Raw genomic sequence first — 57,671 nt, forward strand, 5'->3', positions numbered from 1 at the left:
CTTTGGTAATTTCTTGGTGAATATTATCTCAGGCCTTATTGCATATAGCTTCTTGCCCAAGAAACCTAGCATCAAATATCAAACCGTTAAAACAAATCAACTAGTTATGTTTTAATCGAACTCAGGTTTTTAATAAAGCAGATTCATTAATTAGAATTCCTTATGGTCAAGCTCTTTTTGAAGGTATCATTTCAGATTCGACTTCAGTACAAGGTTTAGAGGAAATAAAAGCCAATTTAGAGAAAAATGGACGCGCGTTTTTTGATTCCATAATGGACGAACATAAATTAGATGCGGTATTATCTGTCAATAATTTTCATGCGGGTTATGCAGCTGTAGCTAAGTATCCGGCTCTTACAGTGCCTATGGGATATAAGGAATCAGGAGAACCTGTTAGTCTTACGTTTATTGGTAAGCAATTTTCAGAAGCCAATTTGCTGCGTATTGGAAAAGCTTTTGAAAAGGAATCGAAAGTTCGGGTAATGCCAAAAGGCTACGAAGATTAAAACCTTAAGAATTACATGGAAAGGCGAAAGTTTATAAAAAAATCTTTTCAGTGATTTGCTGGGTTAGGTATTTTGACCGGGTTATATAGTTGGCAGGTTGAACCCTTTTGGTTGGAGTTTGTTCATGTGAAAATGCCAGTTAAGAATTTACCAAAATAACTTATCGGTAAAACCTTGATGCAAATTAGTGATATGCATATTGGGGATGGTTTTGACTATCAATACATAATTGATGCCTTTAAGGAGGCTCAAAAATTAAGGCCTGATTTTGTTGTATATACAGGAGATTATGTAAGTTATGAAACCGATGAGCAAGTTGTTCAGTTCCAAGATGTGCTTAAATATGCTGTGACTGGAAGTTTAGGCACGGTAGGCATTTTAGGTAATCATGATTATGGTATTCATTATGAAGAAGAACGAGTAGCAAAAAAAATCACCCAAAGCTTAAAAAATGTTGGTATTGATATTTTGAGGAATGATTCCATCGAATTAAACGGTATTAATTTCTTAGGTATAGATGACCTTTGGGGTGTTAATTTTAATCCTGAAGAGGCTACCAAAAGGTATGACCCAGTAAAGGCAAATATTGCACTTTGCCATAATCCAGATGTGTGTGATTTACCTGTTTGGAATAATTATAAGGGTTGGATTTTGGCTGGCCATACGCATGGTGGTCAAGTGAAACCACCGTTCTTGCCACCACTATTACTGGCTGTTAAAAACAGAAAGTACGATGCTGGTGAAATTGATTTGGAAGATGGTAGAACGCTTTACATTAACCGTGCATTAGGTTGTATTGTTCAAGTTCGCTTCAATGTCAGGCCAGAGATAACGCTATTTGAATTGATGCAAGAAGTATAGGATGAAAGTATTCTTTACTCTTGTTTGAATATGAAATTAGCCAGCGACAATAAAGCCTTAATCAATAGAGTTGATAACCTGATTTACTGCTAATCTCGATTTACCTTTATGACTTGGCTGATTGCTGTCTTCCGCATCACGATATCCTATTGCTACAGCAAAAAGAACTTTGTAATCTTCAATATTAAGAATGTCCTTATATTTTTCAGGTTCTATGCCTTCCATAGGTGTAGAGTCTATTTCCATAGCGGCACAAGCGGCTAAGAAAAACCCTAAGGATAAATATACTTGTTGAGAAAGCCAATTAATGGTCTTTTCGGCTGGTTGGTCCTTAACGAATTGTTTGTAATAATTTACGGGGCCTTCAGCCAAATTTTCTTCTACATGACGTTCGAACAGTTCAAGATTATTCATAACACTGAAAACGACAAGATGACTTGCATTTTTTATTTTCGGTGCATTAAAAAAAGATGCGTCGGCCAAAGCGTCTTTCGTTTCTTTCTGGGAAACAAACGTAAATAACCAAGGTTGGCTATTAATAGATGACGGACTTAGTTTTAAAATATGCTTCAAGTCCTCTATAAGCACTTCTGAAATTTTTCTTGAAGCGTCGTATATTTTGGTAGTATATCTCTTTTCAGCAACTGTCTTAAAATCCATCATTTTATTTTTTGCAAAAATAGGAATAGTTACTGTTTAAAATCTAGGTGTTTTATAAGATAATTGATATAATATCAGGGGGTCTTACCTTAATAAGGCTATTGAATAATTTCATTAATCAGTCCCCAGATTTCATTATCAAAACCTGATGGACTTAAAAGTTTATTACCGCTGGCGCTGCCCATACGAACAATTACCAAATTCATACTAGGAACCATATATAACTTCTGGTCGTTTTTTCCTAGCGCTGCAATCATGTCATCTGGTGCATTTGGTATTAAACTTCCGGTAAATATTTCATCCGTTCCGGGTAATTTGTAACTATTTTTTCCATTTAACCAATAGAGATAACCGTATGAAGGATTTAAATTTTGAGAGGAATTAGTCATGGAATTAAAATATGTTGTGTCAGATAGAATAGGAGAGCCGTCCCAATTACCTTGATTTAAATTTAAAATTCCAAAACGTGCCATACTTCTAGCGGTACTAAAGTATACATTATTATATCCGATTTCAATAAACGTTCCTTGCATGCCTATTGGATCCTTTATTTTTTCGGAGAAATAAGAATTAAAATCTGTGTTGACTGCATTTGCAATAACATCGTCCAGTAAGGTATAAGGTGCATTATGATAATACCACGATGTACTTGGGTCATTTAAATATGTTAAGCATTCTAGATCTGTACAAAACGTATCGTCTATCATATAATCTAAACCAGTGGTCATGGTCAGTTGATTTTCTATGGTGATGGCAAGTTCTTGATTAATAGGCATGCTCGACCAACCTTCACCTAAATAGTTCGAAGTAGTATCAGTTATGCTAAGGTATTCTTCCTGTTGAGCAATACCGGTAAGCATGGCTGTCAGGTTTTTTCCAGCAGAGTTCCAAGCATGATTATCGGCTAATTTAAAATCACCAAAATATTTTTCAATTACAATTCTACCATTCTTCAGAATAATAAATGCATCCGTATTATGGTCTTCCAAATAATCGTATAGATTAGCTAGTTGGTCTTCATTCCAACTTAACGTTTTCATAGAAACGGTTTCCCATTCATTTGTTCTCGATATAGGTGGAAAATAAGTTTCAAGTGGTATTGGTTCGACCACCTCAGGTATTTCACTTTTTTCGGAAGTAGTATCACTAGAACAAGCAAAAAGTAATGATGATATAATTAAAAGGCCAATATGATGGGAAAATTTCAGGGTCATTTTTAGGTTATAGCTCTTATTTTCAATAATCGACTAAAGATTACTGGTAAATTTGTCTATATCTAACGTTTTTAAAGACCCAAATCGTATTTTTGCACCCCAATTAAAATTATGAGGACAAAAACCCTTAAGAAGAACAAAATCAACGTAGTAACACTAGGTTGTTCGAAGAATGTATATGATTCTGAAGTACTCATGGGTCAGTTAAAGGCCAATAACAAAGAAGTTGTACATGAGGAGGAAGGAAACATCGTAGTTATTAACACATGTGGCTTTATTGCCAATGCCAAAGAGGAGAGTGTTAATACGATTTTGGAGTATGTTCAAAAGAAAGAAGATGGCGTAGTGGATAAGGTTTATGTAACGGGATGTTTAAGTGAACGCTATAAACCTGATTTACAAAAAGAGATACCTAATGTCGATGAATACTTCGGTACCAGTGAATTGCCTGGTTTGTTGAAAGCTTTGGGTGCTGATTACAAGCATGAATTAATAGGGGAGCGGTTAACGACTACCCCGAAAAACTATGCCTATCTAAAGATTGCAGAAGGCTGCGATAGACCATGTTCGTTCTGTGCAATTCCAATAATGCGTGGTAAGCATAAGAGTAAACGAATTGAAGATTTGGTAACGGAGTCTGAGAAGTTAGCTGCCAAGGGAGTAAAGGAGTTGATTTTAATTGCACAAGATCTTACCTATTATGGACTTGATATATATAAAAAACGAAATCTTGCTGAGCTTTTAGAAGCTTTGGTGAAGATTGAAGGAATTGAATGGATACGTTTACATTATGCATTTCCTACAGGTTTTCCTATGGATGTATTGGATGTCATGAATAGAGAGGCGAAGGTGTGTAATTACTTAGATATACCTTTACAGCATATCTCTGACCGAATTCTAAAAAGTATGCGTCGTGGAACCACGGAGGCCAAAACGACTAAGTTATTACAAGAGTTTAGGGCTACCGTTCCAAAAATGACCATTAGAACTACGTTGATTGTTGGGTATCCAGGAGAAACCGAAGAAGATTTTGAGACGCTTAAAAATTGGGTTGTTGCCATGCGTTTTGAGCGATTAGGTTGTTTTACATATAGTCATGAAGAAAATACCCATGCATTTTCATTGGAAGATGATGTGCCAGAGGAAATAAAACAAGAACGCGCTAACATTATCATGGAAATTCAGTCTCAAATTTCATGGGAACTAAACCAGAATAAAGTAGGAGAAACTTTTCGTTGTATTATAGACCGTAAAGAAGGAAATTATTTTATAGGTAGAACTGAGTTCGATTCTCCAGATGTGGATAACGAGGTACTTATTGATGCTGCAAAGCATTATGTGAAGCAAGGTGAATTCGTAAATATAAAGATTACAGAAGCGGCAGATTTTGACCTTTATGGTGAGCCAGTTTAGACATATATAAATTCTGTCATAGATATTATTTAGAAAAGCCATTATTGATTACGTAATCAATAATGGCTTTTGAGTTTTTAATGGAAAAGATATCCTACTTTAAATCCGCCCCATTTTGCCGATTGTCCTGATCTGAACTCTCGGGTAATGGAGGTACGAGTGTATTCTAAATAGATTTTATTATATTTTAAAATAAGTCCAAAATCTACTTGGGCAGTTAAACTTTCTACGTTTTTAGAGGAAATAAAATAAGGATTGTCAGTAGTGAAAATACCACCCTGTAAGGTTGCATCATAACCAACAACCGACACCACAGGCTGAGCATAAGCGTAAATTTTAAAAGCTGAAGAATTACTTAACAGCGAAAAGGGTGCGTCTAAAACACCGAAAGAGGTATTGAAACCAATAGCTGCGTTCGTGAATAGTGTTCCTAGCTGTATAGAGGCTACGGATTGTAGTGAGACTAAGTCGTTATAACGATACAATTGTTTTTCAAAATCAATGTTGTAATTAAGTACTACATCATTCTGTATCTGATTGTCCCATCCGCCAGGCATCTTGTTACCTGTGAGCTTATGAATTTCGGTCTGCATTTCTTTTCCAAACGCTGCAGGGCCAATTAACCCTAAACTAAGAGATTGAGATAAGCGCCTCTTTTTAACCATATCAATCGAGGTAAAAAAGCTTCTTAGATATATCGCAGCTGCAAAAGGTCGGTCTCCAGTTTGTATCTCAGGACTTACAAAATCACTAGGTGTATAACCGATATGTTCAATGGCAACTCCGAAAGTAGTTGAATGATCCGTTGGTTTAATAAAAATATAATTTATAGGATTTTTCTTGAAAATTGGATTTGCAAATTCAAAACTATAGCCTTGGGTATAATTCTGGTCTGAAGCAGAAAAAAAATCGTTGTCATAATGAAAACGAAAATAGCTCTCACTGCCCATATCTCTATAAGATACGAGGTTGTTTATTTTTTGACTTAAAAGGACTATTGGTAAAACAAGTAGTAAAAGAGTAGTTAACTTCATCATACAACTTACGAGAAAAGTGTAGATAGGTTTTATCTTTCTATTTTTATTACGGTAAAAAAACAAAACTCCATATTCAGAATTGAGCTTTGTTTTTTCAGAACATAATTAAAAGAATAGTGATTTGTAGTTTTTAAGCTAGAAACAAAAAGATAGAATTTTATTTGGTATTAATCAAAAGCCCTTCAAGTACTTCTATAAATTGTACGCTTATATCTTTTTCTGCATCATTCGTATTGTAAAGTATCCCAAGAATAGAATAATAATTCCTAGTATTGCCCACAACCACCACTGATTTTCAAAAAGGGGATTTGTTGTTTCAGGTTCTTTTTTAGAAATGTCTGACTCCTTGCCAAATGCAAGTGTAGTAATATCATCGGGTAATGAAGCAGGAGTCTTTGCAATATCATAATTAGGAAAGTTCGCATCAGGTTTTCCATAAACTAGAAAATAGGCTGCGGGTTCTATAAATCGAGTTGTTAGGGAATATAGATATCCTTTAGGTTGTACGTTAGAAATTTTTAACGGTTGATTATCATGGTTAGAAATTATCATTCGAAATTTTTGTGCTAGCGTACTGGGTAGTTGAAAGGAATTCGATTCTAATGAAGAAAGTGTTCGTGTCGCTAAGGTTCTATAATTATAATAATAGCCTTTATCAGTTTTAACACTATCTACAAGGTATTGTATGCTAATTGGTCTGTAGTAATCAAATTTATCATCAACAGTAAGCTCTAATAAGCTTACTGGAACACGGTTTTTTATATTGACATCAATAATGGTATTCTTTTTTTCTTGAGTCGTTTCAAAAGAGTTGACTGAATAAGACCGGTATTCTGGTGCTTTTTTAGCCTGTTTAAAGATATGTGCAGATTTCAAAATTGGCTCTTCAGCGCTGCTGATTTTTAATCTGTAAAACTTGAAATTAGCATCAGGAAATTTCAAATTTGTGAACGTGTAATCGGTTTGATCATTTACTATGGATAGAATTCGATAATCCATTAAAACAGTAAACCACTCTTGTTGATCTTGGCTTCCTTCCAAAGTTGTAAGCCAATTGAAATTTGAATTTTTAAAATTCAGTTTTATCTCATTAATGGTCTCCTTCACAGGTAACTCATAAGTATAATAATACCCCTGTGAATTTGTGACCGTGTTTAAGAGCTCAAAAGGAATGGAAGTATTGGAGTCAACAGTTTTTGACAGGTTAAGGATGTAAGGAGCTTCAATCGTATCCGTTGCTGTAACTCCGTATATTCGAACATCCGTTACATCAGGTTTTACATATTTAAAAACTTCATTGGGTAGTACAACTTTATTCCATTGGCTCGTAGCTCTTTTCAGTTCTATTTTTTTGGAATAGGTATTCATCTGACCAAAAGACAGCGAAGAAGTAAGGACGAAAACAAGTATGTAAATGCTATTGTTTAGGTTCATCTGCTATGATATGTTTGTATTTATTGTAAAGAAAGGAAATGATTAACAATAAGATTCCAAGGGATACAAATACGATTGTTTTAGAAATGGTATTCAACGACGAAATATCGTAGAAGAACAATTTAATCAAAGTGAAGGAGAACAGAACAATTGCGCCAATACGCAGGTGTTTTTTATTTTTCCAAATACCAAGGGCAATGAGAAGTAATGCATAAAGTCCCCATAGAATACTCAATCCTAATTTGTAGGATTGTTCTAAACTAGCTAAATCCATCCAATTCAACAACTCACTACTTGCAATCCAAATAATTGAGACGTGTAATAGAATTTCGAACGGTACTTTATAATTAATCTTCATAAAGTCTTGTCGAGCTATGGTGCGTATTGCAAATAATAAAAAGACAAGAAACACAAAACCTATATATCTGACATAGATATTGTAATTACCGATGTGATAAAATTCGGACAAATATTGAGTTAGAAAATTTTCTCTAAGTTCACTCAGCGTGTAAAGACCGCTAGTTAAAAAGGTAAGTACTACGAATAAACCTGAAACTAGGGCTACAATGCCTAATGCTTTATTTTTAATCTTAAGAGCATTGACAATATTGAGAAGACTTAGAAATAACATGGTATAAAAGAGCGTCCATAGTGCACCGAAATCTTTAAGGTTGTAATTATATTCAGGATAATAATGATTGTCACCTCCAGTAACTTCGATTTTTGAAGCTTCAAAAGCATTGCTCCAGTAATTGGCTACTTCAAAATATATTGATAAATATAGGGTTAAGATTAATAATGCAGGTAGGCCAAGTGACATTAACTTATTGGCTACCGTCTTTTTTTCAATATCGAATTTCGATTGAATCCAATTCATGAAACCATACGAAACCACGCATAATAATGAAGTGAGTACTGTGGTGTTAAAGAAAGGTGTTGGGTTAGGTTCATCATAAGTCGTGCTATATCCTAGATATGTTTCAGACCAATCCATAGACAAACTAAAAATAGAGAGTAGTGCCAATACATAGGATAAATGTTCGTAAAATGGCACTTTTTTAGTTCGCCCTATCCAAAATAGTAGCGCAGCTTCAAGGGCCCAAATAAGGGTTACCCAGTTACCATCTAATTGTACCGGTATGGCGATGGTAATAAAAGTGAGTACAAAACCAGAAGTTAGAAAGAAAAGCTTTCGGTCAGCTAATTTTCTTTTATATATGAAAAAGGTTATTACAAAATGTATTAATCCATTTACTAACGTAAAGAGTCCTAAAAATGACTCTCCGCCCTCATAGCTGTACAACAATGAAATTCCTAAACCATAAAATAGGAATGAGTTGAATAGAATTAAGATGATATCACCAACTTTAAATTGTTCAGTTTTCACCAATTTAAAAGCTAAAAAAGTACTATAAAATATGAAGAAGAAAACGGTTAGAAAGGTAAAGCCCATATAGAAATCGCCATTTTCACGAGAAAATAGTGACCAGGCTCCATAAATAAGCCAAGTAAATGCGAACGAAACGTAATACAGAGCTTTCCAGTACTTCTTTAAGGAAATAACTAATATCCCAATATTGATAAGGGCCATGTAACTAAAAAGAACGGTGGTGTTTCCTGAATTATTACTTAACAAAAAAGGAACTCCATAGGCACCAACTAGTCCGATATGTGCAATCACTTGCTTATTATAATTAAGTGATGCCACCACGCCAAAAACAGTGCATAACAACATAATGGAGAACGCTACAAGTTGAGGGAAAAGTCCGTAGAGGTCATAGGCCGTAAACGTGATAAAGTACAGAATTGCCAAAGCGCCACTTACCAAAACAGCACTATAATTTTCATACTTAGCTTTTAGTTTAAATGCAAAACCTAATAATCCTAATCCTACCAAATATCCTAGTATAATTCGTGTTAGCGGACTTACTAAGTTGTTTTCAATAGAGTATTTTGCGCCAATGACAACACCAATTACAGTAATCAAGATTCCAATTTTGTTGATGAGGTTTTCACCAATAAATTTTTCAAGGTTTGATTTACCTTTTGGTTTACTTATTTTTTTAACTGGAGGATTAACAGGTTCTGGTTTTGATTCTAACGGAATTTCTTTCGACTGTATTTTTTGAGAAGCTGGCGCAACTTTTTCAATGACTTCATTAACAGGTTGGTTTGTAGGTTCTTTTTGAATTTCTGTTAATTTAATTGCTTGGGTGTTTCTGAGTATTTGAATATCCCTTCGAATTTCATTTACCTCAATATTAAAGTCCTGCTGCTTTTTTAGAAGTAGTTCCAACTTTTGCAATAGTGCAGCAATTTGGTCTTGATTAGCTTCCATATAGGTTGGTTTAGTGTTCCTTTTTAATTGGTTTAGCTTACTATTAACGTAAAAGAATGAACTATGTTGGGAAGGTAGTTAGGTTTACTCCAAAAAAAACATCCTTGAAACTAGTTAAGAATTTCAAGGATATTAAAGTAAACTAGCTTTCTACGCTAACTTTTTATTTTATAAACTATAGATATAGATAAATACACATGAGTGTGCCAAAGTTGGATGCATCTGTAGAAACCAATCGCCAACCATCTTTCGCATAATTATCTAGTTTTTACTGAATTTCTGCCTTTGATGAGTTGACAATATGATTCTCATCCAGGGTTAACTTAGAGTAGTATATAAGAGCTTCCATATTGTGTTCTTTCATAGGTGTTGTTTATTCGACCATAAAAAGGGCATTGGCAAAAAATAGTTTTCCATTTTCCCAAAATCCTCTAAAAAGCGGATTGTCGACCATGTAAATTACTTGGCCACGACCCATTGATTCAGTTCCGTAAATCAAGGTTTCAGCAATCTTCTTTTTTGCTTCACTACCTGCAAATCCAGAAACAGGCTGGTTGGCTCCTTCACTTAAATAAACGGCGCTACCATTTTCTAGGTAATTATAGGAGCGATCTCCTAATTTTAGTGTGAAATAGGTGTCTTCATAGCCATAAGCCAAAGGGTTGGTGTTGTCTACACTTGCTTTGAAAATAGCCCCTGTTATAGCATATTTTATTTGTTCCCGTTCAGAAGCTTCAAAAGACTCTAAGCTTATGGTTGAATCTTTTTTGATTTCTTTTCTCTTAATTGAGTAATCTTTATCAGCTGATAGTCCGTCAATAGCACCACCCATCGCAATTAGTTTTCCTCCATGTTTTACCCAGTCCTTAATTTTCTCCTTAATCTGATTGGTTAGGAAACTGTTGTAGCCTCTTCCATCGGGTAAAATTAAAATGTCGTATTTGGTTAGGTCGACCTTGCTAAAATAATCTTCATCCAATACAGATACCGGATAGTTCAGTTGTTGTTCAAAAAAGTTCCATATTTCACCAAAACGTAGGGTAGAGGTAGGCTCTCCCGAAAGAACTGCAATATTTAAATTTTGAATTACGTCAACAGAGCTAGAGCCAAAATCCTTACCGCTTTCTACAAAGCCAGTAGTTGTAGCGGTAAGTTCCTTCATGTTATTGCGCGAAGCATTCTCTAATAGTTTAGTGAAACCTTTTACATTTTTGTTATCACTTTTGGTAATAATAAGGGTTCCACGCTCATACGATATGCCGTCTAACGTAAAAGGTTTATGTGCGTATCGAACACGAATATTGTTACGTAATAGTTCGGCCAAGAACCTAGCATCTTTCATACTGTTCCAATCGGCTAGATAGGCATAACTATCGGGTTGTACTACTCCGTATGTAGTGTTATTCTTTGGAGCATATGTTTTGTCTACACCATTTTCACTTGCAATAGCCTTAAGACCATAGGCATATGGCAGCGACCATGCTGTAATGTCATACGTAACGGAATCAGTAAGTTTTGCCTTCGGTTCAAATAAAACCTTGACCAACGTACTTTTAGGCTGGCCCGAAGAGATGACCAAACTTTTATCGCTACTCTTTAACGTTCCCGACTTTCCTGTTGCGTAATCGTAACCTTTAACGGTGGTATTTTCACCAACCTGATATTCTATTTCATGCTGGCTTAACAAATTAGCCAATGCCTCCAGTTTATCCGGGTTTCCATTAAGTACATAGCTTTGGTACTTGTAATCCTTTTTTTGATAGAATTTTTTAAACTCATCATTAAGCTTGGTTACATTTTTTGAAGCAACTTCGACCGTTGATAACCCTGTGGTGTGATGATGCGCAATACGGTCCTTTAAGGTAAGGGTGTCTCCAATACTGGTAACAACCCCTAACCCGGCTCGGCCACTACCGCCTTGCTCATACGTCATACCAATACCACCATTATATGTGGGGTAGGTATCTCCATAACTTGGGTACAAAAGGTCAAAGGATTCTTTTGTGAAATAAAACCATCCGTTCTCGTCGAAATACTTTGCATGGTTCTTGCCGATGGTTACTTGAAATGCTCTCTGAAAATCAGTAACTACTTCATGAAAAGGCTCTGCCGCCGGGGCAAAATAATAAGGGTTGTCCACACCTTGTTCGTGAAAATCTACATGTACATGCGGCAACCATTTGTTGAACTCTTTTGAACGCTGCTGACTTTCAACTTGTGTTAACCAGGCCCAATCACGGTTTAAATCGAACATATAATGATTACTACGCCCGCTCCACCAGCCTTCGTTGTGCTCTTTGCTGAATGGATCTACTTGGTTTGGTGAGTTTTTGAATTGGTTGTACCAGTTCACGTACCGATCTCGACCATCTGGGTTAATACATGGGTCGATTAAAACAACAACATCTTCGAGGTAACTACTTTTAGTGGTCAAAAGATCATAGATAGTCTGCATCGAAGCTTCCGTACTCACACTTTCGTTGCCATGAACATTATAACTAAGCCAAACAATCGCTTTTTCTGGTGCGCCTTCACCGGTCATGCCTTTCATATGTTCCAACCGTATATTCTCTAGGTTATCCATATTAGTTTTAGAGGAAATAGTAGCTAAAAGAAGAGACCTACGTTCGTTGGTTTTTCCATACTCCAAAAGGTTCATACGTTGCGGTTCAGCTTCAGATAGATACTGGTAATAATCCACAACTTGATGTTGTCTGGTAAATTGAGTTCCCAATTCATAGCCCAAAAACTCCGAAGGAGATTTTAATTGAGCGAAAGTAAAAAACGGAAGTAACAGAAATGCGTAGTGTAATTTTAATTTCATATCGTCGGTTGTATTCTGAATAAGCCAAATCTATACATTAATCTGATAACCTACCATGTTATGAACTGTAATTTGGTGAGTATATAGGTAATTAATACTTGTCGTAATTAACGTATTTTTAGGAACTGTAAGTATAAAGCGTTTTATATTTACCTAGTTTTTAATAATTATATGGATATTGACTGTTTGCCCTTAGAAAAGACTGGTTATTTTTCGAAATTGATATGCGATTATGTAGCCGCAGAATCTAAAGTGAAACCATTGTACAATAGGTTTCCTGATTTAGCTGGTTTTAAAGGTCAAATTCAGGAAAAGGGAAAAAGTTTTACTAAAGGCCAGAGAACTATTTTAAATCAATCCATACTAAATCAGTACGAAAAAGTATGTGCTTCTAAAGACACACTTAATAATATAGCACTGCTTAAGGAAAGTAATACGTTTACTATTGTTACGGGGCATCAATTGAATCTTTTCACCGGACCATTATATTTTTTATATAAAATTATATCTACCATTAATTTAGCTAAACAGCTAAAGGATGAATTTCCAGATAGTAATTTTGTACCTATCTATTGGATGGCTACAGAAGATCATGACTTTGACGAAATCAATTATTTCAATTTTAAGGGATTAAAGTTTCAATGGAATAAAAAAGCTTCTGGGGCTGTAGGGCATTTAGCAACAGAAGGTTTAGAGGAGGTATTTAGTTTATTTGCTAGTTCGATTGGGGATAGTAGTAATGCCGAAGATTTAAAACTCCTGTTTCAGGAAGCGTATTTGAAACATGATACGCTTACGGATGCTACCCGTTTTTTAGCAAATGAAATTTTTAAGGACTATGGACTCGTAATTCTTGACGGTGATGATAAGGACTTGAAAAGGATGCTTATTCCTTATATGAAAAAGGATATTTTCGAACAAACAGCGTTCGAGAAAGTAACTGAGACAATTAAAGAAATACAGCAAATATCCACTGATTATCCGGTGCAAGTGAATCCTCGTGAAATCAATTATTTTTATTTGAAGGATGGTATTCGTGAACGAATTATTGAAAGCAAGGAAAATTTTGTAGTAAATGATACATCCATTTCATTTTCAAAAGAAGAATTGATTCATGAGATGGAAAGTTCACCAGAACGTTTTTCGCCTAATGTAATTGCTCGTCCATTATACCAAGAAGTCATATTACCTAATGTATGTTACATAGGTGGTGGTGGTGAAATTGCATATTGGTTAGAAATGAAGGCTGCATTTGAAGCAATGAATGTACCGTTTCCGATTTTATTGGTTAGAAATTCAGCATTGCTCATAACTGAAAAACAAGCTGAGAAATTAGAGCGAATGAAACTTTCTACATCAGATGTGTTCTTAAAGCAAAGTAGTTTAATCAATAAGAAAATCAGGGAAATATCAAATATAGACGTTGATTTTACACCACAAAAAAAAATATTAGAAGACCAGTTCAAAGCGATGTATGAGCTTGCCAAAAAGACAGATAAATCATTTATAGGCGCAGTGAAAGCACAAGAGGTAAAACAGAAAAAAGGACTTGATGCCTTAGAAAAACGTTTGTTAAAGGCTCAAAAAAGAAAGCTGAAGGATCATGTGGTTCGTTTGACCGAACTACAAAATGAACTATTCCCATTGCAATCTCTACAAGAACGTCAGCTTAATTTTTCTGAGTTTTATTTGGAATATGGTAAAGAATTACTCCCTATGTTATTTGAAGCTTTACAACCTCTTGAACTAAATTTTACAGTGATTACTCAAAATTAAATGATAGGCAAGAATGTTTATCTGAAAGGAATAACCCTACTTGGTTTTGTTTCTTGTCTTTCGATAACCCTAATTACTTTATTTAAGAATGCGTTAGAGCTGGAAGATGCAGAACAGGCCTATTATTCCCAATGGTTACGTTGGGGTTATGATGATCAACCGCCATTGTATACTTGGTTGCAGTATGGTTTTAATAAAGTATTCGGTGTCAATAAAATTTCATTCTCGGTATTTAGAGGATTACTGTTTGGGGGTACTTTATTATTCCTCTATAGGTTTGCTAAGCTCAGAATAAAAGATGGAGATAAGTCGAAGCTCACAGTTTTAGTTCTGGTATTAGTACCAGTATTTATTGATTTTACTTTTAGAAGACTTTCACATACCAGTTTATTGTGTTTTTGCATTGTTGGAACATATTATTGTATTCAACTGCTAATACATACTAAATCTATTTTGAACTATTTGTTGCTTGGCGTATTTGTAAGTATTGGCATACTATCAAAATACAATTATATGTTCTTTTTATTAACCTTTTTTTTGGTTTCAATTTGGGATAAAGAGCTGCAAAGCACTATTTGGAACTTTAAAATTCTTATAACAATATCTATTTCACTTTTGTGTGTTTTACCCCATGGCTATTGGCTTTTAGGCCCTTCGGGTTATCTGTTATTTTTAGAGGAAAGTATAAGAACAAAAATAGGAACCGACGAAGTATATAAAGGTTTTTCAATAATGCCTAATGTGTTATGTCTCAAGGGATTCTTGGCTTTAGTTTATTTGATACTCGTTGGATTGTTGGGAAACTATTTTCTTAAACATATAAAACTCAGTAAACCGGCAAATACCTGGTTTATTAAAATGTTCATAGTGCAATTGATTGTGTTGGGGTTATTTTTCACCTTTATTCAGATTCAGAAAGTAGAAACCAGATGGTTATTACCTTTGTTTATTCCCTTTACAGTGGTACTGTTAGAATCAGTTAAATTTAAAAATAGCAAGAAATTTGTAACCATAGGCTTTTGGGCGTTCTATGTGATGATTTTTACACAAACCATTAGAACTCCCGTTGAGAAATTTTTAGAGATTCCATCGTCAGTACACTATGGTTTTGAGCCAATTGGCAATAAATTACAGGAAAAATATAATGATTATCAATGGATACTCCCTAATGTCACCTTTGCAGGTAACATTCGACTATTACATTCTGAGAAAACAATCATTGCTGCCGATGATTATTCGTTATCAACAGGAAATTTAAAAACAAGAAAAGTAATAAGGGTTTCGCTGAATAAATTAAATGAGTCTACTAATAGAGTAGTAGATAGTATTATCGGTTTCGGAAAAGAAAAGCAAAACCTTTATTTTTATATTGAGTTAAGGGACTAAGAAAGTGCCATTCCAATCGGAGTTTTCTTTTTTAAATGCTACCCGAATATGATTGGGTCTCTTTAGTTTTAAATATTCTATTTTGCTCGGTACAATGTCAATCATAGCGAAATAGTTTTCGTCTTCAATGTATTCTACTTGTTCTGGATTGTTGATACTACTCCCAGGGCTTTGATTTGTGATGTAGTCTTTTCTGCTGCTCGGTTGGACTCCTGTCCAATATTGTTTTAATCTTTCTGTATCGGTAACAAGTTGAGCAATTCCCTCAATTTTTAATTGTAATAATTTTTTGGGGTGATATAAGAGAAGGCTTATTTGATTGTTCTCTTTAATATGATTGATTTTTTCAGTACGACTATCCGTATAGATGGTTAATCTTAAATCTTTGGAAACTTGCCGTAGCACAACTGTACGTAATCGAGCTACGGTTCCATTCCCTACAGTAGCCATGGTAATATATCTAAAAGGATGTCCTTTTTTGTTGACACCTTTGTGTATTTCTTCACTTAATTCTTCAAAAAAGAAATCTGTCATTCCAATAGTTTTTTTAAAGATAAAAATATTAACGATGAAAAGTAGGGTAATTGGTTAGTTGGTTGTTATATATGAAATAGCTATAAAAAAGAGAGTGATTTAGTTGAACATTTAGTTTTTTGGTTTGAAGTTGGTTTTTGATTTAGTAGAAAGCTCAGGGTGGTTCCTGAGCTTTTATTTTTTTAATCGTTATTGTAAGGTTGATGAAGAATTACCGACTAAGTACTTGAATACAATTTGTTATGAAAAAGATTTTCTTTTAATGTATTCAGTTGGTTGGTTAAATTGAAAGCTCGGGTGATTCCCGGGCTTTTGTTTTTATAAATTTTAATAATGTAATTTTTTTGATTTGTAAAAAGTGTTATAAATATTCATTTCCCAAATCAATACATACCATTGTGTAAAGTAGAATTGCTATTTCACCTTATATTCTAGGCGCATTGTTATCGATGCTGTTTTGTTTTTAGAAGAAGTATTATAGGCACCTCCCCAGCTATAATCTTCTCCAGAATTTTGCCCAGTGATTTGGAATACGCCCATGTTGGCAGAAACTAAATCACCTAAATCGCTACCAGCGTTTTCGGCTATTTTTTCAGCACGTATTCTAGCATCTTCTGTAGCTTTCGAAATCATTTCTATCTTCAGGTCAGCTAATTTTGTATAATAGTATCTCGGTGGAGAGGAATTAAATTGCACTCCTTTATTTAGTAGTTCTGTTATTTCTCGAGATACACCCTCGACCAAAGCAACATTTTCAGATTCAATTTTCACGGTCTGCATCAATTGAAATCCTCGAAAAATACTTCCTACGTAATTTCCATTTTCATATTGGTTATCGCGCATTTCTGTAGTTTGAACACTGTTGAAAATAATGCTACCTGTATCTATACCTTTAGATGTTAGGTACTTATTTACAATTTCTTTATCATTGTTTAATTGATCGAATGCAGTTTTCAGAATAGTACTGTTTGCTGAATATTGACCTTCCCAAACAATGAGGTCAGAGGTGAAATTTTCATTTCCTGAACCAGTAACGGAGATGATTTGTGGTGGGTTGGCTCGTTGTACATACGCATGCCCTAAAAAATAGGCTGCTATGATTATAGATGCTCCGAAAATAATTGCACTTACGTGTTTCATTGAAAAATCTTAAAATCCATTCTAAATATAACTAAAAGATACTTTTCAAGAACAGTCAATTTGTTATTTTTGCCTATGCAAAATAAAGTCCTAATACTAGATTTTGGTTCACAATACACTCAATTGATTGGTAGACGTGTACGTGAGCTGAATATTTTCTCTGAAATCAAACCTTATAATAAATTACCGAAAGACCTTTCTGAGTACAAAGCTGTGATTCTTTCAGGATCACCTTTGTCTGTTAGAGGAGGTGATGCGGCTCACCCGGATCTTTCTGAAATACGGGGTAAAAAGCCCTTATTAGGTGTTTGTTATGGAGCACAATATTTGGCACATTTTAATGGAGGTAGTGTAGAGAAATCTAATACAAGGGAATACGGTCGCGCAAATCTCAGTTTTATTGTAGAAAATGAACCTTTTTTAGAGAAGATTGGTGTTGGTAGTCAAGTATGGATGAGCCATGCGGATACAATTAAGAAACTTCCAGAAAATTCAACATTGCTTGCTAGTACCCATGATGTGGAGAATGCAGCATTTAAATTTGATGGAGAGCAGACCTATGCTATTCAATTTCATCCTGAGGTATATCACTCAACAGATGGAAAACAAATTCTGGAAAACTTTTTGGTGAATATTGCTAAAATGGAACAATCTTGGACACCAGATGCTTTTGTTGAAACCACTGTGGCAGATTTAAAAGAGAAGCTTAAAGATGATAAGGTAATCTTAGGATTATCGGGTGGTGTAGATTCCTCAGTTGCAGCCGTATTACTGCATAAAGCAATCGGTAAAAATCTTCACTGTATTTTTGTGAATAATGGACTCTTAAGAAAGAATGAGTTTACAGATGTTTTGAAGCAATATGAAGGTATGGGGCTCAATGTTAAGGGAGTCGATGCTTCGGCACGTTTCTTGGAAGGCTTAGCAGGGGAGAGTGACCCAGAAACCAAAAGAAAGACGATTGGTCGTGTATTTATTGAAGTTTTTGATGATGAATCTCATTTGGTCGAGGGAGCTAAATGGTTGGCGCAGGGTACTATTTATCCAGATGTTATCGAATCCGTTTCAGCCACAGGAGGACCATCGCAAACTATAAAAAGTCATCACAATGTTGGTGGTTTACCAGATTTCATGAAATTAAAAGTAGTGGAGCCTCTAAAAATGTTATTCAAAGACGAGGTAAGGAGGGTAGGCGCAAGTCTAGGAATAGATAAAGCTTTATTAGGAAGACATCCATTCCCAGGGCCAGGTTTGGCTATTCGTATTTTAGGAGATGTTACGCCAGAAAAAGTAGCGATTTTACAAGAGGTGGATGCTATTTTTATTAATGGATTAAAAAAATGGGGTCTGTACGATAAGGTTTGGCAGGCAGGTGCTATGCTTTTGCCTGTAAATAGTGTAGGTGTTATGGGTGATGAACGTACGTATGAAAAATGTGTAGCCTTAAGAGCAGTTGAAAGTACAGACGGTATGACTGCAGATTGGGTGAATTTACCCTATGAGTTTTTGCAAAAAACGTCTAATGATATCATTAATAAAGTCCCTGGCGTTAATCGTGTCGTATATGATATAAGTTCAAAACCTCCAGCAACTATAGAATGGGAATAAATATGAAATATATAATTAATCAAGTTTATATCATTAGTGCATTTTGCTTATTGGTCTCTTGTACCGCTTTAGGACAAAAGTTCCATACCCATGAAGTGAAAGCAGGGGAAACCTTAGAAGGTATTTCTAAATTTTATGGGGTTACACCTGCAAACATCCTTCAGTATAATAAGGAAATAAAACTAGGTCAGCAATTAAGAGCTAACACCATTCTGGTCGTGCCGGGTGTCAAGATTGTGACACAGCCTTTCACACCTGTTTCTAATCTTAGCAAAGATATTATGCAAGATTCTATTGTTGCCAGAGAGCCGGTTGGTTTTACATCGCATAGGGTCAGGAAAAGGGAAACTATTTTTGGGATTACCCAACAATATAAAATTACTGAGGAGGAACTTAAGAAATACAACAAGGAGCTATATGCTTCACCACTCAAGAAGAAGATGAATTTGCGTATACCTAAATATAAGGCGCCGCAAAAGCAAGAAAGTACATTGAATTCAGGTGATTATGAAAAGTATATTGTAGCTCCAAAAGAAACAAGATGGAGTATCGCACATAAATATGGAATTGCCATTGATAGTATGTTGGTTCTTAACCCAGAACTATCAAAAACCAATAATTATATATCTGAGGGATTTGAATTGTTAATGCCTAAAATTGCAGGTTCCACGGTTAGTAATCAGGTAACGCAATTATTTATTTCCTATACAGTTCCTGCTAAAATGAATTTTTACCGTTTAGAGCAGGAGTTTAATGTGAAATCTGATGAAATAGTTCGTCTCAATCCTGAAATTTTAGAACGTGGTGGTTTAAAAGAAGGAATGGTAATTCGTATTCCAGAAAAGAAAGTAGACCCAGGTGTAATCAACACAGATAATTATATCTTTTATGAAGTTAAGCCTAAACAAAATGAATTTAGGTTGACTAGAAAATTTGGTATGACTTGGGCGGAGCTGGTTCAGTTGAATCCAGATTTAAAAGACGGATTAAAAGCAGGAATGGTACTAAAATTACCTAAAAACAACGTAGGTGACTTTGAAGTGCGAAACTCGCTGGTATTGGACAAGGTCAACTTGTTGGATAGTATTAACGTTGGTGTTACTCCTAAAATTTTATTCTTATTGCCTTTCCGTTTGGATAAGTTGAATTTATCGGATAAGGAGCTTTCAATGAGTACTATTGCAAAACGGAATGACTCGAAATATAGTCTAGGTCTTTATTCTGGAGCCCTTGTAGCGTTGGATTCACTTAAAGCATTAGGCGTTTCAATTGATGTGAAAACATTTGATAATCAGTTAGATTTAATTCGTACCAAACAGATATTGCAAAGTGAAAATCTTGGAGGGTATAATGCGATATTTGGTCCTTTGGATATTCCATCGCTGAAGGAAACAGCGGTACAGGCATCTAAATATAATGTTCCCGTGGTGGCCCCGGTACCGGCGAAGAGTGCTATAAGTCTAAATAATGTATTTTTCTCTTATACAGAAGAGCCTGTTTTGCGTAAGCATATGTTAGACTATGTAGAAAAGCTACATACCGAAGAAATAATTCTGGTAATTGCTGACGAAAAAAGTAAGTTGGAACGTGAAGGAATTATAAAGCGTTTCCCAAATGCCCAAGTAGTAGTGGTTAAGGAAGAGGAGAAGAATATTGGGATAAATAGAGATAAATTGCAAACGCTGCTATCTGATCAAGTTCCCAATTGGGTATTTGTCGAGTCCAAAAATTTTAAATTGATTTCAAGTGTTGTATCTATTTTGAATTCGTTCAATAATATAGCCTTTGATCCTTTAGAGGGAGAAGACAAGGTGAAGGTGAGAATGTTTACAACAGATAAGAACCCTTCCTTTGATAATGATGTGATATCAAATACGCACTTATCTAATCTGAATTTTACATACCCTTCAGTGTATAAAGAAGTGGTAAATAATTCATTTGTTGAACAGTATAGAAAACGTTTTGGTGATGATCCGGATAGATACGCTGTTAGAGGTTTTGACCTAGTATATGATTTGTTATTGAAGTTAGCCTATAAAAACGATTTAATCGATGTTTCTAGATTTATTGGTGAAACCGAATATAGTGGAAATAAATTCGATTACGAAAGAAAGGGTGTTTCGGGGTATTATAATCAAGCATCTTATATAATGATGATTGATGATTTAAGAATTAAAGAATTACAATAAACATGACATCAAAGGTAACTTATAACGGAGAATTAAGAACAGAATGTGTTCATCTCAAATCCAATAGTATATTTGTAACAGATGCGCCTGTGGATAATAATGGTAGGGGTCAAGCATTTTCGCCTACGGATACTGTCGCAACAGGTTTGGCTAGTTGTATGATGACCATGATGGGAATAAAAGCTAATGGATTGGAAGTGGATTTAAAAGGTTCGACAGCATCAGTTACTAAACATATGTCTGCTTCACCTAGAAGAATTTCTAAAATTGAGGTAGAATTGCATTTACCAAAACATGTGTCTGACAAGGAAAGAAAGATTTTACAACATACCGCAGATACGTGCCCTGTGCATTATAGTTTACATCCAGATATAGAGAAAGTCATAACCTACCAGTGGGATATATAAAAGGTATATATTTCGTACTATTTTTTTTGGCAATGTTCAAAGTTTATTCCATTCAAAGTCAAAAAGGAGTACAGTGGAGACCTGATGTTCGTTTAAGTTGGGAAGATTTTATAGGAACTGACCCAGTAGGGTCAAGTGCGGCCGCAACTACGGCAAGCGGAATTAGTTATAATTTTGAGACTTTTTATGAAGGCGATGAACGTAAGGTTCATTTTAATGTTCACACATACTTTTATCCTGAACAATCTTGGTACAAGCCTAAGTTCTGTAATGAAATGACATTGTTACATGAGCAACTTCATTTTGATATTACGGAGCTATATGCCCGTAAATTACGTGAGCAATTGGCGAACACAAAATTTAGTGAGAACATTAAAGAAGAAGTGCGTAAGATATATAAAGTAATCATTCGTCAACTAAATGATTTTCAAAATAAATACGATTCGGAAACCGATTATTCTAGAAATTTAACCGTGCAAGAAAGGTGGTTAGATGAAATTGAATCTGCATTAATCGAATAGAAATTATTCGATTACTTAAGTTTTAATAAATAAAGCACTTCAAACTGAAGTGCTTTATTTATTAAAAATAAGACATTTACTGTCTAGTGTTAAATTTATACATCACAAATGGTGACGCCTTGTTTTAAAGCTGCCAGTTTGTCTTCCCAACTTGGTACAAATTCTTGTGCAACATGCCCTGTATATCCTGTTTCAATAATCGCCTTCATCACCGCAGGATAGAAAATTTCTTGAGTTTCATCGATTTCATGTCTTCCAGGATTTCCGCCTGTATGATAGTGACCATAATACTGGTGGTAGTCCTGAATGTTTCTAATAATATCACCTTCCATAATTTGCATGTGGTAGATGTCAAACAGTAGTTTGAAACTTTCAGAACCAATAGTTTCGCAAAGTGAAACTCCCCATTCTGAAGTATCACACATATAGTCTTTATGGTTTACCTTACTATTTAAGAGTTCCATTTGTATAACTACACCATGTTCTTCGGCCAAAGGCATAATTTTTTTAAGCCCTTTAGCGCAATTGCGTAATCCGACCAAATCGTCCATTCCATTTCTGTTTCCGCTAAAACAGATTAGGTTTGTATAGCCCGCTTCTGCAACTAAAGGAATTACTCTTTTGTAATCAGCAATCAATTCTTCATGTAAGGAAAGGTCGTTCCATCCTTTTTCTATACCTAATCCGGCACCCCAGCACATAGAGGCATGAATATTATATTTTTTTAATAAAGGGAACTCCTCGGGGCCAACTAAATCGATAGATCGAATATCCATCTCTACTAAATGTTTCAGAAAATCTTCAAAAGGTATGGTTCCATAGCACCAATAACAGACACTATGGTTTATATTGTACTTAAATTTATCTGTTTGTACTTCTTTTTTATTATTTGCCGTTGCTGCTGAAGTAGTTAAGAATCCAACAGAGGCCGCCGCTGAGGTTCCGATAAAATTTCTTCTTTTCATGTTGTTTGAATTGTTGATTCCTTAAAGATAATTTTTTTAGATTAAAAAATGGAAATACACCCCGATAAGCAAAAGTTAATAGAATTAGCCCATTACCGTATGCCTTTTGGTAAATACAAAGGGAAATATTTGATAGACTTACCAGAATCTTATTTGATATGGTTTCAGCAAAAAGGATTTCCCGACGGAAAATTGGGAGATTTATTGCAATCTATGGTAGAAATCAAAACAAATGGCCTAGAATCGATAATTCGAAAAATACAAAAACATTTTCCAAAGTAAAGCCGTTAAGTTCTAACCTCAATTTGTAACTTTGTATCCCGTAACATAGAATTTTACAAATGGCACAAACCAAATACATCTTCGTTACGGGAGGCGTTACTTCATCATTAGGAAAAGGCATCATTGCTGCATCCTTGGCGAAATTACTGCAGTCTCGCGGATATAAAACTACAATTCAAAAACTGGACCCCTATATTAACGTAGATCCAGGAACTCTAAATCCATACGAACATGGCGAATGTTATGTGACCGATGATGGCGCAGAAACAGATTTAGATTTAGGTCATTATGAGCGATTCTTGAATGTTCGCACATCTCAAGCAAATAATGTTACTACCGGAAGAATTTACCAGAGCGTAATTGATAAAGAACGTCGAGGCGAATTTTTAGGTAAGACAGTTCAAGTGGTTCCACATATCACAAATGAAATTAAAGAGCGTGTTCAATTATTGGGCAATAGTGGCGAATATGACATCATTATTACCGAAATAGGTGGAACCGTTGGGGATATTGAATCTCTTCCATATATTGAAGCCGTACGACAGTTATTATGGGAGTTGGGTGATAGCAATGCTATTGTTATACACTTGACCTTAGTGCCTTATCTTTCTGCAGCAGGTGAATTAAAGACAAAACCTACTCAGCATTCAGTTAAGACCTTGATGGAGAGCGGTATTAAGGCAGATATACTTGTGTGTAGAACCGAACATGAGATTTCTGACGAGATTAAAGATAAGCTGGCCCTTTTTTGTAACGTTAAGCGTGAGGCGGTTATACAGAGTATAGATGCCTCTACGATTTATGATGTGCCTATTTTAATGCAAGAAGAAGGTTTAGATACCGTGACCTTGCAAAAATTAGCATTGCCCAATACGGTAGAACCAGATTTAGATCGTTGGAACGAGTTTTTAGTGAGGCATAAGAACCCTAAGAATGAGGTTACTATTGGTTTAATAGGTAAATATGTCGAGTTACAAGATTCTTATAAATCTATTTTAGAATCATTTATACATGCAGGTGCTTCAAATGAGGTTAAAGTCATAGTCAAGTCGATACATTCAGAATACATTACACCTACTAATTATAAAAGTAAATTAAAAGGTTTAGACGGTATTTTGGTAGCGCCAGGTTTTGGTGAACGAGGAATTGAGGGTAAAGTGAAAGCTGTCGAGTTTGCGCGCGAAATGAAGATTCCTTTTTTAGGTATTTGTTTGGGAATGCAAATGGCGGTTATAGAATTCGCACGTAATGTTTTAGGTCTAACCAATGCGAACTCTACTGAGATGGATGAAAAGACTACCAACCCATTAATCAGTTTAATGGAGGAGCAAAAAACTATTACCGATAAGGGAGGTACGATGCGTTTGGGAGCTTGGGATTGTGAATTGAAAGAGGGGAGTTTGGCTCAGAGTATTTATAAAGGAGCCACGCAAATATCTGAACGTCATCGCCATAGGTATGAATTTAATAATGTCTATTTGGCGCAATTGGAAAATGCTGGTTTAGTTGCGACCGGGTTTAATAAAGAAACTAATTTGGTTGAAATCGTTGAATTAAAAGATCACCCTTGGTTCATAGGAGTACAATATCATCCAGAATATAAGAGTACCGTAGCGAATCCACATCCTTTATTTGTAGGCTTTGTTAAGGCAGCTTTGGAGTATAAAAAAGCACAAACTAATGCCACAATGGCATAAACTTTATATTTGGGCATATATTTGCTTTCTTGAAATTAAAATATTCCCAATTAACTTAGAAATACCACATGGAAGAAAAGAAATTTGATGTAAACTCCATCATAGGCTTTGTGCTGATTTTTGGAATACTCATCTTTATGTTTTACCAGAATCAGCCTACTCCAGAAGAGGTGGAGGCTGAAAAGGCAAAACAAGAGCAAATAGATGTTAAAAAAGTTGATGAGAATGCAGAAACCGAAACTGTAATAAATCAAGTTCCTCAGTTAGATTTACGAGATTCAACAGCGGTTGCCAATTATCAAGGTAAGTTAGGTGCATTTGGTTTTACAAAACCTTCTAATGCCACAACAATATTAGAGAATGAGGTGCTTCTATTGGAGATAAGTAACAAAGGTGGGCAAATTGTAGAAGCGAAAATGAAAAATTTCGTAACCTATGATTCAATTCCGGTGTATTTAGTAAAGGATGGAAATGCCTCTTTCGGATTAGATTTTTCAACTTCTGATAATCGAGTTTTAAACACCCAAGACCTTTATTTTGAGCCAACTCTAACCAATTCTAACGGTAATCAAGTGCTTTCATTGAAGGCGAAAACGGCTAACAATCAATATTTAGAATATCGTTATGAAATGAAACCAAATGATTATTTGGTCGATTTTACGATTAAGTCTAAAGGTTTGGATAATGTTATAAGTGACAATAAACCAGTTAAATTAGATTGGAAATTAAAAGCAATTCGTCACTCTAAAAGTATTCAATACGAAAATCGATATACACGATTGACGTACAATCATGAAGATGATAAGCTAAGCAAGCTTTCTGAGGGTAGTGATGATGAGGAAACGGAAGAGAATATAAAATGGATTTCTTACAGGCAACACTTTTTTAGTAGTATACTCGCTGCAGATGAACCATTTAAAAGTGGTCAATTGACTTCGGTAAATTTAGTAGAAGAGGAGAGTAGAACCTTCGGGTTTACAAAAGAATATGCTTCGGCATTACCATTAGAAGTTGAAGCTGGTGAAATATCTAAAGATTTACATTGGTATTTTGGACCTACTGATGTAGAGATCCTTACGCAATATGAAGATTTAGGATTAGTAGATTCCATTCCATTTGGTTGGGGAATTTTCGGTTGGATTAACCGTTATGTTTTTACACCGTTTTATTCTTTGATTAGCACGTATTTTCCTTATGGTATTGCTATTGTTATTATGACCATATTGGTTCGTTTAGCAATGTCACCTGTTACTTATAAGTCCTATTTGTCCCAAGCCAAAATGAAGGTATTAAAACCTGAAATTACAGAGATGGGCGAAAAGTTCAAGGATAATGCGATGAAAAAGCAGCAAGAAACCATGAAGTTGTATGGCAAGGCAGGCGTGAGTCCCATGAGCGGCTGTATACCGGCAGTTATTCAAATGCCTATATTTTATGCGCTGTTCATGTTTTTTCCAACCTCATTTGCGTTACGCCAAAAATCTTTTTTATGGGCAGATGACCTTTCGTCTTTTGATACCATTTATCAATTCCCAGAAGGCTTCTCAATTCCATTTTATGGTGACCACGTGAGTTTGTTCCCTATTTTAGCTTCGATTGCTATCTTTTTCTATATGATGATGACTACAGGACAAAATATGCCAACCCAGCCAGGAATGCCTAATATGAAGTTTATCATGTACTTGATGCCTTTTATGATGCTGTTTTTCTTTAACAACTATGCGAGTGGTTTGAGTTTGTACTACTTTGTTTCTAACATGATTACAATTGGTATTATGCTGATTATAAAGAACTTTATTCTGGATAATGATAAGATACATGCCCAAATACAGGAGAATAAAAAGAAGCCTAAAAAGGAGAATAAATTTCAGAAGAAGATGCGTGAAATGATGGAGCAGGCAGAATCGAATAAGAAAAAATAATACTATTTAGTTTTATAAAAAATAAAAAGCCCTTTCAATTTTGAAAGGGCTTTTGCCATTGATTAAGGATTGGTTTGGTAAGATTTGGGATAGTAAAGATGTGATTATTTTACAATTTTTGAAAAATTTAGTTGTAAAGTGAGACTAATTGTATGCTAACGGAGTGTATGTTGTTGTTTGGGTTAATATATGTTTTCATATACTTTTAAATCGAATGATACTTATCGAATAAAAGTTTGAAATTTAAATTAAGCTGATCTTGATTATATAATTTATTTTAATGTTATGGATACAAAAAAAAAGCCGCAAGTTTAAATTGTGGTTTTTTGACTTATTCTGTCCCGTCCATAAATAAGTTGACATAAAATCGACTTATTTATGAAAGGTCAAAGATTACTAGAAAGAAGTGCAGTCAACGTGATTATAATTTAGCTGTTGTTTCCCAAGTGGAAAAGGGGCGAGATGACTTACAAGCAAGCACAGATTGCCTATGGTATTCAGGGTAGAAGTACTGTTTGGGTTTGGCGCAGAAAACATGGTACTTTAGATTGGAGCAACCCAATACGCCATCAAATGCCAAGATTAAAATAAATACCCGACCAAAATATAAAGCGCTTGTAGCGAGATATTTACGATGAAAAATTAAGGAACAGGATTCTCAATACGATAATCGATATCTCGGACAAGCAGTACGGCACCGCTATTATAAAAAAGCATTTACCAAATCAATTCAGCGCATCCGACAAGAACATCGATTAAGTTTATCTCGTTGTTGTCGATTGTTTGGGATAAGTAGACAAGCTATCTATCAAGGCGAAAAATGTTTTTTAAAAAGAGAACAAGAATTTTTGAAAAGCAAGAACTTGGTCAATGGTATTCGTAAGGAGATGCCAAGACTCGGTACCCCTAAGTTATATTACTTGCTCAAGGATGAATTTATGAAGAATAATATAAAAATAGTAAGGGATTCCCTGTTTAGATATTTACATTCAGAATCCATTCTGATAAGGCCAGGGAAGAATTACGCCAAGACCACCAACTCTAACCATTGGCTTAGAAAGCACTCTAACCTAATGAAGGAAATCAAAGCTTCAAGACCTGAAGAATTCTTTGTTAGTGATAGTATATACATTAAAAGTAGGGAACGGATTCATTATCTATCACTAGTTACAGATGCCTATAGCAGAAAAATAATGGGCTATCGCCTTAGTGATGACATGAGTGCGGAGAACGTTGTAAAGGCAATAAAAATGGCAAACAACAATAGGTTGACCAATCAAAACCTAGTCAATCATTCCGATAGGGGATTGTAATATTGTTCGGCCGTATATCAAAAAGAGCTACAACAAAATAACGTTAGACCATCAATGACAGACGGAAATGAATGTTACCAAAATACATTGGCCGAATGAATCAATGGCATGTTAAAATGGGAATTCTTGATATATTAATGTAGTAACCGGAAAGAATTAAAACAACTCATTTTGGAATCAATCGACGCATATAATAACAAAAGACCACATTTGAATCTCAATTATAAAACAATTAATTTTATACACAACAAAAAACCTGAGAAGCTAGCTTCTCAGGTCTAATATCAATCCTTTAATAACTGTCAACCTATTTCAGGACGACTCATTCCAATTAATTTGATTAATTACTTGTATTTGGAATCATTACTGTGTTTATGGCATGTATAACGCCATTATTGGCTTGAACATCAACTGCAATGATGCCAATACCTGAATTACCGGAACCATCAGTAATCGTTACATTGCCATCGGCATCAATTGCAAAAGTCAACGTATCTCCCTCCAATGTATCTGGGGATTCTAATCCATCAGTTAAATCTCCTGAAACAATATTAGCGCCAGCAATTACATGATGATAAAGAACAGCTGTTAACGCTTCACCTTCAGGAACTGCTGCCAATGCAGCAAAGGCATCATTCGTAGGTGCAAATACCGTAAAAGGAGCGGGGTCTGTTCCAGTTGGAGTGCTAAGTACACTAACGAAATCAGGCTGGCCTTCAGCGGTTAATGCTCCAGCCAATGAGCTGAAATTTGGGTCCGCTGTTGCGAAAGTAACAACTGTTGGTAAGTCTATAACAGTATCAACAGCATGTATGATTCCATTGGTAGCAACGATATCAGCAGCAGCTACTGTACTTGCTCCGTTTAATTTAACTCCATCATCTATATTGACATAAATGCTCAAATTATCACCGTCTGCGTTCGTAGCTAGCGTATTAAAATAGGTGTTCGATAGACTTGCAGCATTAGCAGCAGCTCCAGAAATTACGTGATTTGCTAAAATAGTATTAATGTCATTGTCTGAAGGATTCATGAAACCGTCAAAAGCTGAATTTAAAGGAGCGAAAACGGTAAAATCTGTATCTGTATCAGATAAAAGCGTGGTAAAAGTCGTGTTATTATTTGCTGTTAGAGCACCAACCAATGAAGTTAGATTAGGATTTGCAACAGCGTGGTCTACGATATTTGGTAATCCAATTACGGCATCTACAATATGTACTACTCCGTTAATTGCTTTGTTGTCTGCTGCGGTAACGGTTGAAGTTCTATTGATTATAACACCATCTTCGATATTGATAAACATGCTCAAATTTGCACCATCAGGTCCAGCGGTGGAAAGTGAGGAAACATATCCTGTTGTTAGGTCAGTAGAAAGATTGGTGCCTGCCACTACATGATTTAATAATACCTGTGTAAGAACTGCAACAGGTACTTCATTAAGACTTGCAAAATCGTTTGCAATCAAAAACGCCTCAAAAGCGTCGTTTGTAGGTGCAAAAACAGTAAAAGGTCCGTCAATTGCTAAAACTGTAGGTAAGTCTCCATCAGCTGCAATTAATGCATCAACTAAAATACTTAAACTAGGTACTGAAATTGCTAAATCTGTAATAGAACTCAATAAAATATCACTTAAAGCGTCTAAAGCAGCTTGGGGAATTAAAACTTTATCAATCAAATGAACTACTCCGTTTTCAGTTACCACATCTGCTGTAGTTACCGTAGCTATTTCACCTGCAGCATCGGTGAATGTAACGCCGCTTGCCAAGCTAACTGTAAGCTTTTCACTTTGTAGTGTAGTTATGGTTTGACCTTCTGTCAATTCACTAGAACTTACTGCAGCACCAGAAACAACATGGTACGTTAAAATAGTGGCTAATAAATCTTGTAATTGCTCATTGTTGAAATCATCTAAGGAGTCAAATCCGTCTAGCCTAGCTAATAAATTTGTAAAGGCATCGTTTGTGGGGGCCAAAACAGTAAATGGACCTGCTCCACTTAGTGCAGTGATTAGGTCGTTGTTTGCACTTTCATCGGCTTTTGTTAAAGCGGAGACCAGACTGCTAAGTGAGCTAGTCGCTTGAGCTGCTTCAACGATATTATCATCCTCCATAATTATTACAGGATCTTGGTTGTCATCATCGCTACACGATGCAGCAAAAACTAGCATTAGTGCCAATGCTGTAGATTTTAAAATTTTACTAAAGGTTTTCATGTTTATATGTTTAAGAATATTTAAATAAAACTAAACAAAATAAGAAACACAAAGATTAACGATATGTTAAATAAAATTAGTTAATATACTGATAATATGAATAAATACGTCAATTTATATTGATTTGATAGGGGTTTGAAGTGTAGGGTAATAGAAATAATGTTTATGAATATTTATTAAAAGTTTAACAAATATGTAATCATAAAATAAAATTTTAGTTGACTTTTACATACGAACATGCTATTTTTAAATAGTATCAGAAGGTGATTTTCGAAGGGCTCCTAATATTCTAAACAATCTGTAGTATTAATCTAACACCAATAAAAAGTCTTGGGGCTGTAATTTTGTATTTTTGTTGCGACGAATATCGGATTATGAAAAAAGTAGTAATAGGACTTTCTGGTGGTGTAGATTCAAGTGTTGCCGCATACTTGCTAAAAGAACAAGGTTATGACGTTATTGGCCTGTTTATGAAAAACTGGCATGATGACTCGGTTACAATATCTGAAGAATGCCCTTGGTTAGAAGATAGTAATGACGCACTTATTGTTGCCGAGAAATTAGGTATACCCTTTCAAACAGTTGATTTAAGTGTTGAGTATAAGGAGCGTATCGTTGATTATATGTTCAGAGAATATAAAATGGGGCGTACCCCTAATCCCGATGTTCTTTGTAATCGGGAGATAAAATTTGATGTGTTCCTTAAAATAGCATTACAATTAGGGGCTGATTTTGTAGCGACTGGACATTATTGTAGAAAAGGGACGTTACATAATTTACATGGAACAGAAACATATCAATTATTAGCTGGTAAGGATGATAATAAAGATCAATCCTATTTCTTATGTCAATTATCACAACAACAGTTGGCTAAAACTTTATTCCCGATAGGAGAGTTGACCAAACCGCAAGTAAGAGAAATTGCTGCTGAAATGAACTTAATTACTGCGGATAAAAAAGATTCTCAAGGCTTATGTTTTATCGGAAAGGTTCGCCTTCCCGAATTTTTGCAACAACAATTGAAACCCAAAACAGGAAAAATTGTAGAGGTTCCTGCGGCTTTTGGTACATATAAAAGGGCTACTCCTACATTTTCCAATAAGGAAATTGAGCTTGAATTTTTTGCAGAAAAACCAGCTTACACTATTAATGACGGTAAGGTTGTGGGAGAACACCAAGGAGCACATTATTTCACAAAAGGTCAACGTAAAGGTTTACATGTAGGCGGTACGAAAGAGCCTTTATTTGTCATAGATACGGATGTTAAGGAGAATGTTATTTATACAGGTCAAGGTAAGTCGCACCCTGGGTTGTATAGACGAACCTTGTTCGTGAATGAACAAGAAATACATTGGGTACGCACTGATTTATCTTTAAAAAGCGATGAAACCTTAAAGGTTAAGGCACGTATACGATATAGGCAAGCATTACAGGATGCTATACTTTATAAGGTTGAAGGTAGAATTTATGTTGATTTTAGAGAAATGCAATCTGCAATTACCGAAGGGCAGTTCGTTGCATGGTATTTAGATGATGAACTTATCGGTTCTGGTGTAATTTCTTAATTTAGGGAAAACGTTTCTAAAACTTTCTTTTAGGCTTATTTTAAAAGTCACGTATTTAATATTTTCTCATGCAGAATAGAATCACAGAACTTTTCAATATTGAATTTCCAATAGTTCAAGGTGGTATGGTATGGACCAGTGGTTGGCGTTTGGCTAGCGCAGTTTCCAATAGCGGAGGTTTAGGTGTTATTGGTGCTGGTAGTATGTACCCTGATGTTTTACGTGAGCATATTCAAAAATGTAAAAAAGCTACTTCAAACCCTTTTGCGGTAAATATTCCTATGCTTTATCCTGACATTGATAAGCTTATGGATATTATTATTGATGAGGATGTGAAGATTGTCATAACCTCCGCAGGTAATCCAAAGACTTGGACCTCTTTTTTAAAAGATAAAGGGATAACGGTTGTACATGTGGTCAGCAGTTTGAAATTTGCTATAAAAGCACAAGATGCTGGTGTCGATGCCATAGTCGCAGAAGGCTTTGAAGCTGGTGGACATAATGGTCGAGATGAAACAACTACGTTCGTTTTAATTCCTGCCGTACGAGAAAAAATACAAATCCCTTTAATCGCTGCAGGAGGAATTGCTACTGGTAAAGCTATGCTAGCTGCTATGGTTCTTGGGGCCGATGGTGTGCAAGTAGGCAGCAGGTTCGTAGCAACTTTAGAAGCTTCGAATCATATTAATTTCAAGGAAAGGGTTGTTGCTTCACAAGAAGGAGATACCCTTTTGACGTTAAAAGAACTCGCCCCTGTGCGATTATTAAAAAACAAATTCTTTCAAGAGGTTCAAAGTGCGTATCTGAGATGTGCGTCTACCGAAGAATTAAAATTAATTTTAGGTCGTGGCAGAGCTAAAAAAGGAATGTTTTTAGGTGATATGGAAGATGGCGAGCTAGAAATAGGTCAAGTATCTGCATTGATTCATGACATACAACCAGCTGGCCAAATAATAAAAGAGATGATGAATGAATTTAATCTAAGAAAAGATGAACTATTCAGATTGTAGATTAAACTCCTTCTCCTTCAATTACTGCTTTTTTGTTTTTCAAACTTCCTAAATACTCCATTAAATCACGCAATTCTCTTCTAGAAATCATTCGTCCCATTGCAGGCATTGCAGACATTGAGTTTTCCCTTTTAGCAATTCTTCTTAAGGGGATTTCCAAAGGTTCAGCCTCAGATGTTCGTAATAATAAATCATTCTTGCGCTCTTCAATTAAAACGCCTTGTACTTTTTGACCATCTGTTAAGGTAATTGTTACAGAACCATACCCTGGTGCAAGTCTGGCACTAGGTTCTATAAGTGCTTCCAATAATTGCTTTCTGTTTAAGATATTGGCGATATTATCTAATGCTGGACCAACTTCTCCACCAGACCCATCTACCGCGTGACATCGAACACATTGCGCCGTAGGGTTATTATTGAATACAGTTCTACCAGCCCACCAGCTACCACCATAAAGAGTTTCTTGAAAAGAATCGGCCGAATAACCGGCTTTTTTAAGTTTATCTAATCGGGCAATCAATTTAGGGTTTTCGGTTGCCTTTACAGCTTCCATAAGATCCAATAATATTCCTTGTCCTAATTGGTCTTTACTTGCTTTATCAATTAGGCTTGCTAAAATGGCATTGCTGTTTTCGACAGGAAGGTCACCTAAAACATTTAACATTCGCTGTTGTTCAGAAACTGAACCTTTCTTAAAAATAGGTCCTACGATTGTAGGTAGTTTTTCTTTGGGAAGATTTAATTTGCCCAATAGACCGACAGCAGCAGTTCTAACTTGTTCATTAGAATCTTGCATACCAGTAATCATAGCAGTCTCCATTTTATCAAAGCTTACTTGTCCTAAAGTGTTTAGAAGCGATGCCCTTACTTCTGGAGATTTACTGGTTTTGAATATTCTGTATAAATCATCATTGTAGTTATTTATGCCTAAGGCACTTATAGTTTTAGAGATACCTATTAATAGTTCAGGATTCCGGTCTTCTAGAAAAATGGGAATATCCTTTTCAATTTTATTTTGTAATTGATTTCCCTCCCGTAAAACTTCACCTCTATACCTGCCATCTACACGGTCTAAAAGAGAAGGGTTGTTCCATGTTCCTAATGCTGCAAGTGCTTCGCCACGTAAATTATTGGCAACACTTTTCCTTTTTGAAAAATTTATAAGTAAATCCAATTCCTTTTCTCCGCCAACACGCAAGGCAGCATTAATAGCTCTTCTTAGTAAAGGCTCTGATGTATACCCTTTATTCTCAAGTGTTGCAGCCAAAGCAGGTAAAGCATTTTCAATCGACAGATCATCATTGATTGCTCTAGCTGTTTCTGTAACGATATATTCATCTTTATCAGACAAAAAGGCCGAGATGTTCGCTTCTTGTAATTTTCTTAATATAAGAACTGCAGCAAGGCGTAAGCTTCTATTTTCATTATCGGAAAGTGCTAGAATAGGTGCTGTTTTGCCAATTCTGGATAATGCCAAAACTGCAGCATGCCTTAAGTATAAGTCTTTGTCATCATTGGCAACAATCATATCTAATAATGGTTCAATTGCTTTTTCGTATTTCAATCTACCCAACGCTTGTGCTGCGAAAAATTTGACCCTATCATTTTCGTGTGTGATAAGGGAAATTAAACTATCGGCTGCTGCTTCATACCTTAAATCTCCTAAAACCTTGGCGCTCTGTGCGATGATTTCAGGATCACTATCATTTAATAATTTTAGTAAAGGTTCCGCATCGTCGTTATTATTAGCTGCGATCTGTCCTATACCCCAAATGGCATGAATACGTGCAAACTGATTTTCTTCTTCTGTAAGTACCTTTTTTAAAGCTCTATAACCCCAAAATGTTCTCTTTGCCAATTCGAACTGTGCTTTTTGGCGTATTCTCATATCACCGTAGCTTAGAAGTTTTACTAAATTATCGGTATCGTCTTCCTTATAGTTGTGGGTCATCAATCGTTGGGTTTCCAATCGCTCTTGCTCGAGGTCATTGGCGCTCTCTGTAACATCTAACTTCCAAACCCTACCATAATTCTTACTCCCCCATCCATTGACCCAGTCAGCGAGGTATAAAGCTCCATCAGGACCGAAATCGATTCCTGTTGGTAAAACTCCTGATAAAATAGATTCATCCGTATTCAATTCAAAAGAAGCTCCTTTAGGTTTTAAATCAAAAGCCCATATATGTGAACGAGTAGGGTCGCCGACGAATTCCACCAAAAAGAATTTATCCATCCATTTTTTTCCTAAAGCAGTACCAGGGTTGTATTGCATACCTGTCGGTCCATTATGAAAATTCTGAATAGGAGGCATAATATAGGCCGCCTGACCTTCCCAACGCGGAAGAAATAATTTCTCATCCATCCAAACATTATAGCCGTTGTTCTTAGGGTCTGTATATTTCCCATACTGCCAATTAGAACGCCAACCTGCATCGGATCCTTCAACAATATGAACTAATCTTTCACTTTCACCTTTATGGTCACCGTCATTATCAGAGGAAATAATATTTCCGTAGGCATCAAAAACGAACTCATGTGTATTACGAAGTCCGTGGGCAAATACTTCAAAATTAGAACCATCAGGATTACTTCTTACAATAATCCCTTCATTTGGATATTTATGATTTTCACCGTCAACAGTCGTAATATTTGCTCCAATATCGCCAATACCCCAGTAAATTTTTCCATCAGGGCCTTCAATAGCGCCAGACATACCATGGCCACTAAAACCAATATGCACTGCAAACCCTGTAGCAATACTTGTTTTTTTATCTAAAATTTTATCACCGTTAGTATCCCTCAATCGATACATACCCGGACCAATACCTACAAATACATCTTCATCTCGAACCAAAAGGGCACCTGCTTGATCGTTGATTTCGTCATTGAAATCATTTAGTATTTGTGTAGAGATATCGGCTATTCCATCATTATCCGTATCCTCTAACATCCAAATTTCATCTTGTTCAACGGTAAGGTCATGCCAATCATGAATACTGTCATTGTTTAAATCTGGAAACCACTCATTTTCCTTGCTTAGTTCGGGTGCAAATGTTTTGTGTAAAAACGCCCTTCGTTCTTCAACTGATTCCAAGGCAATCGATTCGGTCATCCAATCTCTATGGCCTCGAATATCAAATTCTGAATTTTTATTTCTGTTTGAACGTGTAATGTAAACGTTACCTTCATCATCTATGTCCATTGCGATTGGGTCAGGCGCCAAGGAGTCTGAAGCCCAGAGGCTTAATTTTAAGCCATCTGCAACTTTTGCAGAAACACTTTCTCTAGCCAGTTTCGCCATTTCAAGTAGCGCAGTGCTATCTTGTTCGATGGTTAAAGGAATTTCAATTGGTGTTTTTTGTTCGCAGGAAAAAGTCAAAAGACATAGGGGAAGAATACCTAGAAGTAACTTTTGAAATGATGTCATGTTAAGATTTGAAAGGATTAGGCTTTAAATGTAACCATTATTGTAATTAATCAGTAATCAAAATCACTTGTAGTTTTATTATTAACATCATATTTAAAATACTGTATTTTTTTGATTTTGATAGGATTTAGTTCGTCTAGTGGAAACAGTATTTTAAAACTTCCATTATATTTGAAAGCACATCAAATATATAATACTATGAATACGATAAAAATAACTTTTGTTCTTCTTTTTCTTGCTGCTATTAATGTGAATGTTTTAGTTGCTCAAGAAGGGCATCCTTTAGAAGGGAAATGGAATTTAACGATTGATCAAGAAGGAGAAAAATTACCATCATGGCTAGAAATTAGACATTCTGGTACAAACATATTAATTGGTAGGTTCACATATGCATTCGGAAGTGCACGACCTATAGCTGAAGTAAAGAAATATGGAGACATTTTTTCATTTGAAATTCCGCCACAATGGGAACCTGGTGCTACCAATATGGAGTTTGAAGGAAAAATTGTGGGTGACGGACTTGAAGGTACCATGATTTATGTTGATGGTAAAACCTATAACTGGACCGCTACCAAATCACCTAAATTGCCATTTTATACAAACCCTAAGGAGGGCAAGTCAATATCTGTATTTAATGGTAAAAATTTAAATGGATGGGATGTAAAACCTAATAATCAATGGGAAGTTGTTGATGGAATACTGACAAGTCCAAAACCTGGAGTAAACCTGATATCAGAAAAAAAATTCAAAGATTTTAAACTTCATGCAGAATTTCGTTATCCAGAAGGGAGTAATAGCGGATTGTATTTGAGAGGTCGTTATGAAGTACAGATAGCAGATAATATTGGTTTAGATGCTTCTTCTATATATTTCGGAGGAGTGTATGGACTTCTTTCACCTAGTGAGAATGTAGCTATGAAAGCTGGAGAGTGGCAAACGTATGATATAACTTTAATTGGTAGACGTGTAACTATTGTTGCAAACGGAAAGACCATTATTTCAAACCAGAATATTGATGGTATGACAGGTGGTGCTTTGGATAATAATGAAGCTGAAGCAGGCCCAATTATGATTCAAGGAGACCATGGTACTGTAGAATTCAGGAAATTAGAAATGATTCCTTTAACAAAAGGATAGTCGAAGTTAACATTAAAAAAAGCCTCCAAATTTGGAGGCTTTTTTAGTTTTTATTCGTCCCAATTCAACTTCGTGATAAGCGCCAGGGCTTTTAATTCTTCATCCTTATGAACAAAAATTTCTATCAAATCTGATAGTGGTGATCCAAAACCTGCTAAACGTGCAGATTCCCTTTCATCTTTAACAATTGGTTCAATAGCATTATCTCGTAAAGTAAGTTCCACTCGATGCGCCTTAATACTGTTACCTCCAAATACTTTGGTATAGTTTGAGTCCATATTTGTTATTTTAAGTTAACGTTCATATCCTGTAAAAAGGCATTGAAATTCTTAAACGTTTTAGTCAATATTTCAATTTGTTCTTGCGCCTCTTTCCAATTTTTTTGCTCAATCGCCTCTCTAACCCCAGGGAGTGTTTTTACGCCATAACCTGTATAAAATCCTGGTGCATAAATTTGATGTTTGAACCAAGGTCTTCTTGGAAGTCCTTTTTCAGAAGTTAGCATATGTTCTGCTTGAATTAGTTTTTTATTGAGTTCATTCTTCGCGTCTTTAGATAGTTTTGAAGTATTCATCTCCTGAAAAACTGTAATAGTTTCCTTCAGCGTAACCAATTCATTTTGTAAAGGAGAAAAATCAATGAAAGGGACTATACTTTTTTTAATAGGTTTTTTGTATTCTTTTGTAGGGTCTGCTGCTAATACATATGCATTCTGAGATACTAACTTATTGTGGTTTTCTACTCCTTTTCGCATCGTATCAGTCTCGTCAATTATTTCTCCCAAATAAGTTGAAACTGTAGCATGCCATTGTGTGAAATTTAATGGAATAACATCAGCATTTGCCAAACGTAGTGTTATACGACCAGCAGTATTTGCTAAGGCCACTCCATAGTCGAAATTTGGGTCTTTAAATCTTTTGTAATGCGGATACGTATCATAAATAGTATGGTATTCTCCACCGTCATTTTCTCCACCAAAACCTAAATTTAAAGCAGCAATACCTGCATGTTGTATAAATGGGGTATAGTCAGAACCTGATCCTAAAGCATACAGTTCAAAAGAGTCATCACCGCCATTTACCATATTTGCGGCAATTTTTCGCTCTTTAACCGAAACTTTAGTTTGTGGGTCAGTTACTGTACCCGCAACTTCACTTACCATTGCTTGTAGTGAATGCGAACCGCCTGCACCTAAGAATCCACGACCGTTACCGTCGGTATTGATGTAGGCGACTACTTTGTCTTGTAACTCCTTTTTATGGTCTTCTACCCATTCGGTAGAACCAATGAGGCCTGGTTCTTCGGCATCCCATGCGCAATACACCAATGTACGTTTAGGTTTTTGACCTTTTTTTGCCAATTCGCCAATTGCACGTGCTTCTTCCATAAGTGCAACCATGCCACTTATAGGGTCGTTTGCACCATGTACCCAAGCATCATGATGGTTACCTCGCATTACCCACTGATCAGGAAACTCTGAACCTTTTAAGGTTGCAATAACATTATGGGCAGGAACCAGTTTCCAATCGAAAACTAGTTTTAAGTGTACTTTGGCAGGACCCGGACCGATGTGGTAGGTTATTGGCAATCCTCCACGCCATGATTCTGGAGCAACAGTACCTTCCAAGGCTGATAATAACGGTAGTGCATCTTCATAAGAAATTGGTAACACAGGAATTTTGGTAATTGTAGGTGCATCCTTTCTATCTAATCTTTTAGCATCTTTGGTGGCTGCATAACCCGGAGTCAAAACATCACCAGGATATGTTGGCATATCCATCACAGAGCCACGTTGTACCCCCGTCTTATTTTTAAAAGCTCCTTCAGGGTAGACATCTCCTTGCCCATAACCATCATCTTCTGGGTCAGAATAAATAATACAACCTATAGCTCCATTTTTAGCAGCTAACTTAGGCTTAATACCTCTCCATGAACCTTGATACTTTGCAATAACGATTTTACCTTTTACACTGATGCCTAGTTTTTCCAATTCTTCGTAGTCTTTTGGAATACCATAATTAACAAAAACGAGCTCAGCTTCCACATCACCATCGGTAGAAAATGCATTGTAACTAGGTAGTAATGCATCACCTTGTGCAGTAAATGGGTCACCCTCAACAGGAACCGCCGTTAGTTTGGCCGTGTATTTTGTGGGTCCGGTTAGTTCTAAAACTCTTTCTGTCGGGTAGGGGAATAAGATATGATAGGTTTCGATTTTTGCATCATAACCCCATGACTTGAACTGACTTTGAATCCATTTGGCATTTTCTTCACCAAATTTAGTTCCGACCCAATGCGGTTCGGCGGACATTTTCTGCATCCATTGATCTAAATTTGTGGGATTTAATTTTGCTTCAAAAGCTTTTTCTAATTCAAGTTCTTTGTTGACATTATCGGGTGAAAAACCGATTATAGAATTTTGAGAAAAGCTAGTAAAGAATGAAAGTAGTAATAGAGAAGTAAGTAATTGTTTCATAATTATATAATATAAGAGTTTACGTTGGGTTAGTTTTTTAGGTTAATTGTTGATCCTGTTTCAGAACTGTTTATGGCTGCTTGCAGAATTTCCATAACAACCATATTATTCTCTAAAGCATATACATTATAGGGTTCTAATTGTAATTTTCCATTTATCACTGCCGCAAACACAGAAAAGGGGTCATTAAATGGTTCTTTTCGTTCTTGTAAAAGAAATGTTTCTTCGGTGTAATCGCTGTAGCCTTTTGAAAGTCGTACTCTTAGTTGAGTAGGATTATCAGAATATATAGCCCCTTTTGTTCCATACAGTTCCATGTCTTTTCTACCAATTGGCCAGTTCCAAGAAGGCTCTAGTATGGCCATTTCATTTTTGTAGGTTAAAATAATCGTTGCATCATCATCTACATTCGGGTTATTCTCTGATTGTAATTGTTGTGTGACGGCAGTTACTGTTAACGGTTTTTTTCCTTTCATAATCCATGTCATTAGGTTTGCACCATAACAACCAAAATCCGTGATTGCACCACCACCATTCAATACTGGGTCTGTTAACCATTCTAAAAATTCATTCGATACTCCTATTTTCTTTGGGCCCTTGTGTCCATCTCTTATAATGACCTTTCTTAAATCACCAATAGTACCTTCATTTAAAAAATTAATTGCTTTAACATTGGTTTCGTACCATGAGGTTTCATAATTCGTTAGAACATGTATTTTATGTTTTTTGGCCAAAGCTTCTATTTTTTGAGCATCTTCTAGAGTGGTTGCCAATGGTTTTTCTACCATAACATGAATGCCTTTTGGAGCACAAGCTTCGACCACACTTAAATGTGCTTTGATATCGCCAAAGGCAGCTACCGCATTTGGTTTAACCTTTTTAATCATTTCGTCCATAGTGTCAAAAACAATATCCATGGAGAATCCAAATTCTTTAGAAAGTTTGTTAGCTAAAGCCTTATTTGGCTCTACAATCCCAACCATTTTCATGTCTGATTGAGATTCTCTACTAAGAATCCATCCTACATGACCATGAGTGAGTCCGGCAACGCCTAATTTCAATGTATTTTCTTGCGCATGGATGAAAAGTGTTGATAAAGTAATCAAAATTAGAATGCAGTATTTAATCATATTCCATAGGGTTTGTATCTAAATATGCTGGCCAAGAATATTATAATATATCCTGCTGTTATGCATGTAGAATAGATATGTAAAATTGGTAGAAAAGGTACTCTATTTTTTATATTAAACCAACCCTATTGAATACTTAACACCATCTAAATAGTATACAAAAGAGTGGCAAAGGCTTAGTTTATGAAAATTTACCATAAATCAAGTTATGATAATCCATTCAATAGGTTCTAAATACGAATGACCAAACGAAAAAGAGACGTATGAAGCAAAATTTTTATGGCTAATTTGAAACCGTATTTTTAAAACACCATGGGTACTTCTATTACGAGTACTTTAGCTTCGCTATTTGCTTTTAAAGTAAATGAGTCGGTTTCCCAAATGCCAAGACCATCTCGCTTATTCAATAGTTGGTTAATCACCTCAATTTCACCCTCTAAAATAAAAATATAAACGCCATTACCTTTTTTCTTAATAGTATATGAATCAGTTTTTCCAGATTCATAATTTCCTAAATGAAACCATGCGTCTTGGTGAATCCAGACCCCATCATCATCTGGGTTAGGTGATAGTATTTGATAGAGGCTGTTCTTGGTCTCAATACTCTTAATCGAAACTTGGTCGTAACGTGGAGTCACATCTTTCTTATTTGGAAATACCCAAATTTGAAGAAATTTCACCAAGTCATCCTTATTTTTATTGTATTCACTATGCGATACTCCAGTCCCGGCGCTCATAACCTGTATTTCTCCTTGTTTAATTACTGTTGAGTTCCCCATATCATCCATGTGTTGGAGATCACCTTCTATTGGAATTGAGATAATTTCCATGTTACTGTGTGGATGTGTTCCAAAACCACGCCCTGCCGCAACTATGTCGTCATTTAAGACTCTTAAAACCCCAAAGTTCATTCGTTCTGAATTATGATAATTTGCGAAACTGAAGCTGTGAAAGGATTTTAACCAACCGTGATCTGCATGACCTCGAGTGTCTGCTTTATGTAAAATCATTTTCATTTAGACGCTATTTATAATCTAAAGTTAGTCTTATTCATAACCAAATATTTACAAAAGGTGAATTGTTTTCTAGAATCTCTAGTATTCAAAAAGTAGGGTTTTACTCGATAGGATCCAATATTAATGCAATAGGTATTATATACTATTAGTTGGGAATAAACGTTATTCCAAAAAATTCCCTGTTCATGATTAAATCAATTTCATTTTTATTTTTGTCACTTTCATTTTTGAGTATTAAGGCTCAAGATAGTGCTGATACTGTTAAACATTTTGGAGCAGGAATTGTCATTGGTGGTGTTGGCGGATATGCGGCTCACAAGATATTTAATGGGCAACGTGGTTGGATATGGGCAGGAGCTGTGGGTAGCAGTTTAGTTGCTGGCCTGGCAAAGGAAACATTATACGACCAACCAAGTGGTGCTTCATGGGAACAAAGGGATGTTCTTTTTACCGCCATTGGTGGGGTAGTTTCAGCACTAGCATTAGAAGTGTTTTTGGGGAATAGTAGAAGAAGAGGTGGGCGTGGTAAGAATTGTGGTTGTTTGGTAACACAATTAGAGCATAAAGAGGAAATTGACTTGACTGTACGTTATGAAAATGGTACTGGAGATATTACTTCAGAATTACAAGCAGCTTACTATTTTAGATGATATTATAATAGGCCCTTAGCCTTAATTTCTAAATATTTATTAATGGTGTTTAGCGTCAACTCTTCTGGTTTCGTCAAGATGGTCTGAATGCCATATTTACGTAGTTCATTAACTACTAATTGCTTTTCATAAATGAATTTTTCAGCTATAGTTTGTTCGAAGATTTCTACGGTGTTATTCACTTTTTCATTGGCAAATGAAAGAAGTTCAGTATTCTCAAAAAATATGACCACTAATAGATGTTGTTTTGCAATTGCTTGTAAATAGGGTAATTGCCTATGTAGCGCATCTAACGTTTCAAAGTTCGTGTAAAGCAACAATAGGCTTCTTTGTGGTAAATTTCTTTTGACTTCTATATATAACCTGCTAAAGTCGCTTTCTACAAAATTCGTATTAAGATTATATAACGTTTCAAGAATGAGATTCATTTGTGAACTTCTACGTTCTGCAACAACTCTATTTTCTACTTTATTACTGAAGGAAAACATACCGGCCTTGTCATTTTTTTTAAGTGCGATGTTACTGATAACCAGTGTAGAGTTTATGGCATAATCTAATAAGCTGAGTCTAGCGAAAGGCATTTTCATCACTCTGCCCTTATCGATAACGGAATAAACAGGTTGTGATTTTTCGTCTTGAAATTGGTTAAGCATCAGTTGCCCTTTTTTGGCTGTGGCTTTCCAATTTATATTTCTAATATTATCACCTTGTATATAATCTTTGATCTGCTCAAACTCCATAGTATGTCCTATGCGCCTTATTTTCTTAATACCATGTTCGAAAAGTCTATTTCTAAATGCCATAAGGTCGTATTTTCGAAGCTGTAAAAAGGAGGGGTAAACGGGCACTTCCTTATCTTGGTTAAAGGTGTGTTTTCGTGCAAAAAAACCAATAGGTGAACTTGTAAATACATTTAACTTACCAAAGTTATATAGGCCCCTTTCAACAGGTCTAACCGTATAGGAGTATTTTCTTTGTTCACCACTTTTTAATTGGCTAAATATAATAAAATCTCTCTTTTGGAATTGAAACGGAAGTTCATCAATAATTTTCAGGGAAACTCCAAATAGGTATTCATTGATTATTTTAATTTGTATCTGATTATCATCTCCGTTCGATAGTTTATCCGAAACAATTCGATCAGCAATAAGAGTACCTTTCGATAAAAATAACAGCAATATGTCGACAAGGCTAAATACCAATAAAACATAAAATATTGATTTAGCGAGTATAGTAATACTTTCAAAAATGTATGAAACCAAGAAACAAACAATTACTCCCGCTAACAGCAGGAAAAATCGTTTTTGAAGATATGTATTTTTGAATGTCTTTTTCACGGTTACTTACCTTGGAATTTCTATGGTTTGAATTAAATCTTGAACCATTTTTTTAGCCGTTAAGCCTTCCATTTCACGTTCGGGTGTTAATATGATTCGGTGACATAAAATAGGACTTACGACTTTTTTTATATCATCAGGAGTAATAAAATCTCTACCATTAATAGCTGCAACCGCCTTTGAAGCATCTAAAATTGCTATAGAAGCTCTTGGTGACGCACCTAAATAGAGGTTGGCATTCGTTCTGGTATTGTTGACGATTGCCGCAATATATTTAAGCAAATTATCTTCAACGATAATGTCTTTTATTACATCTTGATACGCTGCAATTTCTGCAGCGGAAAGAACTGAATCAATAAGGCCTTCGACATTAGTATTTTTCTGCTGATGCTTATTTTCTAAAATTTGAATTTCTTCTTCAAGGGAAGGATAGTGAACATTGATTTTAAATAAGAAACGATCCAATTGGGCTTCGGGTAATCTATAGGTGCCTTCTTGTTCAATAGGGTTTTGCGTAGCGAACACTAAAAATGGAGGCTCCATTTCATATGTTTGACCATCAATTGTTATTTGCCGCTCTGCCATAGCTTCAAAAAGGGCTGCTTGTGTTTTTGCAGGAGCACGGTTTATTTCATCAATTAAAATAATGTTTGAAAATATCGGACCTTTTTTAAATTCGAATTCAGACGTTTTTAGATTAAAAATGGAAGTTCCTAGAATATCACTTGGCATTAAATCTGGTGTGAATTGTATTCTACTAAAATGAACGTTCATTGTTTTTGCTAGTAATTTTGCCGTAACGGTTTTGGCAACGCCTGGAACTCCTTCAATTAATGAATGTCCGTTTGCCAAGATAGATACAATCAATAGTTCTATCATGTCTTGTTGACCGATGATTACCTTACCTAATTCTGACTTAACCTTGGCAACAGATTCCTGAAGTTTAGTGAGGTCTAGACGAGAATTAAATTCTAGTGGGTTGTCATCTTGTATTGTATCTTCCATAAGATTTTTTAAATGTATTTATTTTTCTTGACAGGGCTATTGTATCCTGTTCTGTGTGTAAAGGTTTGTTTTTTAAACCCAGTATAAATTTTATTAATTTTTTTGTCTCTTCAATAGATTTATCTGATTTAGCAGCTAGTTGCGTCATTAACTTTTCATCTAAAATCGACGTGTCTAAGTAATATCTGCTTCTTAAATAAGTCAAAAAGTAGTTTATTTTTTTACTGTTCAAGTTGGTGTAATCTTTGTTTTGATAATAAAGTGAACCAACAGTTCTTGCAAATTCAACCGAAGAATTTTCCAAAGGTTTTATGATAGGGATACTACGTTGTTCTCGCTTCGCCTTGAAAATAACAAAAAGTAATAAACCTATTATAGTAAGGTAATAACTCCATTTTAAGGTTGGCTGGTTTAATACAAAACGCAAAGGGGAAGTAATAATTTTTCGCCCCGATTTTTTGTAGTCATCCCAATATAAATAGTGGTCTTTTAAATAGGAAAGACTGTTGATGCTATACGAACTAGAGTCACTTAATAAATAGTAATTGGTGAACCCAACGGGTAGTGTATTTATCAGAAAACTTCCTTCACCGAATTTCGTTTTTATGAAATTTGGTTTTTTGGCGGTTATATTTTCAGAGGTATTTAAGAGCGATTTATCTTTAAAACTAATGTGCCCTAAAATTATGGTGTTTAAAGTATCAATTCTAATAAAATATGCAGGGTTGGCACCTCTTTTAAATTCAAAAGTCTCCGCTTTAAATCTATTATTCGTTAAACTTACACTAGCAGTATCTTCCTTAAAATCATAATGTCGTTCAATTTCAATGTTTAGGGTGTCGGCTAAAACCCCGTATAGTTCATTTGCAGCAATAAAAACTTGATTCCCTTCGGCTACATAGTTCAATAATTGATTTGATTCTTGCTCATCAAACGTAATAGTATTATTGATTAAAAGATAATTTGAAAGTTGCGAAGAATCACGTTTAGTGAGAACGCTATACATACTTTCTTCAATAGTCTCGATTTCATTATTCGGAAAAATTGAGTGTAGTTCACTATATAACACAAAGCATCCAAAAGGTGTTTTTGAATTAGAAGTATATGAAGGCCTCCAATTAATGGGTTTGGGGCGTACTATTTCAGTAACGATAATACCAATGAGTACCGCTATTAAAAAAACAAGTATAATTTTTGAACGCCTTTCCAAATTATTGCGGAATTAGTTTATTAATGGATTCAAAATCTGAAATGAATTTTTCATATTTTATTTCATCAATGGGTTGTACCCCATACCATATATGGTTATAGAGGTAGGCTACTTTCTTAAAACCATGTTGCAGTGACGGTTGTTTTATTTCGGTCAAATAATCAGTATTTGTTTTTTTAAAATGCCACTGAATAACGTCCTTTTTAGACAGTTTTTGTAGGGTAATCAGAAATTGATATCTAATAGCCAGGCGATAATCTTTATTTGTTAATGCGATATTTAATAGATTATTTAAATCTATGGTCTCGATATGTTCTTCGTTGAGTTCGACACTATTAAGATTTTTAGCTTTTTTATTGAAAATGGAACTGAAACTTTCATTGCTAAACACTTTTACCAATACATAAATTGCCAATAAGAATAGTAAAAGGTAAATGAGATACTCTAAAAATTGTAGTAATTGAGGCGGTAATTCTATGCCAAATATGTTTTGCATACGCTGTCCTATCCAGTTTAAAAAGCGAGAAAGTAGGTTTTGGGATTCTCCTGTTTTAGCCGTGTACTTAAATTCTTCACCAGAATATTTTTTGGAGAAGTCTTCATTTAACTTCCGTTGTATTACAATAGAAGAAGAATCAATACGCACTATACTATCATTTCTCTCTTCTGCACATGTGCATAGGGGAATAAAGAACAATATGAAAAGGATAAAGGTGTGTTTCAAATTAGTCGTTGAGCCCTATTTGTTCTATGGTCGCCCGTGTACTTTCGTTATAGGTCTTTTCATGTAAGGCATAATATAAGATTCCATTAATAAATTGGGTGAGACATTGCCCATATACAGCGATAATTAAGACAAAACATGTTCCCAAAGTGTAAATTACGGTAGATAGAACAGAGTGAGCATAGTCCACAATGTTTTCTACTACATGAAAGGTGTAAATACCTATAATAATTCCAGGAATCATCAGTGCAATCAACAGTAAGATACCTAACAACAGTCCTAATATAAAATTCACTCCAACAGATTTCCAAAAATTACTGGTTACCAATCGCCAGCCTTCGCCTAAAGCATCTGTGACCCCTTTTTTCTTATCCAACATATCAAAAAACGAAACACCGAGCCATGCAGCTACAAAGAACTGAACGATGTATTGTATAAAGATGCCCAAAATAGGAATGATTGCTAAAATTATTGAAGCGATGAAGAAAACGAGGTAAATGGGAATTAGTATTAGTATAAAAAGGACAACATTCCCAAACTGACCTTTTGCAAATTCCCAAACTTCCTTTTTATCAAAATTTTGATTTTTGTTTTCAACATATTTTATCATATAACCACTAGCTAACGAATAGTTTAAAATAGCAATGAGAATGAAAATAACGAAGAACAGAACACCACCAACAATCAGAGATACATAGTAATCTTTTTCAAAGCCAATCGTGCCGGAAAAAGAACTTAGGTTCGTTTCATTTGCTATTAATCCAATAACTCCTGAAACCAATAAATAGCTTGTAATTAGAAGGCCAATTAAAAAAATACCATTATAGCTTATAAAAACATTGGTAAAGTTTTTAATATTCTGTTTAAAAAAGTCAAAGTAAACGGAAATTATTTCTCCGAAATCACGGTTTACCCGTAACGGTATGTAATTGTCTTTCATGTTTCTTATTGAGTATGATAGGGTATGCTAAATAATAGTAAATAATTAAAAATAAGGAAGAACAGATAATGAGAAATGCCAGCCAATTGGGCATGTCGGTGTATCGTGTTATAAAGCCTTCGATAAAGCCTGCAATAATGAAAAATGGAATGGTGCTCACGACTACTTTTAGACCATCTTTGGCGCCTTTCATAAATGAGGTACGCCTAGAGTATGTTTTAGGAAAAAGAATACTGTTTCCCATGATTAAACCTGCACACCCAGCAATAATGATTACTGAAATTTCAATTGTACCATGTAACCAAATCTGCTTATTAGCTTCAAAGAAGACATCTTTGGTATAAAAAAAGGTAATGAAAGCGCCAAGCATTATACCATTACTGAAAAGAATATACCCCGTGCCGATACTGGTTATGACGCCAAAAGAAAAGGCTAAAAAAGCGACTCTAATATTGTTAATGGTTATCCCCAAAAAACTTCCTATTTCGCTACCACCTTTATAAATTGCAGCTGGGTCACCGTCTGCAATATTGTTAAGTGTTTCGTTTACATAGGCATCACCTAAAATAAGCCTCACAAAAGTGGCGTCATTCAATGCAGATAATGAACCAATTATAGATGCGACAATAAAAATCAAGAATGCACTACCTAACGTTTTGTGATACTGTTTGAAAAATAAAGGGAATTCAGTCAGCCAAAAATCTAAAATACGGTTACTGCTCTCCTTTTTATTTTTATATATTTTTTGATGCGCCTGTGAAGCTAACCCGTTTAAATACAATAAAGTCTTACTTTCTGCGTAATACGTTTGTGCGTACGCCAAGTCATTGGTCAATTGAATATACCCATTGGCAAGTTCATCTGGATTTGTGTTGGACCCAAGGTTAATGGCCTTTTCAAATACTATCCATTTTTCCTTATTTTGCCTAACAAAAGCAGCTTCGCGCATAAATAGTGTTTACCACGTTAAATTTAAGACTTAATGAATAACCTCCAAATCAATACAACGCAAAATGTTTACCTTAATTATACAATTGTTAGTCTTGGGGAACGAATTCTAGCTTTTTTTATTGATGCCTTTATTCTATATCTGTATTCTATTTTAGTTAATTTGGTTGGAGATGCTATTGGTTATGTTTATGATGACCGCTGGACTCAAAGGGGGCTGGTGGCATTAATTTTACTACCGGCGATGTTTTATAGTCTATTGATGCATAGTATCTTTGATGGAAGGACAGTAGGCAAAATGCTACTTAAAATGAGAGTAGTAAAAGTTGATGGTTCGCCTGTACATTGGAGCAATTATTTAGTACGGTGGATGTTGCGCTTGGTCGATATTTGGTTGTTCATTGGCTCAATAGGAATTTTGACCATTCTCTTTTCAGAAAAGAGACAACGATTAGGTGATACAGCTGCAGGTACCGTGGTCATAAGCACAAAAAACGAAACAACAGTTTTCCATACGATTCTAGAAGAAGTTGAAGATACGTATGTACCTGTTTTTACAAATGTTACATTAATGACCGATAGGGATATACGATTAATTAAAGAAACTTTTAATTTAGCGAAAAGAAGTAATGATTTTAAGACATTAAGGGCTTTAAGAGACAAGGTTGATAGTATATTGCAGACTAATTCAAATTTGTATGATATGGCGTATTTGGATACTGTTTTAAAGGATTATAATTACTTCACTCAAAAGGTATAAGCAATGTTTTATTTTATTATTGACATATTAGGCACAATAGCATTTGCAATTTCGGGTGTTTTAGTAGCCATGGATAAAAAATTGGATGTTTTCGGGGTACTTATTATTGCCTTTGTAACCGCAGTTGGTGGTGGTACTTTACGTGACCTTTTAATAGGTATTAAGCCGGTAGGATGGTTGAATGCACCCCTGTTTCTTCTTATTATAGTAGTGACGGTGATTTTGACAATTATTTTTGTAAAGCAGTTGAAATATGTTAGAAAATCACTCTTCCTATTTGATACTATAGGTATTGGACTATATACCATGGTGGGCGTTGAAAAAGGATTGGAAGCAGAACTTTCGCCTATTATGTGCATTGCTTTAGGTACTATAACGGCTTGCTTTGGCGGTGTAATACGGGATATTCTCTGTAATGAGATTCCCGTAATATTTAGAAAAGAAATATATGCGACGGTATGTATATTGGGTGGTGTCGTCTACTTTATATTTATACAATTCCCTATTAATAAAACAATTGCTCATAGTATGGCAATCGCGACGATAATTATAATGAGAATATTGGCTGTTCGATTTAAAATTTCATTACCTAACATTTATAGAAGTAGTTCCTAACTAGCAACTAAAGAAAGTTCTTTAATCCAACCGGATATTTTATTTTACTGTTTACTGTTTACTGTCAACTATTCAATAACTTCTGCTTTTTCAATATAAATATTCTGCTTAGGCCAATCACCTTGCTCAACAGGTTGGTTGTTAATTTTATCAACAACGTCCATTCCTTCAATCACTCTACCAAAAGGTGTGTATTCATTATCAAGGTGATACGAGCCAGGTTTCGTCACTACGATAAAAAATTCAAAAGGCGAAGCAAGCATATGTGGGTTGTCTATTTCGCTACTAGGCATAGAAATAGTTCCGCGATCATGCCGATGTCCTTTGCCCGTGTCGGGTGGTAAAAGGTACCTACCTATATCACTTCTCTTTTTTCCAGTTTTACGATCATCTGAATTTCCACCCTGAATAATAAAATTTTTGACAACCCTATGAAATTGGGTGTAATCAAAATACCCTTTGCTGGTTAGGTATATAAAATTTGCGCGGTGATAGGGTACATTCTCGTAAAGCTCAACGGTAAAGCTACCAAGTCTTGTGGTAATTTTCACCTTATTAGATTTTAAGGTTTTTTCGTAGTTGAAAAAGAATTCTATAGCATTGTCTTCTGTAAGTTCAAATTCTTTCTCAGCTGGTTTTGTTTTCGTATTCGTTTCACTTTGGATAGAATCTATAGCTACTGATGTAGTTGATGTTGTAATTTTAGGTTTCTTAGAAGTATCTTTGCAACCTACAGCTAGTGCGGCCGTGAAGATAAAATACAAACAGAATTTAAGTAATTTCATGGATTTCGATTTTTTTGAAGAACAAGTATCAAAAATAAAAAATCTACCGCTACCGGGAGAGGCTTCGCAGTATAAAATGGCACCAAAAGGTCGTATAGAAGACTTAAAGAAAATAAATTTAGAAAAGAAGAACCCTAGAAAAGCGGCCGTTATGGCGTTATTCTATCCAGCAGTAAGTAAGGAGACAAATCTACTTCTCATTTTGCGTAAAACGTACAATGGCGTACATTCCAATCAGGTAGGTTTTCCAGGTGGTAAGGTTGAACAGTCTGATGCAGATTTAATGGCTACTGCTTTGAGGGAAACCCAGGAAGAAGTAGGAGTAGAGCCTATTGATGTTACCGTTTTAAAGGAATTATCTGAGATTTTTATACCCCCAAGTAACTTTATTGTACAACCGTTTATAGGTCTTTATAAAAATCCTAAACCATTTATCAAACAAGATGATGAGGTCGAACTGATTTTAGAAGTACCGCTATTGCATTTTTTGGACGAAACAAAAATTATAAACAAAAAAATCACTACTTCTTATGCGATAGATGTTGAGGTACCAGCCTTTAAATTAAATGGTTACATCGTTTGGGGAGCAACGGCAATGATGTTGAGTGAGATTAAAGAGTTAATAAAGCAAGTGTTGTAATGCATATTTATTTATTTTAGCATTTATGGGATTATTTAAGACGAACCCTTTCGGGCATAATCTATATATTAAAAAATGGCTGATTCGTATATTGGCCTTGTTATCGCATCAACGCTATAAGCGTTTTAATACATTAGAAATAGATGGCTCTGAGGTGATACGAAACTTACCAGATAGAAATGTTTTATTTGTAAGTAACCACCAAACCTATTTTGCAGATGTAGTGGCTATGTTTCATGTTTTCAATGCGAGTTTAAGTGGAAGGGAAGATTCCATCAAAAACCTGGGGTACATATGGCAACCTAAATTGAATATGTACTATGTAGCTGCTGCAGAGACCATGAAAAAAAGTCTTTTGACCAAAATCATGGCCTATGCAGGTTCAGTAAGTGTAGAGAGAACCTGGCGAGCAGAAGGTCAAGATGTTAAAAGACAGGTAAAAATGAGCGATATTTCTAGTATCGGTAAAGCTTTGAACGATGGTTGGGTAATTACTTTTCCTCAAGGTACAACAACACCTTGGAAGCCATTACGAAAGGGAACTGCCCATATTATAAAGAAATATAGACCAGTTGTAGTACCGGTAGTAATAGATGGTTTTAGGCGTTCTTTTGATAAAAAAGGGCTCCGTATCAAGAAAAAAGGGATTCTACAATCTATGGTCATCAAAGAGCCGTTGGAATTTGATTACGATAATGAGTCTAGCGAATCAATAATTGAGAAATTGGAGTATGCCATTGAGCAGCACCCTTCATTTTTAAAGGTAATTTCTAAAAAAGACTTATTGGCTTACGAAGAGGAAAATAAAAAACGTAAATGGAAAAAATCCTAAATTTCCAATCGACTTAATTCTGTATAGTTTTTCTTTAATTTTCCTAGAAGCAGTCCGTATAGTAGGAAATAAAATAGGGATAATCCTGCTATAAAAACTAAACCAAAGATACCCAAGGAAATCATTAATGTTACCTTTAATTTATCAGGCGAAAAATCTTTTAAACGATTACCTATTTCAGGAAAGGCATGGGTAATATCATTGTTTAAATAAATGGCCATGATTATGGCAAAAAAGAACAAGGTTGATATGGCTAAAGAGAATATCACATAATATTTGACAGTTCTTCGCGTCTTGATAATTTTTCTCATTAGATTTTTAGAATTATCAAGTACAGAAATTTCCTTAAATCTGAGGTAGAATTGATAAATGAAATAAAAGACTACGGCATAGTACGAAATGGAAAGTCCTAAAAAATACCTAGAAACGCCAAGATTTTTATATACTTGCATGCTATCCTCCATTCCTGGTAAAAAATATAGGAATTGAGGTAAGACAAACTCCAAAATACTTATAATCAATATCCACTTGACCACGGATGATGATTTCTTCCATATCATCTTGTGAATATCTTCATAGCTTAATTTAGGAATATCAAACTCCTTTTTCTGCCAGTCTTTTTTTAATAATTCCAGTTCATCCGTCATACCTTTATGGTTTCAAAATGGTTCTTAATTTTGTTTTGATACGGTTCATTTTTACACGTGCATTTACCTCTGATATCCCTAAAGTATCTGATATTTCAGTGTAATTTTTATCCTCTAGGTATAAAAAGACCAAAGCTTTATCGACGTCACCCAATTGCTTTACGGCCTTATACATCAGCTTTAATTGTAATTCTTCAGTTTCATCATATTCATCTGCCTTTATCTTAAAAATGATGGATTCGTAATCAGCAGTATCAATTCTCTTTTTATTCTTACGGTATAAGGTTATAGCAGTATTTAACGCTACTCGATACATCCATGTACTAAACTTCGCCTCGCCCCTAAACTTGGGATAGGCTTTCCATAATTGAATCGTGATTTCTTGAAACAGGTCATTATGAGAGTCGCGGTCATTTGTATATAGTGTACATACCTTATGGACAATATTTTGATTGTCCTGCAGCTCGGTCACAAATTTGTGTTCCAGTTCCTTGTTCACTAGTGGTTGGTTGTTCTTACGATGTTAGTCTTACGAAAGTTTTATTTGTTACAATATATCTTTTTCTGAAGCATAAAAAAAGTGCTCAAGGTAAACCTGGCACTTTTTATACGTGTACAATTGTTGTTTAATTTCTATAATCTAGTGCAGGTGCCCTATCTCCTAAAAGAGGAATATATTTAAAATCTGCTCCTCTTTGATCTAAAAATTCTGCTTTTGCATTTTCCACCATTTTTTTATCCTTGAATAAATCAATAGCAGTTTTAGTCAGTGTCTTAGCAGCTACCATCATTCCTTTTCTGCCGATAGATGTTCCACCAGCAGCAACAGCTTGCCAGCTATGTGCAGATGTGCCTGGCACCCATGTAGCTGTACTGAATCCGACAGTTGGCACCGTAAAGCTCACATCTCCAACATCTGTTGAACCAAAAGGTCTTGCTTCTGTTTTGTATGGTTGAACATTTTTAGCTACAGCTAAATCTGCTTTATCCATACCTAAGGTTTTCGCAATTTTATCAGCAAAGACTTTCTCTTCTGTGGAGTACGCTATACCACCTACTTCAGATAGGTTTTCATGCATCAATTTTTGAAGAGTTAGGTTTGGTAATAACTCATGTGTTCCTCCAATCATTTCATAATCCATTGTAGTGCCAGTGCCTAAAGCAGCACCTTCAGCAGCTTTCACTATTCGGTCAAAAATATCAATAACAACATCACGGTTAGTATGGCGAGCATAGTAATACACTTCTGCAAAATCTGGTACCACGTTCGGTGCTTTACCTCCTTCTGTGATTACATAATGAATTCTAGCTTCTTGCGGTATGTGCTCACGCATCATATTCACCATCATATCCAAAGCTTCAACACCATCTAATGCAGAACGGCCTTTTTCAGGGGAAGCAGCTGCATGGGCAGAAACTCCATAAAACCTGAATTTAGCGGATTTATTTGCCAATGCTGCACCAGCACTTGCTGCATTTTGCGCACCCGGATGCCAGTGTAACGCAATGTCTACATCGTTAAACAGACCCTCACGAACCATATATACTTTACCTGAGCCACCTTCTTCCGCAGGTGTTCCATAAAATCGTATGGTACCTTGCATTTTATTGGCAGCCAACCAATCTTTAGTTGATATTGCAGCAGCAGCAGATGCTGTTCCGAAAAGGTGATGACCGCAAGCATGACCTGCTACCTTACCTGCAGATTCCTTTACGGCTACCGCTTTTTGAGATAATCCGGGTAGTGCATCAAACTCGCCCATAATAGCAATAACGGGACTTCCGCTACCATATTCGGCAATAAACGCTGTTGGTATACCGGCAACTCCCTTTTTAACAGTAAAGCCAGCACCTTGTAATGTCTTTTGTAAAAGGCCAGAACTTTGTTCTTCTTGATAACCCATCTCTGCGAAATCCCAAATTGTTTGGGCTATAGTACCGTAAGATTCACTTTTTTGTTCTAAATCTTTTAAAATTTCCTTTTCGCTCTTTTGTGCGTTCACTGACAATAAGGTTGCACTTAGGGCAACCAATAAAAATAGGGATTTTTGCATATTTAGTATTGTTTGAGTTAGACCTTAAAGATACTAAAAACAGAATATTGTTTTAAAGTAGAACCCCAATTTGTTTAATTTTACATTTAACCTTGTATCTATGAACATACCACTTTCCAGCTATCCTCGAATCGTTATTATAGGTGGTGGTTTTGGGGGGATATCCCTTGCCAAAAAACTGAGTAAAAAAGAAGTTCAAGTCGTTCTTTTAGATAAGAACAATTACCATACTTTTCAGCCTTTATTATATCAAGTTTCTACTGGAGGCTTAGAACCAGATTCAATTGCCTACCCCTTAAGAAAAGTATTGATTGGTTATGATAATTTTTATTTTCGTTTGGCAGAGGTAAATGAGGTGTATCCTGATAAAAAGAAAATCAGTACGAATATAGGCGAACTAACATATGACTATTTGGTAGTTGCTACCGGCTCTGAAACCAATTTCTTTGGAAATACTGAAATTGAGAAAAATGCAATGTCAATGAAATCGATTCCGCAATCACTTAATCTGAGAAGTCTGATTTTAGAAAACTTTGAGCAAGCCCTATTAACCGATGATTATCACGAACGTGATGCACTGATGAATTTTGTTATTGTTGGCGGTGGACCAACAGGAGTAGAGCTTGCAGGTGCTTTGGCAGAAATAAAAAAGGGAGTTCTACCCAAAGATTATCCTGATTTAGATACGAGAAGGGCGCAAATAAACATTTTACAAGGAGGAGACCGTCTTTTAGATGGTTTTAGTGATCAGGCTTCCAAAAAAGCAGAAGATTTCTTGGAAAAATTAGGGGTCCAGGTCTGGAAAGGGGTACGGGTAACAGGATATGATGGAAAAACAGTAACCACAAAAACTGATTTAGTTTTTGAATCTGCCACGGTAGTCTGGGCGGCAGGAGTAAAAGGCGCAGGTATTAAAGGCTTGGATGCAGAGGAAGTTTTAGCTGGAGGAAATAGGATCAACGTTAATGAATTTAATCAAGTAGTCGGTTACCCAGAGATTTTTGCTATAGGCGATATTGCATATATGGTAACAGAAGATAATCCACGTGGGCATCCTATGGTCGCACAACCGGCAATTCAACAAGGTAAACTTCTAGGAGAAAACCTGGCAAACCTAATTCAATATAAACCTATGAAACCTTTTAAGTATTTTGATAAGGGTAGTATGGCGACAGTAGGCAGAAATAAAGCAGTTTGTGATATTAATGGCTATCGATTTCAAGGTATTTTTGCTTGGTTTGTGTGGATGTTCGTCCACCTATTCTTTCTGATAGGGTTTAGAAATAGAATGGTCGTGTTTATCAATTGGGTATATAATTATATAAAGTTTGATCGTGAAGCACGTTTGATAATTAGGCCTTTTAAAAGAGATTATAGTCAATTTAAAGATTAAGTGAATTCTTAATTTAGCACCTTATAACTTCAACTTTTAAAACAATTTAATTATGCTGATATGGGAGTATTAGGTGAAAGTTTAATTGAAGTGTCGTAGTGTACACTTTCGGTAGTAAATTTAAATTATGATATTTTCAGTCACCTTTTCGAGGATGAAATTTATTCATCACTTCCGCTAAATGTGTACGGTCTACGTGCATGTAAATTTCTGTTGTGGTGATACTTTCATGGCCCAGCATTTGTTGAATAGCACGAAGGTCAGCGCCATTTTCTAATAAGTGTGTAGCAAATGAATGCCTAAACGTATGTGGGCTTATGCTTTTTTGAAGTCCTACTGTGACGGCAAGGTTCTTTACAATGGTAAATATCATAGCCCTAGTCAGTTGTTTTCCTCTTCGATTTAAAAATAATATATCTTGAAACCCTTCTTGTATATTAAGGTGAACCCGAATCTCATTACGATAGATAGAAATGTATTTTTTGTTAACGGGACTAATGGGCACAAACCTTTGCTTATCACCTTTGCCAGTTACTTTGATAAAATCTTCATCAAAAAAAAGGTCTGATATTTTTAAGCCAATAAGCTCAGAAACCCGCAAACCACAACCATATAATGTTTCAAGTATGGCACGATTACGTTCACCTTCGGGCGTGCGCAAGTTTATCGCTTGAATCAATTTGTCTATTTCGTTTTCTGAAAGTGTATCGGGTAATTTTCGTCCAATTTTAGGGGACTCGATTAAATCTAACGGATTGTCTTTTCTATAATCCTCAAAAATTAAATAATTGAAGAAGCTCTTAAGGCCAGATATAATTCTGGCTTGTGACCTGGGGTTGACCACCTTTGCAATTTCATATATAAATTGCTGTACGGTACCCTTGTCTATTTGAATTGGCTCAACTTTTATGTTATGTGATTCTAAAAAGGCCATCAGTTTTTCAATATCTCTGGTATAGCTTTGAATGGAGTTTTTTGATAGCCCTCGTTCTAGTTTAAGATAAATGGTGTAGTCATTAAGAGCCTGTTTCCAATTCATGGGTTAAATATAAATAATCTCTTACATTATGACATAGATAATGATTTCTTGTACATGAGAAAGTCGGTGCCAATTTTCTATTATTATACTAA

47 protein-coding genes and 1 pseudogene are annotated in these 57,671 nt (G+C 35.4%); 22 read left to right on the plus strand and 26 right to left on the minus strand.

The features are described from left to right. Positions 1 to 272: 272 nt before the first annotated feature. The gene (locus ES765_RS02730; RefSeq protein ID WP_249356209.1) at positions 273 to 506 is read left to right on the plus strand and encodes an amidase family protein; all 234 of its coding nucleotides are present in this window, start codon (positions 273 to 275) and stop codon (positions 504 to 506) included. Between the two features lie 177 nt (positions 507 to 683). Beyond that, positions 684 to 1,367, plus strand: coding sequence for a metallophosphoesterase (locus tag ES765_RS02735; protein WP_317131394.1), 684 nt, complete (start codon positions 684 to 686; stop codon positions 1,365 to 1,367). A 57-nt stretch (positions 1,368 to 1,424) separates the two neighbouring features. Here the strand turns inward: ES765_RS02735 and ES765_RS02740 are convergent, their stop codons facing one another. Both ES765_RS02740 and ES765_RS02745 read right to left on the minus strand, forming a co-directional pair. After that, positions 1,425 to 2,027, minus strand: coding sequence for a nitroreductase family protein (locus ES765_RS02740; RefSeq protein ID WP_138111069.1), 603 nt, complete (start codon positions 2,025 to 2,027; stop codon positions 1,425 to 1,427). Positions 2,028 to 2,125: 98 nt separating this feature from the next. After that, a complete protein-coding gene (locus tag ES765_RS02745; protein ID WP_138111070.1) occupies positions 2,126 to 3,241 on the minus strand; it encodes a serine hydrolase domain-containing protein in 1,116 nt (371 codons plus the stop codon). Positions 3,242 to 3,352: 111 nt separating this feature from the next. Here ES765_RS02745 and rimO point away from each other — a divergent pair, with 111 nt between their 5' ends. After that, positions 3,353 to 4,654 (plus strand): 30S ribosomal protein S12 methylthiotransferase RimO, encoded by a 1,302-nt coding sequence (rimO, locus tag ES765_RS02750; protein WP_138111071.1) that lies wholly within the window; start codon positions 3,353 to 3,355, stop codon positions 4,652 to 4,654. 77 nt (positions 4,655 to 4,731) lie between these two features. On the opposite strand, the gene ES765_RS02755 is transcribed toward rimO, so the two are convergent. The 4 genes from ES765_RS02755 to ES765_RS02775 all read right to left on the minus strand — a co-directional run bounded on the left by ES765_RS02755 (position 4,732) and on the right by ES765_RS02775 (position 12,287). Beyond that, positions 4,732 to 5,691, minus strand: a complete 960-nt coding sequence (locus tag ES765_RS02755; RefSeq protein WP_317131389.1) for a lipid A deacylase LpxR family protein — start codon at positions 5,689 to 5,691, stop codon at positions 4,732 to 4,734. A gap of 207 nt (positions 5,692 to 5,898) precedes the next feature. Continuing rightward, positions 5,899 to 7,125: a DUF3999 family protein gene (locus ES765_RS02760; protein WP_138111072.1), complete on the minus strand. Its 1,227-nt coding sequence runs from the start codon at positions 7,123 to 7,125 to the stop codon at positions 5,899 to 5,901. Further along, the gene (locus tag ES765_RS02765; RefSeq protein WP_138111073.1) at positions 7,109 to 9,463 is read right to left on the minus strand and encodes a DUF2339 domain-containing protein; all 2,355 of its coding nucleotides are present in this window, start codon (positions 9,461 to 9,463) and stop codon (positions 7,109 to 7,111) included. Before ES765_RS02765 ends, ES765_RS02760 begins: the two co-directional genes overlap by 17 nt. Before the next feature lie 373 nt (positions 9,464 to 9,836). Next, positions 9,837 to 12,287: a M14 family metallopeptidase gene (locus tag ES765_RS02775; RefSeq protein ID WP_138111074.1), complete on the minus strand. Its 2,451-nt coding sequence runs from the start codon at positions 12,285 to 12,287 to the stop codon at positions 9,837 to 9,839. Between the two features lie 171 nt (positions 12,288 to 12,458). On the opposite strand from ES765_RS02775, the gene bshC reads away from it, so the two are divergent. Next, complete coding sequence (gene bshC, locus ES765_RS02780; RefSeq protein ID WP_138111075.1) at positions 12,459 to 14,063, plus strand: bacillithiol biosynthesis cysteine-adding enzyme BshC; 1,605 nt, start codon at positions 12,459 to 12,461, stop codon at positions 14,061 to 14,063. Next, on the plus strand, positions 14,064 to 15,449 hold the full coding sequence (locus tag ES765_RS02785) for an ArnT family glycosyltransferase (protein WP_138111076.1): 1,386 nt from the start codon (positions 14,064 to 14,066) through the stop codon (positions 15,447 to 15,449). Here the strand turns inward: ES765_RS02785 and ES765_RS02790 are convergent. Together ES765_RS02790 and ES765_RS02795 are read right to left on the minus strand one after the other, a co-directional pair. Next, on the minus strand, positions 15,438 to 15,983 hold the full coding sequence (locus ES765_RS02790; protein WP_138111077.1) for a pyridoxamine 5'-phosphate oxidase family protein: 546 nt from the start codon (positions 15,981 to 15,983) through the stop codon (positions 15,438 to 15,440). The two genes, ES765_RS02785 and ES765_RS02790, sit on opposite strands and share 12 nt — an antisense overlap. 414 nt (positions 15,984 to 16,397) lie before the next feature. Further along, positions 16,398 to 17,123, minus strand: a complete 726-nt coding sequence (locus ES765_RS02795; protein WP_138111078.1) for an SIMPL domain-containing protein — start codon at positions 17,121 to 17,123, stop codon at positions 16,398 to 16,400. A gap of 75 nt (positions 17,124 to 17,198) precedes the next feature. Between ES765_RS02795 and guaA the strand changes: the two genes are divergently transcribed. From guaA to ES765_RS02815, 4 genes are read left to right on the plus strand one after another with little or no spacing between them, the layout of a single operon-like run. After that, positions 17,199 to 18,731, plus strand: coding sequence for a glutamine-hydrolyzing GMP synthase (gene guaA, locus ES765_RS02800; RefSeq protein ID WP_138111079.1), 1,533 nt, complete (start codon positions 17,199 to 17,201; stop codon positions 18,729 to 18,731). 2 nt (positions 18,732 to 18,733) lie between these two features. After that, positions 18,734 to 20,920, plus strand: coding sequence for a LysM peptidoglycan-binding domain-containing protein (locus ES765_RS02805; RefSeq protein ID WP_249356211.1), 2,187 nt, complete (start codon positions 18,734 to 18,736; stop codon positions 20,918 to 20,920). 2 nt (positions 20,921 to 20,922) lie between these two features. After that, entirely contained in the window at positions 20,923 to 21,327 is a 405-nt protein-coding gene (locus ES765_RS02810) for an OsmC family protein (RefSeq protein WP_138111081.1), read from the plus strand. A gap of 32 nt (positions 21,328 to 21,359) precedes the next feature. Beyond that, entirely contained in the window at positions 21,360 to 21,848 is a 489-nt protein-coding gene (locus tag ES765_RS02815) for a DUF922 domain-containing protein (protein ID WP_249356213.1), read from the plus strand. Positions 21,849 to 21,943: 95 nt separating this feature from the next. Here ES765_RS02815 and ES765_RS02820 read toward each other — a convergent pair whose 3' ends face one another. Then, positions 21,944 to 22,813 (minus strand): hydroxypyruvate isomerase family protein, encoded by an 870-nt coding sequence (locus ES765_RS02820; RefSeq protein ID WP_138111082.1) that lies wholly within the window; start codon positions 22,811 to 22,813, stop codon positions 21,944 to 21,946. A gap of 48 nt (positions 22,814 to 22,861) precedes the next feature. On the opposite strand from ES765_RS02820, the gene ES765_RS02825 reads away from it, so the two are divergent. From ES765_RS02825 to ES765_RS02840, 4 genes and pseudogenes are all read left to right on the plus strand, one after another. Next, a complete protein-coding gene (locus ES765_RS02825) occupies positions 22,862 to 23,095 on the plus strand; it encodes a DUF3820 family protein (protein ID WP_138111083.1) in 234 nt (77 codons plus the stop codon). 59 nt (positions 23,096 to 23,154) lie between these two features. Continuing rightward, complete coding sequence (locus ES765_RS02830) at positions 23,155 to 24,792, plus strand: CTP synthase (protein WP_138111084.1); 1,638 nt, start codon at positions 23,155 to 23,157, stop codon at positions 24,790 to 24,792. A 68-nt stretch (positions 24,793 to 24,860) separates the two neighbouring features. After that, positions 24,861 to 26,714 (plus strand): membrane protein insertase YidC, encoded by a 1,854-nt coding sequence (gene yidC, locus ES765_RS02835; protein ID WP_138111085.1) that lies wholly within the window; start codon positions 24,861 to 24,863, stop codon positions 26,712 to 26,714. 374 nt (positions 26,715 to 27,088) lie between these two features. Next, positions 27,089 to 28,309: pseudogene (locus tag ES765_RS02840) on the plus strand (IS3 family transposase). Between the two features lie 58 nt (positions 28,310 to 28,367). Here ES765_RS02840 and ES765_RS02845 read toward each other — a convergent pair. Further along, positions 28,368 to 30,239, minus strand: a complete 1,872-nt coding sequence (locus tag ES765_RS02845; RefSeq protein WP_249356214.1) for a fasciclin domain-containing protein — start codon at positions 30,237 to 30,239, stop codon at positions 28,368 to 28,370. Positions 30,240 to 30,613: 374 nt separating this feature from the next. On the opposite strand from ES765_RS02845, the gene mnmA reads away from it, so the two are divergent. Continuing rightward, positions 30,614 to 31,804 carry a tRNA 2-thiouridine(34) synthase MnmA gene (gene mnmA / locus ES765_RS02850; RefSeq protein WP_138111086.1) on the plus strand — a complete coding sequence of 397 codons (1,191 nt, stop codon included), beginning with the start codon at positions 30,614 to 30,616 and terminating at the stop codon, positions 31,802 to 31,804. 68 nt (positions 31,805 to 31,872) lie between these two features. Beyond that, entirely contained in the window at positions 31,873 to 32,814 is a 942-nt protein-coding gene (locus ES765_RS02855; RefSeq protein WP_138111087.1) for an NAD(P)H-dependent flavin oxidoreductase, read from the plus strand. Between the two features lies 1 nt (position 32,815). Here the strand turns inward: ES765_RS02855 and ES765_RS02860 are convergent, their stop codons facing one another. Next, positions 32,816 to 36,241: a HEAT repeat domain-containing protein gene (locus ES765_RS02860; RefSeq protein WP_138111088.1), complete on the minus strand. Its 3,426-nt coding sequence runs from the start codon at positions 36,239 to 36,241 to the stop codon at positions 32,816 to 32,818. A gap of 198 nt (positions 36,242 to 36,439) precedes the next feature. Between ES765_RS02860 and ES765_RS02865 the strand changes: the two genes are divergently transcribed. Continuing rightward, positions 36,440 to 37,378: a DUF1080 domain-containing protein gene (locus ES765_RS02865; RefSeq protein ID WP_138111089.1), complete on the plus strand. Its 939-nt coding sequence runs from the start codon at positions 36,440 to 36,442 to the stop codon at positions 37,376 to 37,378. A gap of 50 nt (positions 37,379 to 37,428) precedes the next feature. On the opposite strand, the gene ES765_RS02870 is transcribed toward ES765_RS02865, so the two are convergent. The 4 genes from ES765_RS02870 to ES765_RS02885 all read right to left on the minus strand — a co-directional run bounded on the left by ES765_RS02870 (position 37,429) and on the right by ES765_RS02885 (position 42,000). Beyond that, a complete protein-coding gene (locus ES765_RS02870) occupies positions 37,429 to 37,656 on the minus strand; it encodes a putative signal transducing protein (RefSeq protein WP_138111090.1) in 228 nt (75 codons plus the stop codon). Between the two features lie 5 nt (positions 37,657 to 37,661). Next, a complete protein-coding gene (locus ES765_RS02875) occupies positions 37,662 to 39,854 on the minus strand; it encodes a M28 family metallopeptidase (protein ID WP_138111091.1) in 2,193 nt (730 codons plus the stop codon). Between the two features lie 29 nt (positions 39,855 to 39,883). After that, positions 39,884 to 40,984 (minus strand): Gfo/Idh/MocA family protein, encoded by a 1,101-nt coding sequence (locus ES765_RS02880; protein ID WP_138111092.1) that lies wholly within the window; start codon positions 40,982 to 40,984, stop codon positions 39,884 to 39,886. Positions 40,985 to 41,286: 302 nt separating this feature from the next. Then, the gene (locus ES765_RS02885) at positions 41,287 to 42,000 is read right to left on the minus strand and encodes a pirin family protein (protein WP_138111093.1); all 714 of its coding nucleotides are present in this window, start codon (positions 41,998 to 42,000) and stop codon (positions 41,287 to 41,289) included. Between the two features lie 185 nt (positions 42,001 to 42,185). On the opposite strand from ES765_RS02885, the gene ES765_RS02890 reads away from it, so the two are divergent. Then, positions 42,186 to 42,650 (plus strand): hypothetical protein, encoded by a 465-nt coding sequence (locus tag ES765_RS02890; RefSeq protein WP_138111094.1) that lies wholly within the window; start codon positions 42,186 to 42,188, stop codon positions 42,648 to 42,650. Between the two features lie 2 nt (positions 42,651 to 42,652). Here ES765_RS02890 and ES765_RS02895 read toward each other — a convergent pair whose 3' ends face one another. From ES765_RS02895 to ES765_RS02920, 6 genes are read right to left on the minus strand one after another with little or no spacing between them, the layout of a single operon-like run. Beyond that, entirely contained in the window at positions 42,653 to 43,987 is a 1,335-nt protein-coding gene (locus tag ES765_RS02895; protein WP_138111095.1) for a DUF58 domain-containing protein, read from the minus strand. A 6-nt stretch (positions 43,988 to 43,993) separates the two neighbouring features. Continuing rightward, positions 43,994 to 44,992: an AAA family ATPase gene (locus tag ES765_RS02900; protein WP_138111096.1), complete on the minus strand. Its 999-nt coding sequence runs from the start codon at positions 44,990 to 44,992 to the stop codon at positions 43,994 to 43,996. Further along, positions 44,970 to 46,202, minus strand: a complete 1,233-nt coding sequence (locus ES765_RS02905; RefSeq protein WP_138111097.1) for a DUF4350 domain-containing protein — start codon at positions 46,200 to 46,202, stop codon at positions 44,970 to 44,972. Before ES765_RS02905 ends, ES765_RS02900 begins: the two co-directional genes overlap by 23 nt. Position 46,203: 1 nt before the next feature. Then, on the minus strand, positions 46,204 to 46,926 hold the full coding sequence (locus ES765_RS02910; protein ID WP_138111098.1) for a hypothetical protein: 723 nt from the start codon (positions 46,924 to 46,926) through the stop codon (positions 46,204 to 46,206). A 1-nt stretch (position 46,927) separates the two neighbouring features. Further along, positions 46,928 to 47,866 carry a hypothetical protein gene (locus ES765_RS02915; protein WP_138111099.1) on the minus strand — a complete coding sequence of 313 codons (939 nt, stop codon included), beginning with the start codon at positions 47,864 to 47,866 and terminating at the stop codon, positions 46,928 to 46,930. Then, entirely contained in the window at positions 47,829 to 48,815 is a 987-nt protein-coding gene (locus ES765_RS02920; RefSeq protein WP_138111100.1) for a stage II sporulation protein M, read from the minus strand. The genes ES765_RS02915 and ES765_RS02920 overlap by 38 nt, the downstream gene beginning before the upstream one ends. 33 nt (positions 48,816 to 48,848) lie before the next feature. Between ES765_RS02920 and ES765_RS02925 the strand changes: the two genes are divergently transcribed. Both ES765_RS02925 and ES765_RS02930 read left to right on the plus strand, forming a co-directional pair. Then, a complete protein-coding gene (locus tag ES765_RS02925) occupies positions 48,849 to 49,574 on the plus strand; it encodes an RDD family protein (RefSeq protein WP_138111101.1) in 726 nt (241 codons plus the stop codon). A 3-nt stretch (positions 49,575 to 49,577) separates the two neighbouring features. Then, on the plus strand, positions 49,578 to 50,189 hold the full coding sequence (locus ES765_RS02930; protein WP_138111102.1) for a trimeric intracellular cation channel family protein: 612 nt from the start codon (positions 49,578 to 49,580) through the stop codon (positions 50,187 to 50,189). Positions 50,190 to 50,257: 68 nt separating this feature from the next. On the opposite strand, the gene ES765_RS02935 is transcribed toward ES765_RS02930, so the two are convergent. Next, positions 50,258 to 50,974, minus strand: coding sequence for a peptidylprolyl isomerase (locus ES765_RS02935; protein ID WP_138111103.1), 717 nt, complete (start codon positions 50,972 to 50,974; stop codon positions 50,258 to 50,260). Here ES765_RS02935 and ES765_RS02940 point away from each other — a divergent pair. After that, entirely contained in the window at positions 50,973 to 51,614 is a 642-nt protein-coding gene (locus ES765_RS02940) for an NUDIX hydrolase (RefSeq protein ID WP_138111104.1), read from the plus strand. The two genes, ES765_RS02935 and ES765_RS02940, sit on opposite strands and share 2 nt — an antisense overlap. 25 nt (positions 51,615 to 51,639) lie before the next feature. Then, positions 51,640 to 52,446 (plus strand): lysophospholipid acyltransferase family protein, encoded by an 807-nt coding sequence (locus tag ES765_RS02945; RefSeq protein WP_138111105.1) that lies wholly within the window; start codon positions 51,640 to 51,642, stop codon positions 52,444 to 52,446. On the opposite strand, the gene ES765_RS02950 is transcribed toward ES765_RS02945, so the two are convergent. The 3 genes from ES765_RS02950 to ES765_RS02960 form a co-directional block, all read right to left on the minus strand. Next, positions 52,443 to 53,093, minus strand: coding sequence for a hypothetical protein (locus ES765_RS02950; RefSeq protein WP_138111106.1), 651 nt, complete (start codon positions 53,091 to 53,093; stop codon positions 52,443 to 52,445). The two genes, ES765_RS02945 and ES765_RS02950, sit on opposite strands and share 4 nt — an antisense overlap. A gap of 4 nt (positions 53,094 to 53,097) precedes the next feature. After that, the gene (locus ES765_RS02955; RefSeq protein ID WP_138111107.1) at positions 53,098 to 53,592 is read right to left on the minus strand and encodes an RNA polymerase sigma factor; all 495 of its coding nucleotides are present in this window, start codon (positions 53,590 to 53,592) and stop codon (positions 53,098 to 53,100) included. 127 nt (positions 53,593 to 53,719) lie between these two features. Further along, on the minus strand, positions 53,720 to 55,147 hold the full coding sequence (locus ES765_RS02960) for an amidohydrolase (protein WP_138111108.1): 1,428 nt from the start codon (positions 55,145 to 55,147) through the stop codon (positions 53,720 to 53,722). A 100-nt stretch (positions 55,148 to 55,247) separates the two neighbouring features. Between ES765_RS02960 and ES765_RS02965 the strand changes: the two genes are divergently transcribed. Then, positions 55,248 to 56,540, plus strand: coding sequence for an NAD(P)/FAD-dependent oxidoreductase (locus tag ES765_RS02965; protein WP_138111109.1), 1,293 nt, complete (start codon positions 55,248 to 55,250; stop codon positions 56,538 to 56,540). A 136-nt stretch (positions 56,541 to 56,676) separates the two neighbouring features. On the opposite strand, the gene xerD is transcribed toward ES765_RS02965, so the two are convergent. Next, positions 56,677 to 57,579, minus strand: coding sequence for a site-specific tyrosine recombinase XerD (gene xerD / locus ES765_RS02970; protein WP_138111110.1), 903 nt, complete (start codon positions 57,577 to 57,579; stop codon positions 56,677 to 56,679). Positions 57,580 to 57,671 lie beyond the last annotated feature (92 nt).

The organism is Maribacter sp. ACAM166 (genome assembly GCF_005771495.1).
Taxonomy (GTDB): Bacteria; Bacteroidota; Bacteroidia; order Flavobacteriales; family Flavobacteriaceae; genus Maribacter.

Coding starts and splice junctions, on each gene's coding strand:
- ES765_RS02730 (WP_249356209.1), top strand. CDS start 273: ATGGACGAACATAAATTAGATGCGGTATTATCTGTCAATAATTTTCAT.
- ES765_RS02735 (WP_317131394.1), top strand. CDS start 684: ATGCAAATTAGTGATATGCATATTGGGGATGGTTTTGACTATCAATAC.
- ES765_RS02740 (WP_138111069.1), bottom strand. CDS start 2,027: ATGGATTTTAAGACAGTTGCTGAAAAGAGATATACTACCAAAATATAC.
- ES765_RS02745 (WP_138111070.1), bottom strand. CDS start 3,241: ATGACCCTGAAATTTTCCCATCATATTGGCCTTTTAATTATATCATCA.
- rimO (WP_138111071.1), top strand. CDS start 3,353: ATGAGGACAAAAACCCTTAAGAAGAACAAAATCAACGTAGTAACACTA.
- ES765_RS02755 (WP_317131389.1), bottom strand. CDS start 5,691: ATGATGAAGTTAACTACTCTTTTACTACTTGTTTTACCAATAGTCCTT.
- ES765_RS02760 (WP_138111072.1), bottom strand. CDS start 7,125: ATGAACCTAAACAATAGCATTTACATACTTGTTTTCGTCCTTACTTCT.
- ES765_RS02765 (WP_138111073.1), bottom strand. CDS start 9,463: ATGGAAGCTAATCAAGACCAAATTGCTGCACTATTGCAAAAGTTGGAA.
- ES765_RS02775 (WP_138111074.1), bottom strand. CDS start 12,287: ATGAAATTAAAATTACACTACGCATTTCTGTTACTTCCGTTTTTTACT.
- bshC (WP_138111075.1), top strand. CDS start 12,459: ATGGATATTGACTGTTTGCCCTTAGAAAAGACTGGTTATTTTTCGAAA.
- ES765_RS02785 (WP_138111076.1), top strand. CDS start 14,064: ATGATAGGCAAGAATGTTTATCTGAAAGGAATAACCCTACTTGGTTTT.
- ES765_RS02790 (WP_138111077.1), bottom strand. CDS start 15,983: ATGACAGATTTCTTTTTTGAAGAATTAAGTGAAGAAATACACAAAGGT.
- ES765_RS02795 (WP_138111078.1), bottom strand. CDS start 17,123: ATGAAACACGTAAGTGCAATTATTTTCGGAGCATCTATAATCATAGCA.
- guaA (WP_138111079.1), top strand. CDS start 17,199: ATGCAAAATAAAGTCCTAATACTAGATTTTGGTTCACAATACACTCAA.
- ES765_RS02805 (WP_249356211.1), top strand. CDS start 18,734: ATGAAATATATAATTAATCAAGTTTATATCATTAGTGCATTTTGCTTA.
- ES765_RS02810 (WP_138111081.1), top strand. CDS start 20,923: ATGACATCAAAGGTAACTTATAACGGAGAATTAAGAACAGAATGTGTT.
- ES765_RS02815 (WP_249356213.1), top strand. CDS start 21,360: ATGTTCAAAGTTTATTCCATTCAAAGTCAAAAAGGAGTACAGTGGAGA.
- ES765_RS02820 (WP_138111082.1), bottom strand. CDS start 22,813: ATGAAAAGAAGAAATTTTATCGGAACCTCAGCGGCGGCCTCTGTTGGA.
- ES765_RS02825 (WP_138111083.1), top strand. CDS start 22,862: ATGGAAATACACCCCGATAAGCAAAAGTTAATAGAATTAGCCCATTAC.
- ES765_RS02830 (WP_138111084.1), top strand. CDS start 23,155: ATGGCACAAACCAAATACATCTTCGTTACGGGAGGCGTTACTTCATCA.
- yidC (WP_138111085.1), top strand. CDS start 24,861: ATGGAAGAAAAGAAATTTGATGTAAACTCCATCATAGGCTTTGTGCTG.
- ES765_RS02845 (WP_249356214.1), bottom strand. CDS start 30,239: ATGAAAACCTTTAGTAAAATTTTAAAATCTACAGCATTGGCACTAATG.
- mnmA (WP_138111086.1), top strand. CDS start 30,614: ATGAAAAAAGTAGTAATAGGACTTTCTGGTGGTGTAGATTCAAGTGTT.
- ES765_RS02855 (WP_138111087.1), top strand. CDS start 31,873: ATGCAGAATAGAATCACAGAACTTTTCAATATTGAATTTCCAATAGTT.
- ES765_RS02860 (WP_138111088.1), bottom strand. CDS start 36,241: ATGACATCATTTCAAAAGTTACTTCTAGGTATTCTTCCCCTATGTCTT.
- ES765_RS02865 (WP_138111089.1), top strand. CDS start 36,440: ATGAATACGATAAAAATAACTTTTGTTCTTCTTTTTCTTGCTGCTATT.
- ES765_RS02870 (WP_138111090.1), bottom strand. CDS start 37,656: ATGGACTCAAACTATACCAAAGTATTTGGAGGTAACAGTATTAAGGCG.
- ES765_RS02875 (WP_138111091.1), bottom strand. CDS start 39,854: ATGAAACAATTACTTACTTCTCTATTACTACTTTCATTCTTTACTAGC.
- ES765_RS02880 (WP_138111092.1), bottom strand. CDS start 40,984: ATGATTAAATACTGCATTCTAATTTTGATTACTTTATCAACACTTTTC.
- ES765_RS02885 (WP_138111093.1), bottom strand. CDS start 42,000: ATGAAAATGATTTTACATAAAGCAGACACTCGAGGTCATGCAGATCAC.
- ES765_RS02890 (WP_138111094.1), top strand. CDS start 42,186: ATGATTAAATCAATTTCATTTTTATTTTTGTCACTTTCATTTTTGAGT.
- ES765_RS02900 (WP_138111096.1), bottom strand. CDS start 44,992: ATGGAAGATACAATACAAGATGACAACCCACTAGAATTTAATTCTCGT.
- ES765_RS02915 (WP_138111099.1), bottom strand. CDS start 47,866: ATGAAAGACAATTACATACCGTTACGGGTAAACCGTGATTTCGGAGAA.
- ES765_RS02920 (WP_138111100.1), bottom strand. CDS start 48,815: ATGCGCGAAGCTGCTTTTGTTAGGCAAAATAAGGAAAAATGGATAGTA.
- ES765_RS02925 (WP_138111101.1), top strand. CDS start 48,849: ATGAATAACCTCCAAATCAATACAACGCAAAATGTTTACCTTAATTAT.
- ES765_RS02930 (WP_138111102.1), top strand. CDS start 49,578: ATGTTTTATTTTATTATTGACATATTAGGCACAATAGCATTTGCAATT.
- ES765_RS02940 (WP_138111104.1), top strand. CDS start 50,973: ATGGATTTCGATTTTTTTGAAGAACAAGTATCAAAAATAAAAAATCTA.
- ES765_RS02935 (WP_138111103.1), bottom strand. CDS start 50,974: ATGAAATTACTTAAATTCTGTTTGTATTTTATCTTCACGGCCGCACTA.
- ES765_RS02945 (WP_138111105.1), top strand. CDS start 51,640: ATGGGATTATTTAAGACGAACCCTTTCGGGCATAATCTATATATTAAA.
- ES765_RS02950 (WP_138111106.1), bottom strand. CDS start 53,093: ATGACGGATGAACTGGAATTATTAAAAAAAGACTGGCAGAAAAAGGAG.
- ES765_RS02960 (WP_138111108.1), bottom strand. CDS start 55,147: ATGCAAAAATCCCTATTTTTATTGGTTGCCCTAAGTGCAACCTTATTG.
- ES765_RS02965 (WP_138111109.1), top strand. CDS start 55,248: ATGAACATACCACTTTCCAGCTATCCTCGAATCGTTATTATAGGTGGT.
- xerD (WP_138111110.1), bottom strand. CDS start 57,579: ATGAATTGGAAACAGGCTCTTAATGACTACACCATTTATCTTAAACTA.